Origin of the sequence: Bacillus sp. ISL-34, assembly GCF_018613325.1 — a bacterium.
Lineage (GTDB): Bacteria > Bacillota > Bacilli > Bacillales > DSM-1321 > Peribacillus.
Genome location: NZ_JAGGQJ010000011.1, coordinates 321,212 through 368,782, shown reverse-complemented (window position 1 = coordinate 368,782; position 47,571 = coordinate 321,212). Strand labels below are relative to the sequence as shown.

38 protein-coding genes, 2 pseudogenes, 1 riboswitch and 1 other annotated feature are annotated in these 47,571 nt (G+C 40.1%); of the genes and pseudogenes, 10 read left to right on the top strand and 30 right to left on the bottom strand.

From position 1 onward, the window contains the following. A pseudogene (locus tag J7E52_RS11725) lies at nucleotides 1–627 on the top strand (IS3 family transposase); the annotation flags it as partial. A 117-nt stretch (nucleotides 628–744) separates the two neighbouring features. Here the strand turns inward: J7E52_RS11725 and J7E52_RS11720 are convergent. From J7E52_RS11720 to J7E52_RS11710, 3 genes are all read right to left on the bottom strand, one after another. Next, a complete protein-coding gene (locus tag J7E52_RS11720; protein WP_214746301.1) occupies nucleotides 745–1,290 on the bottom strand; it encodes a TetR/AcrR family transcriptional regulator in 546 nt (181 codons plus the stop codon). A gap of 141 nt (nucleotides 1,291–1,431) precedes the next feature. Then, nucleotides 1,432–2,334 carry an alpha/beta hydrolase gene (locus J7E52_RS11715; protein ID WP_214746298.1) on the bottom strand — a complete coding sequence of 301 codons (903 nt, stop codon included), beginning with the start codon at nucleotides 2,332–2,334 and terminating at the stop codon, nucleotides 1,432–1,434. A 272-nt stretch (nucleotides 2,335–2,606) separates the two neighbouring features. Then, nucleotides 2,607–3,035 (bottom strand): GNAT family N-acetyltransferase, encoded by a 429-nt coding sequence (locus J7E52_RS11710; RefSeq protein WP_214746295.1) that lies wholly within the window; start codon nucleotides 3,033–3,035, stop codon nucleotides 2,607–2,609. A gap of 881 nt (nucleotides 3,036–3,916) precedes the next feature. Between J7E52_RS11710 and brnQ the strand changes: the two genes are divergently transcribed. Beyond that, nucleotides 3,917–5,257: a branched-chain amino acid transport system II carrier protein gene (gene brnQ / locus J7E52_RS11705; protein ID WP_214746292.1), complete on the top strand. Its 1,341-nt coding sequence runs from the start codon at nucleotides 3,917–3,919 to the stop codon at nucleotides 5,255–5,257. Nucleotides 5,258–5,499: 242 nt separating this feature from the next. Here brnQ and J7E52_RS11700 read toward each other — a convergent pair whose 3' ends face one another. The 8 genes from J7E52_RS11700 to J7E52_RS11665 all read right to left on the bottom strand — a co-directional run bounded on the left by J7E52_RS11700 (nucleotide 5,500) and on the right by J7E52_RS11665 (nucleotide 18,245). Further along, nucleotides 5,500–6,018, bottom strand: coding sequence for a DinB family protein (locus tag J7E52_RS11700; RefSeq protein WP_214746290.1), 519 nt, complete (start codon nucleotides 6,016–6,018; stop codon nucleotides 5,500–5,502). A gap of 167 nt (nucleotides 6,019–6,185) precedes the next feature. Next, nucleotides 6,186–6,332, bottom strand: coding sequence for a YuzK family famiily protein (locus J7E52_RS11695; RefSeq protein ID WP_214746375.1), 147 nt, complete (start codon nucleotides 6,330–6,332; stop codon nucleotides 6,186–6,188). Between the two features lie 305 nt (nucleotides 6,333–6,637). Next, on the bottom strand, nucleotides 6,638–7,513 hold the full coding sequence (sdaAA, locus tag J7E52_RS11690) for an L-serine ammonia-lyase, iron-sulfur-dependent, subunit alpha (protein WP_214746285.1): 876 nt from the start codon (nucleotides 7,511–7,513) through the stop codon (nucleotides 6,638–6,640). A gap of 40 nt (nucleotides 7,514–7,553) precedes the next feature. Next, nucleotides 7,554–8,216: an L-serine ammonia-lyase, iron-sulfur-dependent subunit beta gene (sdaAB, locus tag J7E52_RS11685; RefSeq protein WP_214746282.1), complete on the bottom strand. Its 663-nt coding sequence runs from the start codon at nucleotides 8,214–8,216 to the stop codon at nucleotides 7,554–7,556. Nucleotides 8,217–8,262: 46 nt separating this feature from the next. Beyond that, nucleotides 8,263–9,297, bottom strand: coding sequence for a PTS sugar transporter subunit IIC (locus J7E52_RS11680; protein ID WP_214746278.1), 1,035 nt, complete (start codon nucleotides 9,295–9,297; stop codon nucleotides 8,263–8,265). A gap of 750 nt (nucleotides 9,298–10,047) precedes the next feature. Further along, entirely contained in the window at nucleotides 10,048–14,379 is a 4,332-nt protein-coding gene (locus tag J7E52_RS11675) for an endonuclease (protein WP_214746275.1), read from the bottom strand. Nucleotides 14,380–14,433: 54 nt separating this feature from the next. After that, a complete protein-coding gene (locus J7E52_RS26925; RefSeq protein ID WP_286197676.1) occupies nucleotides 14,434–17,244 on the bottom strand; it encodes a bifunctional metallophosphatase/5'-nucleotidase in 2,811 nt (936 codons plus the stop codon). Nucleotides 17,245–17,690: 446 nt separating this feature from the next. Continuing rightward, nucleotides 17,691–18,245 (bottom strand): helix-turn-helix domain-containing protein, encoded by a 555-nt coding sequence (locus J7E52_RS11665; protein WP_214746271.1) that lies wholly within the window; start codon nucleotides 18,243–18,245, stop codon nucleotides 17,691–17,693. A gap of 103 nt (nucleotides 18,246–18,348) precedes the next feature. Between J7E52_RS11665 and J7E52_RS11660 the strand changes: the two genes are divergently transcribed. Next, a complete protein-coding gene (locus J7E52_RS11660) occupies nucleotides 18,349–18,933 on the top strand; it encodes a LysE family transporter (RefSeq protein WP_214746268.1) in 585 nt (194 codons plus the stop codon). A gap of 186 nt (nucleotides 18,934–19,119) precedes the next feature. On the opposite strand, the gene J7E52_RS11655 is transcribed toward J7E52_RS11660, so the two are convergent. The 5 genes from J7E52_RS11655 to J7E52_RS11640 all read right to left on the bottom strand — a co-directional run bounded on the left by J7E52_RS11655 (nucleotide 19,120) and on the right by J7E52_RS11640 (nucleotide 23,517). Next, the gene (locus J7E52_RS11655) at nucleotides 19,120–20,532 is read right to left on the bottom strand and encodes a glycoside hydrolase family 18 protein (RefSeq protein ID WP_214746265.1); all 1,413 of its coding nucleotides are present in this window, start codon (nucleotides 20,530–20,532) and stop codon (nucleotides 19,120–19,122) included. A 549-nt stretch (nucleotides 20,533–21,081) separates the two neighbouring features. Next, nucleotides 21,082–21,780 carry a GntR family transcriptional regulator gene (locus J7E52_RS11650; RefSeq protein ID WP_214746261.1) on the bottom strand — a complete coding sequence of 233 codons (699 nt, stop codon included), beginning with the start codon at nucleotides 21,778–21,780 and terminating at the stop codon, nucleotides 21,082–21,084. 676 nt (nucleotides 21,781–22,456) lie between these two features. Beyond that, nucleotides 22,457–22,738 (bottom strand): hypothetical protein, encoded by a 282-nt coding sequence (locus tag J7E52_RS26920; protein WP_286197674.1) that lies wholly within the window; start codon nucleotides 22,736–22,738, stop codon nucleotides 22,457–22,459. Nucleotides 22,739–22,748: 10 nt separating this feature from the next. After that, the gene (locus tag J7E52_RS11645) at nucleotides 22,749–23,138 is read right to left on the bottom strand and encodes an SHOCT-like domain-containing protein (RefSeq protein WP_214746258.1); all 390 of its coding nucleotides are present in this window, start codon (nucleotides 23,136–23,138) and stop codon (nucleotides 22,749–22,751) included. A 13-nt stretch (nucleotides 23,139–23,151) separates the two neighbouring features. Then, nucleotides 23,152–23,517 carry a DUF2089 domain-containing protein gene (locus tag J7E52_RS11640; protein ID WP_214746255.1) on the bottom strand — a complete coding sequence of 122 codons (366 nt, stop codon included), beginning with the start codon at nucleotides 23,515–23,517 and terminating at the stop codon, nucleotides 23,152–23,154. Between the two features lie 213 nt (nucleotides 23,518–23,730). On the opposite strand from J7E52_RS11640, the gene J7E52_RS27410 reads away from it, so the two are divergent. After that, nucleotides 23,731–23,811, top strand: a complete 81-nt coding sequence (locus J7E52_RS27410; RefSeq protein WP_396020269.1) for a helix-turn-helix domain-containing protein — start codon at nucleotides 23,731–23,733, stop codon at nucleotides 23,809–23,811. 377 nt (nucleotides 23,812–24,188) lie between these two features. Here J7E52_RS27410 and J7E52_RS11630 read toward each other — a convergent pair whose 3' ends face one another. Then, nucleotides 24,189–25,205 (bottom strand): ABC transporter permease, encoded by a 1,017-nt coding sequence (locus tag J7E52_RS11630; RefSeq protein WP_214746250.1) that lies wholly within the window; start codon nucleotides 25,203–25,205, stop codon nucleotides 24,189–24,191. Further along, a complete protein-coding gene (locus tag J7E52_RS11625; RefSeq protein WP_214746247.1) occupies nucleotides 25,202–25,927 on the bottom strand; it encodes an ABC transporter ATP-binding protein in 726 nt (241 codons plus the stop codon). The genes J7E52_RS11630 and J7E52_RS11625 overlap by 4 nt, the downstream gene beginning before the upstream one ends. A gap of 118 nt (nucleotides 25,928–26,045) precedes the next feature. Between J7E52_RS11625 and J7E52_RS11620 the strand changes: the two genes are divergently transcribed. After that, entirely contained in the window at nucleotides 26,046–26,645 is a 600-nt protein-coding gene (locus J7E52_RS11620; protein ID WP_214746244.1) for a TetR/AcrR family transcriptional regulator, read from the top strand. A gap of 211 nt (nucleotides 26,646–26,856) precedes the next feature. Here J7E52_RS11620 and J7E52_RS11615 read toward each other — a convergent pair whose 3' ends face one another. Continuing rightward, on the bottom strand, nucleotides 26,857–27,048 hold the full coding sequence (locus J7E52_RS11615) for a hypothetical protein (protein ID WP_076370632.1): 192 nt from the start codon (nucleotides 27,046–27,048) through the stop codon (nucleotides 26,857–26,859). Nucleotides 27,049–27,379: 331 nt separating this feature from the next. Then, a riboswitch (cyclic di-AMP (ydaO/yuaA leader) is annotated at nucleotides 27,380–27,523 on the top strand. 175 nt (nucleotides 27,524–27,698) lie between these two features. On the opposite strand from J7E52_RS11615, the gene J7E52_RS11610 reads away from it, so the two are divergent. Then, nucleotides 27,699–29,024 carry a TrkH family potassium uptake protein gene (locus J7E52_RS11610; RefSeq protein ID WP_214746241.1) on the top strand — a complete coding sequence of 442 codons (1,326 nt, stop codon included), beginning with the start codon at nucleotides 27,699–27,701 and terminating at the stop codon, nucleotides 29,022–29,024. A gap of 23 nt (nucleotides 29,025–29,047) precedes the next feature. Continuing rightward, nucleotides 29,048–29,704 carry a potassium channel family protein gene (locus J7E52_RS11605; protein ID WP_214746238.1) on the top strand — a complete coding sequence of 219 codons (657 nt, stop codon included), beginning with the start codon at nucleotides 29,048–29,050 and terminating at the stop codon, nucleotides 29,702–29,704. Nucleotides 29,705–29,827: 123 nt separating this feature from the next. Here J7E52_RS11605 and J7E52_RS11600 read toward each other — a convergent pair whose 3' ends face one another. Continuing rightward, entirely contained in the window at nucleotides 29,828–30,661 is an 834-nt protein-coding gene (locus J7E52_RS11600; RefSeq protein ID WP_214746236.1) for an STAS domain-containing protein, read from the bottom strand. 369 nt (nucleotides 30,662–31,030) lie between these two features. Next, complete coding sequence (locus J7E52_RS11595; protein WP_214746233.1) at nucleotides 31,031–31,735, bottom strand: class I SAM-dependent methyltransferase; 705 nt, start codon at nucleotides 31,733–31,735, stop codon at nucleotides 31,031–31,033. A 369-nt stretch (nucleotides 31,736–32,104) separates the two neighbouring features. On the opposite strand from J7E52_RS11595, the pseudogene J7E52_RS11590 reads away from it, so the two are divergent. After that, a pseudogene (locus J7E52_RS11590) lies at nucleotides 32,105–32,245 on the top strand (pentapeptide repeat-containing protein); the annotation flags it as partial. Nucleotides 32,246–32,416: 171 nt separating this feature from the next. Here J7E52_RS11590 and J7E52_RS11585 read toward each other — a convergent pair. Beyond that, entirely contained in the window at nucleotides 32,417–33,307 is an 891-nt protein-coding gene (locus J7E52_RS11585; RefSeq protein WP_214746230.1) for a PhzF family phenazine biosynthesis protein, read from the bottom strand. Nucleotides 33,308–33,455: 148 nt separating this feature from the next. Then, nucleotides 33,456–33,686: a binding site (T-box leader), on the top strand. A 65-nt stretch (nucleotides 33,687–33,751) separates the two neighbouring features. Here J7E52_RS11585 and J7E52_RS11580 point away from each other — a divergent pair. After that, on the top strand, nucleotides 33,752–34,576 hold the full coding sequence (locus J7E52_RS11580) for an ATP-grasp domain-containing protein (RefSeq protein WP_214746227.1): 825 nt from the start codon (nucleotides 33,752–33,754) through the stop codon (nucleotides 34,574–34,576). A 434-nt stretch (nucleotides 34,577–35,010) separates the two neighbouring features. Here the strand turns inward: J7E52_RS11580 and galE are convergent, their stop codons facing one another. From galE to J7E52_RS11545, 7 genes are all read right to left on the bottom strand, one after another. Continuing rightward, the gene (gene galE, locus J7E52_RS11575) at nucleotides 35,011–35,982 is read right to left on the bottom strand and encodes a UDP-glucose 4-epimerase GalE (RefSeq protein WP_214746224.1); all 972 of its coding nucleotides are present in this window, start codon (nucleotides 35,980–35,982) and stop codon (nucleotides 35,011–35,013) included. Nucleotides 35,983–36,081: 99 nt separating this feature from the next. Then, nucleotides 36,082–39,684, bottom strand: coding sequence for a CDP-glycerol glycerophosphotransferase family protein (locus J7E52_RS11570; RefSeq protein ID WP_214746221.1), 3,603 nt, complete (start codon nucleotides 39,682–39,684; stop codon nucleotides 36,082–36,084). A gap of 157 nt (nucleotides 39,685–39,841) precedes the next feature. Then, nucleotides 39,842–40,729 carry a UTP--glucose-1-phosphate uridylyltransferase GalU gene (galU, locus tag J7E52_RS11565; RefSeq protein ID WP_214746218.1) on the bottom strand — a complete coding sequence of 296 codons (888 nt, stop codon included), beginning with the start codon at nucleotides 40,727–40,729 and terminating at the stop codon, nucleotides 39,842–39,844. 220 nt (nucleotides 40,730–40,949) lie between these two features. Next, nucleotides 40,950–42,692 carry a phospho-sugar mutase gene (locus J7E52_RS11560; RefSeq protein ID WP_214746215.1) on the bottom strand — a complete coding sequence of 581 codons (1,743 nt, stop codon included), beginning with the start codon at nucleotides 42,690–42,692 and terminating at the stop codon, nucleotides 40,950–40,952. Between the two features lie 188 nt (nucleotides 42,693–42,880). Then, nucleotides 42,881–43,522 (bottom strand): NAD(P)-dependent oxidoreductase, encoded by a 642-nt coding sequence (locus tag J7E52_RS11555; protein WP_214746212.1) that lies wholly within the window; start codon nucleotides 43,520–43,522, stop codon nucleotides 42,881–42,883. A 224-nt stretch (nucleotides 43,523–43,746) separates the two neighbouring features. Further along, a complete protein-coding gene (locus tag J7E52_RS11550; protein WP_214746210.1) occupies nucleotides 43,747–44,157 on the bottom strand; it encodes a disulfide oxidoreductase in 411 nt (136 codons plus the stop codon). Between the two features lie 2 nt (nucleotides 44,158–44,159). Further along, nucleotides 44,160–44,852 (bottom strand): DsbA family protein, encoded by a 693-nt coding sequence (locus J7E52_RS11545; protein WP_214746207.1) that lies wholly within the window; start codon nucleotides 44,850–44,852, stop codon nucleotides 44,160–44,162. Nucleotides 44,853–45,162: 310 nt separating this feature from the next. Here J7E52_RS11545 and J7E52_RS11540 point away from each other — a divergent pair, with 310 nt between their 5' ends. Continuing rightward, a complete protein-coding gene (locus J7E52_RS11540) occupies nucleotides 45,163–45,597 on the top strand; it encodes an Rrf2 family transcriptional regulator (protein ID WP_214746204.1) in 435 nt (144 codons plus the stop codon). Nucleotides 45,598–45,642: 45 nt separating this feature from the next. Here J7E52_RS11540 and J7E52_RS11535 read toward each other — a convergent pair. Beyond that, nucleotides 45,643–47,571, bottom strand: a 1,929-nt coding sequence (locus tag J7E52_RS11535) for an SH3 domain-containing protein (protein WP_286197671.1), incomplete at its 5' end; no start/stop codon positions are given.

The following is a 47,571-nucleotide window of genomic DNA, read 5'->3' as shown; positions in this document are numbered from 1 at the left end:
TACGTAACCGAGGTGCTCGCATCAATCATAAAACAGTTCTCCGATTGATGAATGAACTAGGATTGAAGTCATTGGTTCGCATGAAGAAATACCGTTCGTACAAAGGGAACATCGGCAAGATTGCGCCCAACATTCTAGCACGTGATTTCAAGGCGGCAAAGTCCAATGAAAAATGGGTAACAGACGTCACGGAATTCCATCTAGCTGGGGAGAAACTATACTTATCGGCCATTCTTGACTTGTTTAATGGAGAAATCATCGCCTATAATATCGAATCTCGGCCTGTTTATCCGCTCGTTTCCAAAATGCTGGATAAAGCCCTTGATCGCTTGGAATCGAAAGATTCACCCATTCTCCATTCAGATCAGGGCTGGCATTATCAGATGAAACAATACTCGCATGATTTGAAAAAACATAACATTACACAAAGCATGTCCCGCAAAGGAAATTGTCTCGATAATGCGGTCATTGAAAACTTCTTTGGCTTATTAAGAATTTGAAAGCATGGAGCATTTCAAACAAGAACTAGAAGAATATATCCATTACTACAATCATCAACGAATCAAGGTAAAATTAAAAGGCATGAGCCCGGTAGATTACCGGGTTCATGCCCTCAAGGCTGCCTAAGTAAATAAAGTGTCTAACTTTTTGGGTTCACTTCAAAGCATCTCCCTTATTGAAGTAAAGCAAGTACATATTCTGAATGAGAAAAAAGGCGTCCCGGTTCTGCAGGAGCGCCCAGTATCATAAATTTCTCTCTAACAAAATTCCCACTTGTTCTGCCAAGACTTGGGGTGGCTCGGGTATTCCATTCGTGAAATACGATTCGACTATCCCTACAATAGCTACTCCAAAAAATTGAATGATAACATCTTTACTTAATCCTTGGTTTTTCCCTTCGTTTACATCTACTTCATTCTTTACTTCTTCGATGACAAGCTCAAGGAAGCTACTGCGGAAAAAAGGTGCCCCTTTGTCTGCCAACATGGTTGAAAAGAAGGAATAATGACTTTCAAAGTATTCAAACCAAATGAGAAGAGCATCTGAAAAACTCAATTCTGTTGAGGATTCACAAAGTTTTCTTAGTTCGTTAATATGTTCTTCAATGAGCTTATCGAGCAGATCATATTTATCCAAGTAATGAGAGTAAATGGTTCTTCGGCCAACATTCGCTTTGTCGGCAATATCCTGTATCGTAATTTGATCAAAATTCTTTTCAGACATCAGTTTAATAAAAGCTTTTTTGATTGCTTCTTGAGATTTTAGTATTCTTCTATCCACGATAGACATTGTGAGAGTCACCAAACTTTCCTGAAAAACCTTTTACTATAAGGTACAGCCGTTTCCTAAAATGACTGGGAAAACGGCTGTATTCTTAATGATACCATGCTTCTGTTTTTTTAAACACGTTGCATGCCACCTTCTTATTCCTTAAAGATTCTTGCCAAAGAACTCCGTTAACTTAGTTACAGCTTGATCTACATATTCTGGGATATCATACATAGCAATATGCGTTGCACCCTCAACCCAGAATAATTCCTTTGGTCCATTCGACAATTCATGGAATCGTTCGCTATAACCGCGTGTGTCTGCCTCGGTTCCTGCAATCAATAACATTGGTTGAGTCAGGTAGGTGCTAATTTGTCTTGATGCCGAGAATGCCATGAGTTTGTCAACGCTTGTAAATAGGAATCTATTGGGAGAATTAGGGTGCTGTGCTCTAGGCGTTCTATAGTAATCATAAGCTTCACGCATTAGCACAGGTGTATTTTTATCAATTTCTTCAAGCGTATCAGGTGCCCAAGTAATGAGATGCGCTTCTGTTCCATTTGCTTCTGCAGTACGCTGCTTCGCAACCGCCTCAAGTGTTTGCAATTGTGTTTCAATGCTACCTTCTCCTCGGAACATAGCACCGATGTCCACCGCACTTACAGTCGCCACTGCTTTGATACGGCGTTCAGTTGGAGCTGCAGCTACGGCATAACCGCCACCTGCGCAAATACCAAGTGCCCCAATCCTTTCTTGATCGACAAATTGGAGAGTCGTCAAATAATCCACCGCACAACGCACATCTTCTACTCTGGCATTCGGATCTTCAAGTAAACGTGGTTCTCCTTCGCTCTCTCCCTGATGAGATGCGTCAAATGCTAACGCAACAATACCCTGATTAGAAAGCTTTTGTGCATAAACACTTGCAGTTTGTTCTTTTACTCCTCCACCAGGATGTACAACAACAATCCCAGAATATTTTTCACTTTCGTCAAACCCCTTTGGTAAATATAGGTTTCCTGCCATCTTTAAATGACCATTATTAAATGTTACTGATTTTTTCATGTTTATTCCCCTTTTTTATAAAGAATTCGATGTCCCAAATAGAAATTGCATACATGTGCAATAAGGATCATCTGTGTAACATTATAAACGGGAACAGGATATCTTCAATGACCAATTGACTACGATTCGTGCGTTAGTGCACAATTGCGGTGAAATTGTGTAATAAGCTTTCTCCATTTATTCTGACGTTAAAATAAAAAAAGACCATATTCAGGTCTCAAGGATTGTGATTGGTTCAAGAATTCTCTAATTTCTTCTATAGGTACCCGCCTTTACTGCTTTATCATCTTCATGAAGTATTTTGGTGATTCAATAAAGCCTTGGCGGGCATAAAATCTATGTGCATCCGTTCTTCTTGAATGACAATGAACCTCAAGTCTGTCACAGTTTCTATTCTTGGCTAATTCAGTACAAAATGCTTCAATCTCCCGCCCAATCCCCTTACTTCTTATGGTTTTATCAACTGCAAAATAACTTATTCTAGCAAAATCCCCTTTTAAGGCTATTTGAGGTATGTAATGCAATGAAATAAAAGCGATCACTTCTCCGTTATCTTCATAAACCAATAAATCCTCATCAGGATGAATGATGATTTTCTCCATTTTTTCTCTAATAAATGTCTCAGTATCTGAATAATCCAACTGACTTAACAAATTCGCTATTGCCTTCCAATCCTCTATTACTGCTCTTCTAATCCCCATTAAATACACATCCTTAAGTTGATTTATTTAAAAGAAACCGATAAGAATTTATTTTAATTATATATGCATTTAACGGCCAATTGTATTTAATCAGGAAGGTTTCTACGATACTTCCAAGGCCAATAAGCATTCGTGTTATTCAACCCCAGAACGATATTTAACACATACTGAAAATGTTTTTAATTTTTTTACATATGTGTTATTTTAACCCCTTATTTTTACTTTCTTGAATTAACTAACCACAATTACCTTAACGTCAGCTCATCAAAAACCGAAGTTTAATGATCAATCTCCCTGTTTCTTTTTCCTTCAAAATATATGAATGCCAAAAGAATAATGATTGCAATTAATACAATGTCTGATAACCAAAATAAGTCCATATCCGTGTTATACTCAACCATATTAATTATAGGAAGCGCGAATATGAAAATTAGTAATAAAACATCTTTTTTACTTTGTTTCCTTTTTTCAAAAAACAACCCCAGTATTTTTTCAAAAACTGATCCCATTATAAAACACCGCCTTAATTTCAACTATGCCCTGCACATGTTTTCGTGAGTCATCGCACGCGAGCTCAAACAGGGTTCCCCATTGTAACTTCACTATGTTCTTGATCATTCAAAAAGTCAGCACCCTCATTTCCTTTAAATTTCATCTATTCAAAATGAATTTCATTAGTATGAGCAGCTTTTAGATGTTCAAAATAAAGTAAGGGCGGACCACTGATATCAAGGTGAATAATAAAAAACAAAAAATATATTGAAATATCAATTTAATTTAGTTATAATACGATACGGTCTTAGTATTACCGTTTATATAATTTTTAGAAAATTTAATAATTTTCTAAAATAGCAAATTTTGGTTTTTTCGGAGGGTTTATTTTGTCTAATAAGGTTCCATCTTCATTTATAGTAGTGATTGGGTTCATGTTATTTGCCCTTTTCTTCGGGGCAGGGAATTTAATTTTCCCGCCAATGCTTGGTCAATCTGCAGGTATGAATATCTGGTCAGCTAATGCAGGATTTTTGGTCACAGGAGTGGGATTACCGTTACTTGGTGTGCTTGCACTCGGTTTTTCTGGAAAAGATGACTTACAATCATTAGCGAGCCGTGTCCATCCAGTCTTTGGTATTGTATTCACAACCGTTCTTTATTTAGCCATTGGTCCATTATTCGCAATGCCTAGAACAGGAAACGTTTCTTTTGAGATCGGTGTAAAACCTTTTTTGCCTGAAGATTCAGGTCCATTGCCTTTACTTATTTTCACCATCATCTTTTTTACAGTTTCGTGCCTTCTTTCGCTCAATCCTGCGAAAATTGTCGAAATTGTGGGGAAAGTTTTAACACCCATCAAGTTGACGTTCATTGGAATCCTGGTGGTAGTCGCTTTCGTTAATCCAATTGGAGATTTTCAAGCACCTGCCGAGCACTATATGGTTCAACCATTTTTCAATGGGTTCAGAGAAGGATATTTAACCATGGATACTCTTGCATCTTTTGTTTTTGGTATCATCATCATTAATGCCATCAAAGAAAAAGGTGCTAAAACAAAAAAACAAATAATGATTGTTTGCGGAAAAGCGACTGCCATTGCGGCCGTTATCCTTGCTACCATTTATACAGCTCTCTCTTATATGGGTGCTTCAAGCGTTGGGGAACTTGGACGCTTGGATAATGGAGGCATTGTCTTGGCAAAAGTCTCGGATTATTACTTTGGAGCATATGGTGGGCTATTATTAGGATTAATGATCACAGTGGCTTGCATAACGACAAGCGTAGGACTCATTACATCTTGCTCGACATACTTCCATAAGCTGTTTCCAAATCTGCCTTACAAAACAATTGCCATAAGTTTATCCATATTCAGTGCAATAATTGCCAATATTGGACTAACCGAATTAATTGCCATTTCAGTACCTGTTATGACAGCCATTTACCCATTAGCCATTGTTTTGATCTTCCTAACATTTCTTCATTCTTTATTTAAAGGAAGACCTGAAGTTTATCAAGGCAGCTTACTTTTAACATTCATCGTCAGTTTATTCGATGGATTAAATGGAGCAGGTGTACACATTTCATTCATCAATGATTTCTTCACTGCAATACTTCCTATGTATGAGGCAGGACTAGGATGGATCATCCCTGCCATTGTTGGAGGATTCATTGGGTATGCCAGCAGCGTCTTAAAGTCGAAATTCGGTCATAATCACCAAATAGATTAATGATATAAATCAGTCCAGGAATATTTGACTGTAGACAAATTCGAGGAAAAGCGAGTTTGTCTACAGTTTTTTTGTTTAAATAGGCAGCAGTTGATTTCAGAAAGGTGTTATGTATTGACTTTAACCAATATACCATAAACTGTAATACATTACGGTTATTTTACCTTAAATATCCAAAAAACCTAATAGCCCGACATGAAAAAAGCTGCCATAAAGGCAGCTCCGAACATAGATTAAACTTCTTATTCATTCCGTAATTTCTTCAGCAATTGAAAAATCTGACCTCGATGATGTGATTCATGTTCAATCAAATGGTAAACGACCCATTCAGGTGTGACGTCATATTGTTCAAGTACCCTCGGTTTACGCCAATCGGTTAGGTCCATTGTGCGAAATTTTGAAAGAAATACTTCACGTACTTTATTGAGGCGGTAGAAATGTTCTTCTAATGTTTGTCCTTCAATGCGGTTTAGGGAGCCATCTTCAGCACGGCATCCTAATGGAAACAACGCGCGTATTTCCGAATCCCAATCCGAAACAAGGACCTCCTCGTATAACCAATCTGCCTCTATCAGCGCTATGTGATATAACATCGAGCCAATCGTTTGCCTCTCATCGATTTTCGTATCGAGTATTTTTTGGCTGGTTCCAGTCAATTCCTTTATAAGCGTACGGCGAACATCCTCTAAACACCATAGCCACCGCCCAATTTCCTCTTCATATCCCGGTAATGCAGATACCAGTAATGCTCTTCTCTCCATTAAGATCATTCCTCCTCTTCATGAACGTACATTCTATTTAAAAGTGTTGTTTCCTTCTTTCAAGTGGAAAAATTGCCATTTAGCGCAGGAAAAAAAAGAGCAATCTTTTGGATTGCCCTTTCGCTTGTTCTGATTTTTTCGTTTTATGTTATTCGATATTTTCGAAATTAACTCCCTAAAAAAAGATTGGCTTTCATCTCCTCTGATATACGTCTGCCCTGTTGATAATCCTGTTCCCGTTCTTGTTCAACCATCATACGCTGCTCCAGTTTTTGAGCATATAGTGCATAGCCGATTCCATGAGCCTGAAACATCGCTTTTTCCATTGCCGACGTGTACGTTAATTCCAGAAAATTAATGAAGAATCAATCCTTCCCATAGGTAATTTCGTACTCATCTTATCATTGAAAGTGCTAACTCACAAAGTTGCTATGGCTCCATATTAACTGATAATTCAGATTTTTTAACGACTGTTTCTATCTCCGTGTCCATAAACGCCAAATCCCTCCATCTTCCTCTAATTTCCTTTTTTCATTCACAAAAATAGATGGAGTTGGAGTTGTTTTTAAGACAAATTAAAAATCCCATTAACAAATCTGTTGTTAATGGGACTGAATGTTTATTTATATGAACCGAAAATTTCCTTTGCCAATCTACGCCCGGTCGGAGTCGCAGCCAGGCCGCCCTCTGCCGTTTCACGAAGTGCAACAGGCATGGTCAATCCTATTTTATACATGGCATCGATAACTTCGTCACATGGAATGCGGCTCGTAATGCCTGCAAGTGCCATATCAGCTGCCGTTATCGCGTTGGATGCACCCATTGCGTTCCGTTTCACGCAAGGAACTTCAACCAATCCAGCCACTGGATCACAAACCAATCCAAGCATATTTTTCAATGTGATCGCCATCGCTTCTGCCGCTTGGCTTGGTGTACCGCCGGCCAGTTCTACTATCGCAGCTGCGGCCATTCCACTTGCCGAGCCCACTTCTGCTTGGCAGCCACCAGCCGCTCCAGAAATGGAAGCGTTGTTTGCAACCACGAATCCGAAGGCAGCGGAAGTGAAAAGAAATTCAATCATCTCTGCCCGGGTCGGGTTTAATTTTTCTTTCACGGCAAATAATGTACCGGGAACAACGCCCGCAGAACCCGCAGTCGGAGTGGCACAAATCATTCCCATTGCTGCATTCACTTCGTTCGTCGCAACAGCTTTACTGACGGCATCCAATAATAAATTGCCTGCCAGTGCCTTGCCTGACTTGATATAGTTTTGCAAAAGAACAGCATCTCCGCCCGTAAGGCCTGTAACGGATTGTACACCTTTCAGACCTCTTTCCACTGCTTGTTCCATCACTGTCAAATTCCTGTCCATCTTTTCAATGATCTGTTCTCTCGACAGGCCTGAGAACTCCATTTCTTGTAAAATCATGATTTCCGCGACTTTTACATGTTTACTTTCAGCAAGTTCAACCAACTCTGCTACATTTCGGAACATGTTTTTACCTCCATATCTATGCCAACACTTTTAATGATGATCATTCAACCATCCTTATGACTTGCGACACGTTTTCCAATCCTTCAATTTCCTTCATGACATCGCCCTGGATTTTCTGATCGACTTCAATCACCATGAGGGCCATTTGACCTTTTTCTTTCCGTGAAACTTCCATATGTCCAATGTTAATTTCATGATTCGCCAACACTGTCGAAACGGAAGATATGATTCCAAATACATCGTTATGCACGACTAAAATGGCTGGGTTTTCACCCGACAATTTAAGCTTGAACGTATTCAGCTCCGTTATTTCTATCGTTCCGCCGCCAATCGATATCCCAACAAGTTCCAATTCTTTATCTTCGTCGAACAGTCTGATTTTAACTGTATTAGGATGGTCCATCACAGTATCCTCGATTGTAAAGGAAACGTCCATACCGGCTTCTACCGCTATCGTTAAAGAAGCAGGGATTCGTTCATCATCGGTATCGAAATCCAATATCCCGCCTACGACAGCAACATCCGTACCGTGTCCCCTGTAAGTTTTTGCAAAAGAACCATATAAAGAAATAATGGCTTTCTTCGGTTGCTTACCGAATAATGTCCGTGCTACTCTGCCAATTCTGGCAGCTCCTGCTGTATGTGAGCTTGAAGGTCCAATCATGACGGGACCGATTATATCGAATGCAGATCTGTATTTCATCGCGTAATCCCCCTTTTCTGGCAAAAGTTTTATTTAACCGTCTTCATTATGCCGCTTTTTGTTCTTCTTTCATCCTTATTTCTGAAACGGTCCTGATTTTATAATTCTTGAATACGATCGAACCTAGGAAACCTACCGTCGCTCCCACAACTGCACATATCCCAGCAGTGATCGTCACTTTTATTGGATCATTGAAACCATACATAACTGCCAGCCCTGCGATCGGTGTTGCCGTCCCTGTTGCATTATTCACTAAACCAAACATGGCCACGACCACTCCAGCAGCCGCTCCGCCAATGAAATTGGTGGAATACACCGGAATGGGATTTGCAGATATAATATCCGCTTGTGTCAATGGTTCAATCGCAACCGCAATTGTAGTACTTCTGTCTCCAAATTTCAAGCGATCGAACAAAACAAAATTCATGAAAGAGGATCCGAATACAGCAAGGGCCCCGATTGCCATAGGAAGTCCCGTCAATCCAAGCATTGCTGTCAATGCCATCGAGCTTAATGGTGCAGTGGCGACGACCGTGATGACTCCTCCAAGGATGATTCCCATTAAGATTGGATTACTGTTTGCCGTTTCCTTAATGATTCCACCGATATTCAGAAGCGTTGCATTGACCAATGGCGTTAATTGTTCACCAATAAACCGAACGAGCGGTGCTGCAATGAGGATTGTGACAATCAAGTCCAATCCAGCAGGAACCTTTTTCTCGATCACTTTCACAAGAAAAGCAACAAGATAGCCTGCGAAAAATCCAGGCAGCAAGCCTAAACCAGCACATGAAACACCAAGTAAAAGAGCATATACAGGAGAAACCCCTAGTGCTAATGCAACAAGTGAAGCCGCTGCAACGCCTCCCATGCTACCTGCTGCATCCCCTACTTCCCCAAGGAATTCAATTTTAAATAAATCCCCTCCGACATACCGCTGAAATGCTTCAACTAGAAAAGCGGCAACCGCTGCATTAGCAAGGGCCCCCATTGCTTTCATCCCTTTTGGTGCTTTAAAACTGAATAATGAAAATAAACCAAGTACCAATAATAATAAGGCCGTTCCTTTTAAAATTTCCATTAAAATCTCTCCTCTTAGTGATTAGTTAGCATTCTTCATGACTTAATATGTTAAGCGAACTACTAATTCACTACAGGCTTCCGATTTGAGAACAATTACCATCGGTCCTTTGTATACGTTTCATAGTTGGCTTTGTCAAGTTCTGGTCAATCAATTAAGGAATCCTTACGAAAAATTAGAAACAGAATAACTCTTATGTTATATTAAAATACCTTTATTCATCCCGACAATGTAAACCCTTTCATTGTATTACCCATATTAACACATATCGCACTGCATACACAGCAAATTTTTTATTTTTCAAACCAAGAAAAATATCTTGATTTTTCAGTATATTAAAATAATTAGTCGGATCCACTTACAAAAATAAAAAAAGCAGCCCTTAGGCTGCTTCCGGTTTGTGGAAAACAGGGCGGGGTTTGCGAGACTAAAGCGCGTTAAAGAAAAGCTGCAACGACTTATAAAGAATTCAGCCGGAGCTCTTTTTTTCGGCCGTTCACGAATTTTTCAGCCTTCACTACACTTTATTCGACCGTTCTCGAATTTATTCGACCTACACCGCACTTTATTCGACCGTTCTCGAATTTATTCGACCTACATCGCAATTTATTCGACTGCTCTCGGCTTTTTTCAATCTTTACCCCATTATTCATTCGGACTCCAGAGCATTTATTTTGCAGCACTTCCGAATCCCTTGTGTCAAAAAATAAAAAGCAGCCATCAGGCTGCTTTTCCCTTCTATCTCCGATTTTAACTCGCCTTTTTCTCATCGATGGATTCAGCTGCACCCCAAATTTCGGATGCCCATTCAGGATGGTCGATGAATGGATTGCGGTTTTTTTGCCAGTCATGAATGACGTCATTGCGATGGCTCTCGAAATCGTCGACTGGATCGAGTTCATTCCACTTCAATAGTGTCGATAGCTTTCCATGTAGCGGCTTCGGATACGTGTTGACTGTATCGGCTAATTCAAGATCCAGCTCGCCGTTTCCTTCATAACGGACGGCCATGTAAAATAGCATCCGTGCTATATCGCCTTTCACATGATCTGGCGGCTCCCATGAATCTGAATCGAACTTACATTCACATCCACTATATGTTTGACCGCCCTCGTCGAAATCAAGGTGGCCTCGTTTACCATTCACTGTCACATCAGCAGGACGGAGGTGATGAAGGTCTGTCCCGGGACCTTTGCTTGTCCCAAAATCACCGTGGGATTTTGCCCAAACATGTTCACGGTTCCATTGTCCGGCATTGCCCCCATTCGCGTTCTTCGAGATGGATTTTCCCGAGTAAAGCAAGATGACATTCTGTTTGTTCAACGGGTCTTCATCCGTTTCTTTAAGGGCATTCCACACTTGATCATAAGATAACATCGTATGCCCCTTAATTATCGAGTGCAGGGCCGTTTTCAATTCCGTTCCCGTTTTTCCTGCCGCCGTTTCGTAATAGGCTTCTAGCGGCTTATCATTCGATACGGTCAACGTGAAACGGGCAACCGTTTCCGCTAGCTGGTCCTCGGCCTTGACTGCAACAAGGTATATTCCAGCTTCATTTGCAGGAAGGGTTAAGATCTGGCCGGTGACTGTACCGATAGTGGATGAAAAGGTCAGTTCATCTCCATCTGGATCTGAGAAGTGCTCACTCAAATCGATGGTGACCTTGGAACCTGCTTTCACTTCAAGATTTTCGAGTTTTTTCGTTACGAAGGGCGCATGACTTTCTTTAGGGTCGAAAGGGGAAGCAATTGCTTCCCCCTTCGAATCGACAAACTTGATATTCGATGTGTCGACACCTTCTGTTACCGACCATTTCTGAACGTTTTCAGCGCCCCTGATTTCTTTTACATTGGCGTTATCAATGATGACTTCCTTCACCGCCATGCCTCCAAAATCAATGATTGCGCCTTCCTTATCCGGTTTTATCGTAACAGCTGCATTCTTCAGCCCAAGGCCTTTGAGTACAGCATAGGAGCCTTTTAACCAGATACCTTCTTCGATGTTGGCTGTTTCGTCAAGGTCAATTAAAACGCTAGGTGAAGCAACCGTAAGTCTTTTTGTTTTAACGTTTGTTACATGATACGTTTTTTCTGGAGCAGGAGTTTCAACTCCGCCTGAATCAGATAACGAGGTTGAAATCAATACAGGGTCATGATCGCTTGCCCTTCCATGGACTTCCATGAAGGATGAGTTAATATGGACAATATCGACTTTCGTTGCCGCGGCCATATTATTCGATACAAGGATATGGTCCAGTACTTGTGAATTGCCTTGATATGTGTAAGAATAACGTTTTTCAAAAGGGACTTTCTCGATCATATTGGTTAGATCATTGCCCTTTAATGTTTTAAGCGGTGCCGAAAATTCAAAATCATTAAAGTCTCCAAGCAAGACGATATTCGCTTTCGCATCCTGAGACTTGATATCACTGACAAACCGATTGACGATGGAGGCTATTTGAAGCCTTTGCGTTTCACTTGAAAGGACAGGAGGCTGGTTTTTGCCGAATAACGGCTCGTCACCGCCCTTGGAATTAAAATGGTTGGCCACCACCACTACGCTTTCGCCTTTAAATTCGAATTGAGCGGCTAAAGGCTTCCTGCTTGAAGTGAAAGCGGGATCGGTAGGCTCGATTCGTCCAGGGTTCAAGGTAAGTTTTCCATCTTTGAAGGCAACGGACTGTGTTGCCGTTCCCTTCGTTCCCTCAGTCAATTTGACACGGTCCGCATTGTATAAAAAGCCTACACGGATATTCCCGCCGGGTGCCCCGCCATCAAGTTTATCTTCCGGTGCGATATCGATGTATTGATATTGCGGTCCGCCCAGCTCTTTTATTTTGTCGGTTAACTTCTTGGCACTTTGAGCAGAATCCGTTGTCCCGCTATCTGTTGCCCCATCATTATCTTGCATTTCCGTCACGCCGATGATATCGGGTTGTTTAAGATTGGTAATGATGGATGTTGCGATTGTTTCAACTTTCGAGTTAGCGGTTTGAGTCGAGAAATTCTCGATATTATAGGAAGCGATCGATAGCTTATCAGAATCCTTCTCTAAGGATGTCACTTCCCGGGCGGTACCTCCATCCTTTAACGCCGGCAGCTGAGCTTTATCCGTCACTACCCTATAGTTGCTATATCCATAGCTGATGACCCCCGTAACCGGGCCTTCAAAGAAATCACCCGTTTTCGCTGCAAATGCTTCATCATCTATATCCAAGGTAATTCTTTCAGGATTGAAATCCGTTTCCTTTATTTTGACTCCTCCAACTACAGTCGTCGTTTCCATATTTCTTGGAATCACGACCAATTCACCATAGTCTTGAGGAGCGACCACTTTCGGGTTATATACTTCTACGAGCATTCCTTCCAGACTCTCATAGAAATCAATGCCGTCTTCGCTCGGGTTAAAGTCTGTCAATCTATCATCATCGATGTTCTCGGACGGCGGAATGACATCTTTTCCAATGACGATCGGTTCTGGCATCGCTGCAGTGCCAAGCTTTTCAATCGTGGTATTGGTCAATTCAGTTGTTGGCAGATCCGTCGTTTTCATTTCAGCGTATCCTTCGATATACCACTCGGCGACTTTACCTGCCACTTTGACATGATCTCCCGCTTTTAGGCCATGTGCTTTGTTGTACACAAGTATTCCCTCTGAAGTCGTTAAGTCCTTATCCGGGTTGGGATCTTGCATGTAGAAGTTATTTGCATCTTTTACATACGTGACGACACCTTCCACACCTGAGACGAGTTGAGTTTCATATGTTGAAAAATGATTCATCCCCTGAATGTCACGAATCTTCACTTCATTCGTTTTGGTAACGGTATAGGCAAATGTGAAAACTTCCGATGACTTGTCATTGACAGCGATTGCCTTGATGACAGTATTTTTCGTTAAAATGATAGGCTCTTTGTACAAGGCACTTGAAGAAGTCGGTGTCGATCCATCCAGCGTATAATGAATTTCCGCTTCTTCCCAGCCAGATTCAAGTGATACCTTTGTATTTTCACTAACCGTACCAGGGAAAATATCCGTGTATACGGCTGGTTTGTTCACCAGTTCATAATCTTCAATGCCACGCGGCTTCAACTGATACGTGTCATTGAACCTCGATCCGATTCCGCTTACGGAAATGACATCCCCTGCTTTAAAGCTTTTCACGAAATCTTCATAACTTGAACCGGTCCGGTTATCATGGCGAACGATAACAGAGTTCCCCTCAGTATCTTCCGCCTTGAATTCGAATGTTCCGTATGTTCCCGATGCCGCCAATTCTGTAATGGTCGCCTTTTCAATGGTGACCAGCTCACCTTGTGTTTCCTCATTGACGCCAGATGCATCAATTTTTTGGCTTTCAGGAAGTTCATTCCCGGAAGAAAGCACTTCAATGGAGGTTGGTTGAATTTGCAATTCCTTATTATAAGCGGATACTTGTCCGATTAAAGTAACCTTATCCCCTTGCTTTACATCCGCAGGCCACGAAGAACCATAAACATATAGCCCAGCCGTTTCATCCTGGATATAAAAGCCTTTTCCTCCCCAATAACCAAGCCCCGTGGTGACCACGCCATCGATTTGCACAACATCTTCAGTATTCGTGCGTGCCTCGGCAATGGAGTCCAGAACCTTCACATCAGGCTGTTCAGGAGTTGTTCCGCCATCAGTGATGATCGAGTAATCCGTTGCGGATTTCAGGCCTGGAACTGAAAAGTACTTTTCCAGCTTCCCCGTAATCGTCACCTGCGCTTCGAGTAATTCCGGATGTTCGACCAAATTCAAAGCCGTTCGGATATTCCCGGCTGGAAGCTGAACAGGCATGATTTTCTTAACATCCGTTTCATCCGGACTATCCGCAATACCTATATTCGTACTTTCAGTAAAAGGCGATGCTTGCTGATAGCTTGTACCGCTTTTAGCTGTACCGACGATGTATCCCTTCACCGTCGCCGTACCGCTGTTATTATTAATCGCTTCCATTACCGATATTGTTCCTTCCGCTTTTGCAGCGGCTGCATTTGGCAAAACCGTTGATAGCACGATCAGCATGGCAAAGAAAAGCTTGCTTATCCCGTTCTTCTTCAAGTTCTCAACCCCTTCAACTTTTTTACGTAGGTACGGCAATAATTTGAATACCGCTTAAAGAATGGTTTCGCCATTCACCGTGACACCGCTCATGCTCACGGTTTTACCGTTAAGTCCCGATAAATCCAAATCACCCTCGACTGTAACCTGTGAAAAAGTGAAGTTATCCGGAGGAGTTCCTGTTAATGTAAGATTCCCTTTAACTACTGCATTTTCCAATGAAGCGATATCCGTGATGTCCACAACTACATTACCTTCATGTGTTTTTGGCGCATCAGCCGTTCCGCCAAAGTCTTTAGCCAATACGACAGTCGGGTCTGTATTGCTTCCAGCCACATCCTTGATGCGTCCTTCGATGCTTGGATCGACAGTTTTCAGCCCGCTTACATAATCCCGTAAATTCTCCCAATCAGCCAGTCCGATATCCGTCACTCTTCCTTCTTCATATGCCTTCTTGAAAACAGTGAATCCATCTCCGCCCTTGGCTGTAAAAGCATTGGTCGCCACGACATATTGCTTCGCTGCATCCAATTCGGAATATGTTCCATCTTGTCCAAGGACTTCAACCTTTGTCACACGATTGCCCAATTCCTTTGAACTATCGTAGCTGAATTTCATTCCGGATACATGCAGGAAGCCGCCATTTTCCTTAGGAGCCAAGCTTACACTATGCTCTAATGCTTCATTGATCTCTGCACCCGAAAGCTCCATCGTCGCTAACGTATTCCCAAACGGTAAAACGGTCAGTATTTCCCCTAAAGTGATCTCACCTTGATCGATACCTGCGCGGATGCCCCCACCATTTTGGAAGGCTATGACCGCATCCTTATTGAATTCCTTCGCTTTACTAAGCATGCCATCCGTAATTAAATTACCCAGTTCGGTTTCATTTTTACGAACACTCGGTTTCGTTTCATCCCCTGCATCACGCGGTGTGTCCAAAGCCTTCACAGCTGTTGCCCCAGTCTTCGTTTCCTTCAGCTCCTTAATCTTCGAGGAGTATGTTTCGAGCACTTTTGCCGCTTCAGCATCATCCTGTTTTTCAGAAAGCTTAATCAGCTGACCTGCTTGTCCGACAATCTTGCCTTTCTTATCGAATTCCACATCGATCGTTCCTAAAAAGTCGCTATACTGATACCCTTGAACGATGACTGTCGGATCTTTGGTTTTCCCTTTATCATCTTTGTCAACAACAACGGGGGCGTTTAACTGCGTATGGCTATGTCCGCCCACGATCACGTCGATGCCTTTGACCTTGGCAGCTAATGTTAAATCATTGTCATAAGCTGCATTGTCATCATAACCAATATGGGATACGGCAACTATCTTATTAACACCCATGCCTTTGAACGCCTTGACCGCTTTTTCAGCCTCTTCAAGATAGTTTTCAAATACTATACTTCCAGGACTTGAAATATCTTTCGTCTCTTCCGTTGTAAGTCCGAAGAACCCTACCTTTTGGCCATCCACTTGTTTAACGATTCCATTGTATATCTTCCCTTGCTCCGGCTTACTAGAAATCAGGTCCGAAAATAGTCCCTTAAACTTATCATCCTTGGAGAAGTCCACGTTCGAACTGACAAATGGGAACTGAGCCCCCTTAATGAAGTCCGCCAAAGCTTGATGCCCTTCAGCGCTTGATCCCAAGTCAAACTCATGATTCCCAAATGTCATGACATCATATTTCATTAAATTCATGAAGCGAAGATCCGCTTGCCCTTTGAATTCATTAAAATAGAGGGTTCCCGAGAATACGTCACCAGCATCCACCAAAAGAGCTTGCGGTTTACTCTTACGCACTTCTTTAACAGCTGTCACCCTTTTGGCCACATTGTCCAAGTGGGCATGCGTGTCATTCGTATGCATCAAGGAAAGCGTGATTGCCTTCGCTGGATTTTTCAAACCTTCTTTAGCAGCTGCCACTTTCTTATCCGCCAATGCTATTTTCGCTTCGAATTCCTTTCGATCCGACTCCTTGATCCCATTTAAATGGATGTCGGCTCTCGCCTTTTTAGCCGCTTTTATCTGTTCTTTCGTTTTAAGTTCCCCATTGGCAAGAGCTACATAGGCATTGACCCGTTTTGCCACTTCTTTTTTCTTTTCTGCATATACCGCATCATCATACTTACCTTTCACTTCTTTAACATAGGCGTGTATGGCTTTTCCGAGCTTGGATGTTTTGCTGACCTTTTTCAACTGTGATGAAACGGTTTGCATCCGCTTGTCCGCAGTCTTTAGATCACCCTTCTTCACCCAGTATGCAGCTTTTTCATAGTAGTACGGAACTTTCAGGTCACCGTTCAAAGCTGTTTTGGTCGATTTAGTGAATTTATCATATAATAGCTTTTCGATTTTCGCACCGTAAACCGTATCTTTAATATCTTTATCTGTCTTTTTCACGGCTTTATCCAGTGCCTCGTATTGATTCCTGATATCTATTGATTTCTTGGCAAGTATTGAATTCGTAAGGGCGCCAATCGATTTGCCATGTGCAGCTTTTGCTTTCTCGGCCGCTTTATACCCTTTTACATAACCTTCTGAACGAGTGATGTACTTGTCATAAGCTTCGATTTCTTTGTATTTGGCATCTTTTTCTTTTTTGCTTAGCATTGATTTTTTAATGGTAGAGTTGATGTCTTTTTTTGCTTGTTTTGCAGACTTGATTTGTTTTTCAACAGTGGACACTGAAGCGAGTTTAGAAGTGTAGAAATAGGTGTCGAATGGTTTTTTGATGGCGGCCTTGGCCGTTTTGATTTTACTATTCAGGCTAGTGGCAGCATCAGAAGGTGCCGGCGCTACCGCTACGATCGTTGTCGCAGCCATTATGGTAGCTGATGCAATTTTTATGATTTTCTTTTTCCCCATTATAGTTATCCCCCCATAAGTTCTATACTGACATAACATTCAGCTAACTTATCCATAGAATTGACACGCTTTTCCAAAAATTGAATCCCGACAAATTTACTTACCCATACACAAATCCACCCTACTTTTTTCCTCTAAAGATCCGTATATCTCCTATATTACAACAAAATAATCCAATTTTAAAACAAATTTACAATACATCACGGAATATTAACAGAATATTATCATTATAATCACCCCAAAATACCTAATAGCAGATAGATGATATATCGAAAAAATGTTTTAGTGGTAAAATAGAATCAGTTTCTCCTACAACCACCAATGGTCTTAATACCTAAATTACCTGAAATAAAAAAAGAGAGAATTAAATCTCTCTATCTCTCCCAGCCTAGACCGTGTTTTCAACAGTCTATATATAGAGGCCAATAACCTTACTAAACAGCCTTTTAATTTGGATAATATAGGATCATGCTTAAGCGAGTTAATGTTTCCCCTGAATTATGGTAGGCATGCGGTCTGTCAGCCCTGAATCTGATGGAATCACCATTCCTTACTGTATATTCTTCGTTATTTACACGTACAGTCACTTCCCCTTCAAAAACAGTTATGTACTCTTCAGTTCCTTCCCTATGCGAATCGGAACTTAGGAATCCACCTTTTTCTATCTCGACTGAATATACTTCAAAGCGCTTCTCATCCTCAAAGGGAAAGTAGGGATAAACTCGATATTTGCCGTTATCTTCAGATAATGATTGAATTTCACTTTTTAAAACAATTTTTGTATCCGGCTGCGGGCTATTTATCAGGGAAGAAAATGAAATCTTTAATCCATTGGCTATTTTCCAAATTGTTGTAATCGTAGGGCTTGATCCTCCCCTTTCTATTTGTCCGATCATCGTTTTGCTTACTCCAGTTAATTCTGCAACCTTTTCAAGACTTAATTTCTTACTTTCCCTGATGGCTTTTAAATTGTTAGCAATAATGAAATTTATTTCTTCCATAAAAATGCTCCTTATTTACAATATAACGTCGGCATTGTACAATAAAAAGGAAATCGTTATAATGTCAATTTTGGTCATTATAACATACAAAGGAGAGTCAACCATGCCTTTACCATCTTTTTTGCTATTTGTTTTTGTGACAAGTTTCACTCCTGGTCCAAATAACATCATGGCAATGTTATTTGCGAACAAGTACGGGTTAAAAAAGACGATTAAATTTTGTTTTGGGGTAGGTGCCGGTTTTTTTGTAATAATGTTATTGTGTAGTTATTTTAATGTTTTGCTTGAAAATTTCATACCAAAGATTGAATTTATCATGACTATCCTAGGTGCAATCTATATGCTATATCTGGCCATAAAAATCATTTCAAGTTCAAATAAAGCTAAGGACGATAATGCTGACAGGAACAACAGTTTTATAGCGGGCATGCTTTTACAATTCATAAATCCAAAAGGCATTCTTTATGGCATCACGGCAATATCGACCTTCATCCTACCTTATCACTCTTCAAATTTCAGCTTACTATTCTTTTCATTATTTCTGGCTTTTGTCGGTTTTATGAGTACGTTCTGTTGGAGTATGTTCGGTTCGGTTTTTCAAACGTTTTTATCAAAGTATAGGAGTCAGTTTAATGTAGTCATGGCTTTGTTATTAGTGTATAGTGCCATTTCGATTCTTGTACAATGAAAAAGGGCAACCGGGGGCGGACGCGCTCCCTTTCCGCCGACTGTCTGCCAAGCCTCCTCGGCTAGCCAGTTATTCGGCAGGAGTGTCGCGAATTTCATCATTCCATTAAGCTTTTCACTAAAATAGGCAGCTTTATAAAAAAAAGCTGCCCATCACTATAATAATTATGTGTGATCCAAAAACACCCTACAGTTTCCGTACAATAAATGTATCCCCAAGCAGTTCCCAATTCTGGGGAAAAGGATAACCAAGCACCCAATAACTGAGACCCCTTGACCTGTAACTCTTCACTAAGTCGAATTTAGCTTTAGCACTGCGTGCGTCCTCAAACCAAACTTCATGTGTGCGTCCCTGATTATCTTTGTACCTATAATACGGTGATTGGGCTGTCTCATCATATTTTATTTCTACATTATATTGGACGGCGCGTCTGATGGCTTCCTGCATGTCGAAAGTCTCTGCTTCCTGTCCCTCTTCATGGGGAACGAGCCAGTCCCGTGCATAAATTTGAAATCCTATGAAGATTTTATTTGTTGGTATCTCCGTTACGGCATAGTCAAGGACACGCTTTATTTCATTAATGGGAGAGATTGCCTGTGGCGGCCCCTTTCGGTAACCCCATTCATATGTCATCAGCACTACGAAGTCGAGCAGCCTTCCGTGAACTGGATAATCATGTGCCTCAACTAATAATCCCTTTTGATTGGCGCTAGTTTTTGGGGCAAGGGAGGATGACACAAAGTAGCCCTCAGGACGCAATCGATCCACTGCTCTTTGAAGAAAGCGATTATAGAAATCACGATCCTCTGGTGCTACACTTTCAAAATCGATATTCAATCCACGGTACCCTTTGTTTTTCATCGTTTTTATGACGTTGGTTAATATTTTTTCCACTAAACTTAAATCGGAAAGTATCGTATGTGCAAGCTGCGTTCCCGCTTCCGTGGCGGAAAAATTCGTTATGCACATCATGGGTATGACGCTAGTTGACTCGGCCGCCCGTATTGTCGGGGTGTCATCAATGACTTCTAAGCTGCCATCTTGCCTCATTCTATAACCAAATGGACTTACGTAGGTCAAATCGTAGGCTACTTCACGTACCTGCTCTGCACCGGCTTGCCCGTAAACGTTTGTAAAACCATTTACATCAATGATGGGTTTCGGTTTCTGGGGAATCCTTATTATCCGTCCGATATAAATATTGGACGGATCTGTAATCCGATTCATCTGCATAATGGCTTGAACTGTCGTTCCATAACGTCTTGCTATATCATAAAGGGTATCTCGTTCCCTTACGGTATGATAAATGACCGGAATGGTTAGCCTCTGCCCTTGATAGATAGTAGCAGGATTTGTGATGCGATTCGATTGCATGATTTCCTGTATCGTAGTTCCAAACTGATTTGCGATTTTATCTAGAGTATCCCCTTGCTGAACCCTGTACTGAAGATAAGGTTCAGGAATCAAAAGTGCAAGGCCAATCACTAGCTTATCTGGATTTTCAAGGCCATTGATCCGAACAATTCGGTTGGTGCTGACACCATATTGCTGGGAAATTCCCCACAAAGAATCCCCCCTATTCACCACATGGATTTTCACATGCACTGCCCCACTTTCCTTCAAAATATTCCATTCATTTTATTCCCTAGATAGCCCTAATATGTTTTTTTGCGTTCAACATGCCAGAATTCTTAGTTTTTTCGCTCTTATTGCGTATAATTTTTGTTCCCATTGTGAGCCCGGATTCTTTATCTAAGAAAAACAAGGGAGTGATTTCAGTAGAGGAAAAGAGGTAAACAAATCCCCAAAGACAGGGACATTGCCAAAACCGTACCTATAACGGTGACCGTGTAGAAGCTGGATCCATATCTATCAGTACGACAATGTTACATGCGAAGCTGATGATCATTGATGGGGTAATTGCAGAGCAAACCATGTGAAATACCAGGGATTCTTAATTTATTTTGGAATCTTCTTAGACCTATTGCAAAAAGGTGAAGCGTTTTGAGCTGCCCTATTTCCACAGCTGAGAATCATTATAAAACGAGAAATTAAAAAAAGAGCGATTGCTAACTACTGCAGCCGCTCTTTGTATATTATTTATACTTGTATCAGTTATCTTATCAAGTAAAGAATTTCCTGCCCTCATTAAGTCAATGTTAATAGTTTGGCTGAAGTGTAATTATATTTCTCGATTGATAAATCAAAAACGGCTCCCGCTTTTAAAAAGACCGTACTTTCAACTATTAATGTCGGATCACCTGGCTGCAAGTCCAAAAGCTTGGCATCATCGTCATTTAGTTTTTCACATGATATGATTTTATCCGCAAAACCAATATTCAACTTTAAATCCTCGATTATATATTCATAAATGGAACCATTTGCAATTTCTTTATTTAATATGGGAATGATGTCTTTATTGAAAAAGGACTCTTCAATTACAATGGGTTCACCATTTATGTATCTAACCCGTTTGAGGTTATAGATTTTGGTTTTCACATTGCATTTCATTTGCTTGGCCAATTTTTCATCGGCTTCTATTAATTCCAACTTCAACACTTTACTTTTCATTTCATCATTTGGAAACACTTTGGTTAAGCCCGTCATATCCCTCATCGAAATGCAGCCCGGTCTGGAAAATTCCCTTAGGAATATGCCGCTTCCTTGAACTTGATAGATATAACCCTGCTCAACCAATATGTTGATTGCTTTTCTAATGGTATTCCTGCTGACATCGAACTTCTTCATCAACTCTTCTTCAGTAGGTAACTTAGTATTTAATGTATATATTCCTTCTAATATTTCTTTCTCCATTTGTTCTACGACCATTCTATACTTTACACCCATATTTCCATATACCTTCCTCTATACATAATGATTTCGAACAATAATTAATGATAGGTTTTCTTTACAATAGTTTATTTTATTGGGATTGTAAAGAAACCTCTGTTTCTTACAGACTTTAGTGAAAAGACAATTTTCTCAAAAAAAGTTGCAGTTTATTTCAGAAATCCGCTCCCTTTCCGCCGACTGTCTAAGCAAGCGTCTGTGGGGTCTCGGCCAACCAGTCATCATGCAGGAGTGTCGCAAATTATTTCAATCCATTAGTTTTTAGCTCATATAAAAACAGTAAAAAATCATGTAGTATAACAAAGACTTGTTTTAAAATTATGGTACTCACTTTATTTGGCCGTTGACGCAATTATTTCAGGAGATAATTTGCACCTGTTTTAATGATATTTTGCACTATAAGTAAATTTAATAAGCCCAATTTTGTAGCAAAATGTGTTTAAGCTTTATTTAATAGCAAATGTAAAAACCCCATTTTGAAAAAGGATTAATTCAAAATGGAGTTACTCTTTTTAGCTAAGTATGAGATTTTTATAGGTTGATTAAATGTCCTTATTCCACTAAAGCACACGTTTGTTTAAGTGCATTTATTCACATCAATCCTCTTTAAATGGATAGGATAATTTAATCAAAAATGCCAGTCAGTGGTCGGTGTATTCTATATTAAATTAAATTATAGTCTAACCTTAACCTCAGTGCCGTCCTTAGCTTTGACATCTACTAGCACGATCCCCTTATAATTTTTCAGTTCCTTGACGATAGGCTTTAGCGTTTTTTTGTCTATTAGCGGAAAGGTAAAGTCCAGTTTTTTTCTCTCGAAGTGCCCTTTTGTCCATTTGTTTACATTTTGTTGGAAAAATTTTAAAGACAAAATTGAAATTACAATGTTTAAAATAGCATATGGAATTGGGATGGAAAACCGAACGTCTTTTGCTTTCACTTTTACATGCATCATAAGCAAATCACTAATCAATGATGACCGAAACGGTATCCCCGTTTGCCGATTTAATATCAACAATTTGGCCATCTAATTCGTTTTCGATTGCTTCAATAATAAGGCTTATGTCTATATCTTTAACGTATTTTTCCGATTGAGGAATGCTCGCTGCGATGCTGTGTCCGGCCATTAATACTACTTTGACAAGTTTTATAGGCAAATTGACAGTGACGTTATCATCTTCGGCTGATACAACACGAATTTTTAATGTTTTATCTAGATATTTAGTCGGTTTTTCAAAAAGCTTATTTCCTGTTTCTTCTTTCTCTTTTAATACTTGAATCAGTTCTGATCCCTTATCTGCATCAATCTTCCCGTCTTGAACCATTGTTAACACTCTTGTAATTTCCTCTTTCATGATAAATTCCTCCCTATTCCTCTTTTAAGAGCTTAATGGCTTCTTCTGGTGTGATTTCGCCATTTTCCAACATGGTGACAACCTTTTTCTCGTCTACTTCATTTTTCTTCTTCTGCACATATCCAAGGGATGAAATGATGTCTGTTAGCTTGCCTCGAACCGTTGGATACGAAATCCCCAGTTCCTTTTCAACTTCCTTGATATTCCCTCTGCATGTTAAAAATACTTCCACAAAATGAAGCTGATCTTTTGATAAGGATGCCAGCTTAGATAATTCAAACTCATTTTCAATCGTAGTGTTACAATGAGAGCACTGTAGCTTTGTAATTTTCAATGTTTTAGTGCAGACAGGACAATTTGTGATTACTTTATAAGCCATAATGAATTACCTTCCTTTTAGTTTATTCGATTATATAACAAGGAGTCGAAAATACAAATAATGAAAATTAAATTTTTTAATCTAAAAAATCAATAATATTAATTTATCATTTAACATTATTGATTATCTGTTTTCATTATTCATTCAGTATTATATTTACCATAGTGGTTGAAATTGTAGACATTCCTCTTGGTGAAAATACCCAGTTACATAATGAGCAAGATTCTTATGGCGGAAAAATGGGGCGTATCTCGAACAACCATTTATCGCTATTTGAAAAAAACTCTAAAATAAAACGTAAAGCACTTGTTACCAGCTCACAGTTTGGATAAGTGCTTTTATTGTTTAGAATAGACGTATTTTCAAGTGCAAAATAGCTCTTAAAACAGGGGCAATTTACCGATTAAAATGACAGTGGTTTTTGATTGTATAATATAAGTTGTATAATAAGTAAATATTTGTCTTAATCATCTCTAACCTAATACTACTGCACAATTAAATTGATATTCTTTTCTTAATAGTAAAGATAGTAGTATCGCGGTTTCGACCGTTCACGCAAGTTATTCGACCGTTGCGCGAGATAATTCGACCTATATCTTCATCCGATAAAACAAAAAAGCCGGTTCCTCACTTTCCAGGAATCCGGCATTTTTTTTTATGATAAGTTCATTTTATATTGCTCGATATTTTTTTAAACTAATAATATTGATGGTGATAAAGACGACGGCAAAGGCCAGGAGAATGAGTAGATCCAGTGAAATTTCATTGAACGTGAAGCCTTTGTACATAATGCCGTTCATGGCATCCGATGCGTAATAGAGAGGCATGATTTTGCCGATTTTTTGCAGCCAGTCTGCCATGCCATCCAATGGGAAAATCCCTGTAAAAAAGACTTGCGGCACGATGACCAGCGGTATGAATTGTACCATTTGGAATTCGGATGTCGCGAAACTCGATAGTAATGTACCAAGCGATAATGCAACGAGCGCGACCAGTATATTCGTCAGTAAAACGAGCCAAATGGAGCCAACAAGGACGATATCCAATACATTGACAGCATATAGTACGACAATTATGGTTTGAATGAGAGCGAATAAGCCATATCCGATCACATAGCCCGCTACGATTTCGTATCTTTTAATCGGGGTGGCAAGCAGCCGTTCCAGCGTACCACTTGTACGCTCCTTCAAAAGCGCGATCCCCGCTATTAAAAATACAAAGAAGAACACGAAAAAGCTTACGAGCATCGGACTGAAAGTATCAAAACTCTTTGTGTTGGCATCTCCGTATACATATTGCTCCTCAATGGAAGGAGTGTTTTTTTCATTCCCTTGCAAGCCATGCATCATTTGCATTTGAACGGCTTTTGCACGGGTCGGTTCATCGTTCAATAGCGTGAGTTTTATTTTGCCATTTTCAACATGCAGCCAGCCATCCGTATCATTTTCAATCATTTTTTCCTGTGAAAATTCCTCAGCAGCCGTTACTTGAAAATCCGCTTGTTTTAATGCTTTAACGATAGCATCATCACTGCCTGTAACAACGACTTTCAAATCACTTGCTTCTGTATCGAAAATAAAATACATGAGCGTTAAAATGAGCAACGGAGCTAGGAAGAATAAAGCGAGTGTCCTTCGATCCCGGCGCAGCTGCTGGGTGATTCGAGTAACAAGAGAGGCCATTCTCATTTTAGGCCACCTCCAACCCTTAAAAAAACATCATCAAGCGTTTCCTCGGCATATTGTGCTTTTAAGTCTACCGGGGTTCCTGCCGCGATGATTTCACCTTCACGCAGCATTGCCAGTTTATCGCATCGTTCCGCTTCATCCATCACATGCGTCGTGATGATGATCGTTTTATGATCTTCATTTCTTAAACGCTCAAGTTCCTGCCAAATCGATTGTTTCAGCAAAGGGTCTATTCCTACTGTCGGTTCATCCAAAATGAGAATCTCGGGATTTTGGATGAGTGCAACCGCCAGTGACAGACGGCGTTTCATCCCCCCGGAATAGTGCGCAACCCGAACGTTCAAATCCTTCGTCAACTGTACGATTTCAGCTGCATATTGAATGCGTTCCCTTCGTTCCTTTTTCGAAAAACGGTAAAGCTTCGCAAAAAAATCGAGGTTTTCAGCTCCCGTCAGTTCTGTATATAAAGCATCGGACTGTGCCATATAGCCGACATCCATTAACAGTGCTTCATTTGGCACTTCATGATCCAGAACCGTGACTTTACCCGCATCGGGCTTAATCAATCCGACAATCATCTTAATCAAGGTCGTCTTTCCGCATCCTGAAGGACCTAACAAGCCAAAAATCCCACTTTCTTCAATATTCAGGCTCAATGGCTGAATGACCTTTTTCTGATGAAAATCTTTGGCAATACCTTCAATGGAAATCGCATTTTTCACTGTACACACATCCTCCCTCTTTAATTAACACGGTGTTGAGTGTATCATCATTCTAAGGTAGCAATCGGTCTAATACAATCAACACATTTGGAAAAATGTTTAGTGAGGGAGACATTCCATGGCATCGACTCATGAGAATATGGTACAAAAGACGAAAAAGCAAATACAACATCATTTTATTGCGCTCGTTGAAGCAGAGGGGTTCTCACATGTTTCAGTAAAGAAAATTTCAGAGCGCGCCAACATTAATCGGGGCACATTCTATTTGCATTACACAGATAAATATGAATTGATGGATCACATTCAGCAGGAATTGTTAAATGAACTTCAAACTTGCATTACTGCCATTTTGCCGAAAGAGGCATTTTTGGCTCTTCATCAACAACAACTTTATCCGCCCTTCATAGCGATTTTTCAATTCATCAGTGAACATGCTAACACTTTAAGGGCCATTCTTGGTGATCAGGGCGATCCTTCTTTTGCAAAAAAAATAAAGCGCGTATTCGGTGAAGTACTGTTGGAGCGTTTGATCAGCCTGCATCCAGCAGCTAAAGATGAAGCATTCCGCATGTATATGCACGCCTTCCTGACATCGGCGATTTTAGGGGTGATACAGGAGTGGCTGGAGAATTGTGAAGAGCAAACTGCGGAAGAAATGGCGAAGATCCATTTTCAAATCTTGAACTTCATCAGCCAATTGCGCACATTCGTTCAATGAACGATTTATTAAGGCATGTTCCATCAACATGCCTTAAAATCGGATTACATCTTTTCCTCTGCTTTCGCCTCTACATTCCCAACGCAAAAAAAACTCATTCAAAATAAATGAGTTTAAAAGCAAAACAAGATATGGATTTTTCGCTCAGCGTTCCGGATAGAACACAGGGAATACATAATTGAATACCGCTAATGTAAGTTGGGATTTTAGTTTACCTTAGGGAAAACAACTTTAAAAACGGATTCTTTTTCTTATCCGTTATCCTTAACTCATCCATGATGATTTGATCCTCATGATCGGCTATCCATTTCCTAAGTGCATCTTTATCCTGGCATTGAGTTAAATATGTCTGGCCACCCTTGCCTGTAGCATTAATAACATATCTATTGAACGTCTTCTCCATAATTGCCCGCCTTTTTAATAAAATGTCTTGAATCTTTAAATACGAATGCAATGCTTTTTTCTTTATCATTTACAAAAGAAACATAAAATATTTGTTAGAAATTTTGATTGGCAATAGCATGTTCTGCTTGAAAGTATTGAATAAAGTACCTTGATACTGGTTATCATAATCGGTTTAATCGAACCTATCATAATGTGCTAACTAATATTTGTCAATACGTTTTCTGAATGTAAATAAAACGTAAATTTTCAGTTTTGTTAAAGAAATATTTTTTTGCGATTTAGGGGTTTACAAATGCTAAATCATGGGAGTAGAATACGTTTATCAATTTAATGCATTTCGGCCAAAACTCATTGAAAAGTGAGTACGGAGGACCCAATCATTTGGGGTTAATTCTGCCTTGCAGAAGGGATGAGATTAGCTCTTTCGCCATCCTACCCGTCAGCTAACTTCGTCGGCTAAAGCGAAGGAGGTCATAAGACCGCCTATTTCGGAAGCTTTTTTGCACGCTTTTTGTTGCCAAAAAAGCTAATCGATGTTTTCGCAGGTCTTTTTATTATGCCTTTAAAAAGATTCTGAAAGCAGATTGATAATTATAATATCATACAGTTTTACACAATATTTTTATGGGTAGGGATGATCCTTTGAGAATGACAAAATTAGATCCGCCAAAAATACTTGTACTCGGCTTTGCCATCCTGATACTTATTGGTGCATATTTATTGACCCTGCCGATTTCCACTGAAAATGGCAATGGCCTTTCTTTTCTTGATGCTTTATTCACTTCGACTTCAGCTACATGTGTAACAGGACTGGTCGTAGTGGATACGGGAACGACCTTTACGACTTTTGGTGAGTTGGTCATCTTAACACTGATTCAGGTAGGCGGCTTAGGTTTCATGACATTTGCGACGTTTTTCTTTTTCCTATTAGGCAAAAAGATTTCTTTAAAAGGCAGGTTACTCTTACAGGAGTCCTTAAATAATCTATCCATGGCGGGTGTAGTCAGATTAGTGAAGCGGCTTTTGATTTTCACTGTCATCATTGAAGGCATTGGTGCCCTAATTTTATCGATTCGCTTTTCTTTTGACATGCCAATCGGCAGGGCGATCTATTACGGGTTTTTTCATTCCATATCGAATTTCAATAATGCCGGCTTTGATTTAATGGGGGAATTCAGGAGTTTGACCCCTTATGTATCGGATCCATTCGTAACCCTTACCGTTTGCTTCCTCATCATGTTTGGCGGGATAGGTTTTATCGTGATGAATGAACTATACGAATATCGGAATACCCATCGTTTATCCGTACATACGAAGATAGTTCTGGCGACTAGCTTGACCCTTACGATTGTCGGAGCAATTTTAATCTTTTTATTCGAGTTCGGCAATGCCAAGACATTGCAGCCTTTATCTTTCATGGGTAAAACGCTGTCATCTTTATTTCAATCGGTTACACCAAGGACAGCAGGCTCCAATACGCTGAATATCCCTGATTTAACTCAGCCTACATTACTGCTCATCATTTTCCTGATGTTCGTCGGGGCTTCACCCGGATCGACTGGCGGCGGGATTAAAACGACTACATTAGCGACGCTTGTTGGAACGGTTTGGTCACAGATTAAAGGAAAGGGTGATGTGGTATTATTTCGTCACCGGATTGTGAGTGAAACGATTTTTAAAGCATTATCCGTTACATTCATTGGCGCATTCATGGTTTCAATCATTTCCATTCTGCTGACCATCACTGAAAGCGGAAGTGATTTCTTGATGATTTTATTCGAAGCCACTTCAGCATTCGCCACCGTGGGACTTTCAATGGGTTTGACCCCGGAATTATCACCGGTTGGCCGGATGCTCATCATTTTCACGATGTTTGCAGGCAGGGTTGGCCCTTTGACTTTGGCCTTTGCTATCGCTATGAGACGCAAACCAGATCCGTTCCGCCGTCCAAAAGGGAAAATCATGATTGGGTAATCATAAATGAAGGAGTGTAAAGGATGGGAAAACGACAATATGCCGTGATCGGCTTAGGCAGATTCGGAACCAGTGTGGCCCATAGATTATATACGGCAGGGCAAGAGGTATTGGGTATAGATGTCAACGAGGAAAGAGTCGAGAATGCGGAACTGAGCGTTACCCATGCGATCATGGCGGATACGACTGAAGAAGAGACATTGAAATCAATCGGAATCCGTAATTTCGATTGTGTCATCGTAGCCATCGGAAATGACATGCAATCGAGCATTTTAACTACCTTACTTTTAAAAGAGCTTGGGGTCGAAAAGGTCATTGCCAAAGCACTTAATAAAAATCACGGTCAGGTGCTCACTAAAATCGGTGCCGACTGGGTCATCTATCCTGAGAGGGATATGGGGGAACGGGTCGCTAATCAGCTTCTTTCCCCTAACATGCTGAACTATATAGAGCTCTCTAAAGAATACAATATCGAGGAAATCATCCTCCCCATGAGCATGAAGGGAAAAAGCCTCAGGGAGCTTGATTTACGGGCAAAATATAATATCAGCGTCATTGCCATCGTGAGTAATGGGGAAATTATCATAGCCCCCTCACCGGATCAGGATATCCATGAAAAAGATATGCTTTTAGTGGTGGGCAATAAAGAAGACCTAGCCTTCTTTGCCAATATTGAATAATCCAGGCATCTGGATGAGTAACTGACCGTTTGACAAACCATTACACATTTAAGAAGACTGCCATATGGCGGTCTTCTCGATGAAATTTATAACAAGCATCCCCATGCCCTGGATATGTATGTATTATTTTATCGTACTGATCGCCTGGGCAAGAGTGGACTTTATCGTCACTTTATCAAAAGGCAGTTGAAGCTTAACGGCAGTCATGGCTATTTCCGGCCGAAGTCCTGAAAGGGTTGTTTGGATTCCGATCAAATGTAAGGATTCGATCAATTGTGACAGCTGGTGGGCGGATGCACTATCTATTGCTTGAACGCCCGATAGGTCAATGAAAAGCCTGGTGACATTTTTTTTAGCGCACTTTTGCAATGTGTTTTCAAGCAAGGACATGCCCCTCGTCGTGTCAATATCGCCTATCAGGGGAAGCAAAGCCGTGTTATCTTTAAGGGAAATGATGGGCGTGCTCAATTCATTGATCGTGGCCTGTTGAGCTTTCATGATTTTATTGGCATACCTTTGATTCGCTTCCGTAAACCTCTCCATCACTTCACTGAACACCTTCACCACTATCCGGTACCAGGAGTTTATTAGCTCCTGCGTATATTGATCTCCATGCAATCCCACAAACCGGTCAATATAATCCTGGTATTGCTCTTGCGTTCGAAAGAATTCCCTCAATATAAAATAGATGGGTGTATTTAAATGCTGCTCATCCTGACCGATATCTTCAATCCACTCACCAAGCTGCTTAACGAATTCCCTCTCCTCTGTAACAAAGACCTGAAAGAAACGTAAATGGAATTCATTATTTTGTTGCTTAAGTTTTTTAATCACTTTGGGATCGGGTGAGCTATAAACACCCGAATTATCGTTTTTATTCAATGTTGCGTACCATTCATCCGTCATTTGTGCTGCCACACCCAATAAAAAGGAATATAATTCTTTATTTCTGTGCATAAACTCCTCCTATTTAGTTTTTTATAAAAAGCAGTCGATAAATCTACGCTAACATCAGCATTGTCAGGGTATTGAAAAATTATCAACAAAGTAAGCATCGAAGATAATCTCTTCCATACTTAAGATTTTATGATCTAAAAGCCCAAGGGTCCTCTCTTTCCATATACCTTCCCAGCTGTTTTTGAAACCATACAACCACTGTTTTTTTAAAAAAAAGATCAGCAAAACCTTCATCTATTATCCTGGTAAATCTGGGTTCGCCCATTGTTATAGTTTACCATTTCTATTTTTTGTTAACAAATCTTCCCTTTTCTTTATAACAAAAAAAGGACCTGATCCCAGATCCCCCGTTTCGACTTCTTATAAGAATTACTTTTTCATAAACAAAGCCGTCCATAAACCTTGCACCCCAAAGGTTTCATCCGATTGTTCCATTTTCCTCATTTTACGTATTTCCACCACTTCAAATTCCTTGAAGATCGTTCTGAGTTTTTCTTCAGTAAAACCTAATCCGCCTTTAAGACTTCTTTGCCTATATATCTCCCAATCTGAAATATCTGCACCACCCAATATGCCGCCTTCGACAAAACAAGTAATTGAATACAATCCCTTAGGTCTTAACGCCTTTTTCACCATCTCCAAATAATTGATCCTTCGATGTGGAGCAATATGGTGAAAACAACCTGAATCATACACGAAGTCATATTGCCCTTCCTCAATATCCAAATCAAATATATTCTTTTGAATGAAGTTCACGTGCACTTTCTTTTTTGCCGCTCGTTCTTTTCCCCATTCAAGGGCTTCGCTCGAAAGGTCCACCGCATCAACGGTACAGCCCTTTTGAGAGAGATAAATGGCATTTCTTCCAGGTCCGCACCCAAGCTCAAGAACCTTTCCTGGCTGGATTAACCCACCATCAAAATATGTAACCAAATTCTCATCAGGGAAATTTTCGAAAAAGGGAACCCCTTTTTCACGGTCTTCATAAAAACCATTCCAGAATCCAGTTGGCTCACGCAATAACGAGTCGAGCATATTCAATAGATCCTCATAGGTTGTAATCGTCTCCGACAAAACCATCACCTCTTCCCATTGTTTCCCACCATTTAATTATACTGATTTCGGCCAATGCCTATGTAACAACTGCATCAAAAATGTGTTACATATGACGTTCAAACACTATTGGACCGTGTTGTTTATATAATGGCCACTGGAATTTAAAGGTATCAAAGATGCCTTCAAACTATCTTCTGATGGTATGATCCATTCTTACTTAATAACCCGATGATCGGCTCATTATCCATGTAATAGGAGACATGGTTTTTATTTTCATATGTCAAATATTTCATGTTCTTTACTGAATCAATGAAGCAGCCTTCCTTACGCTGTAAGAAATAAATTCCTGCGATTTAAGCCGCTCCGACTTCAGCCAAGGCATCATTTCGCGATGCCACACTCATCAATGTTCAATTCCGGATGTCCGATTTAAAGAAAATCGATTTTACTGGAGCTTCGATGGATAAACTCACTTACAACTTTTTACATGGAGCAAAGGTTGATCTAAGCGGCGTGACCATCATCTAAAGGAAGGATTTCCAAACAGAGATTGTCGTATCCACCTCAATCATTTGCGTGACCGTGTTTCTGACTGCGGTCGTTTTAAAAGGTATGAGCATTGGAGAATGATTCATCAAGAACCCTGTGCTAAGACATGAAAAGTCTTAGTACAGGGTTTTTACGTGTTCAATAAACCTTCTAGACTTCCACTTCAAATTCTTTAACGTAGACAGCATTCCCGGTGATTTCAATATCATAGGTGTCATCGTTTTTGGTAGCCGTAACGCGAACTCTGCCATCCTTTCCGATTTCATGTCCCTGTTCGATTAACAGGTGCACCTCATCTTCAAGATCATCCTTTATGTATTTTGCATAATAAGCCCCCATTACACCTGAAGCCGTTCCTGTAACCGGGTCTTCAAGCGTACCTGAAAATGGCGAGGAAAAATGCCGGGCATGCATATGGGCATCACCATCATAGGTTTCCAGGCAAAAGGGATGAACGGAAGCTCTTGGCATTTCCTTTAATAATTGCGGAAAAAGGCTATTGTTCACCTTCATCTTTTTGAATGAATTGCGTTCTTTTACCGGAACAAGTAAAGTCCATAAACCTGTACTTCCATAAACAATAGGTAATTCACTATCCAGATCCTCTATATCAAGGCCAATGGAACTGGTTAAGCCACCCTTGTCTCCGTTAAATGCTTCAAACTGCGGCGTGGCCTGCTTCATCGTAATGTATATCTCTTGATCACCCGTCGTATGGATCTTGATTGGCAATATTCCCGCCCCTGTTTCAATCATCAGCTCATCTTTAGCCACTAATCCCCTGGTCTTCAGTGCATGGATGGTAGCCATTGTCGCGTGTCCGCAAAGATTCATTTCGTGTCCCGGTGTAAAATAACGGATTCTAAGATCGGCAATATCGGATTCCATGGGAAAAGAGGTTTCATTGAACCCCACCTTTAGTGCTATATCCTGCATTTCCTTTTCCGTCAGTCCATCCGCATCTAAAACCACACCTGCCGGATTTCCTTTATTCGGTTTACTGCTGAATGCATCGTAATGAAAAACCCTTACCGTTTTCAAAGCTAACATCTCCTATTAAATGAATGGTGCTTCTCTTGAATAGTAATTCTATATCTCTATCAAAATCCCTTTTTCTCCCTATCCTCAGTGGAACAACCATTGATTTTATTTTCTGACTATTGTACAATTACTCAAATTCATCTAATTGTAAAATTCCATGAAGGGAAGAAGTACGTTATCGTTTCTGTTCCAAAGAGAGCTGGCGCTTTGCTGAAAGCCAGTGTCCAGAATATGACCGAAGATCATCCCCGAGAAGTAAAGCCGAATCCTCAGTAAGCTTTACCGGTTTCCCCCGTTATATGGGACGACGTATTATTGTGCGTCTGCAAGCATTTTATTAAACAAGAGTGGTACCGCGAGTTCAAATCTCGTCTCTTAATGAGACGGGATTTTTTATTTTTAACATAATCAATGAAAAATAACGGTAAAGCAGGTGCAGAAGTCATGCAGACACTATTGTTCGTAACGGATTTATACTATGAAGCAAAAGGAAGAAATTATTATGAGGAGGATTTGTTTCTTACTTCGAAGCTTAGAGAAGATTTTCAGTTAGTACTTTGCCATCCTGAAGACATTGAAACATTTGAAAAGGATTTTGACCTAATCGTATTTCGAAATGCCGGTCCAGTAGCGAATTTTAAAGATAAGTATTTAGCATTCCGTAATAGAGTGGCTGCTGGTAATTTGAAAACGTACAATTCATTTGTTGGAAAGGCTGATATGAACGGGAAGGAATACTTAATTGAACTGACGAATGCTCAATTCCCTGTCATTCCGACCATCGATACACTTGAATCTTTAAATAAACTTCCCGATGTGGAAACGTATATAGTCAAGCCGAAAGACGGTGCAGATTCGATCGGTTTGGAATTTGTCACAAAAGAAAAATTGAGCGATAAAATGGATTCAGAGTCAAAGAACATATTGGTACAGCCATTTATCAACTTTGAGTATGAGGTCTCTTTTTATTTTATCGATATGGAATTTCAGTATGCCCTTTATGCCCCAGATAAAGAGGAAAGATGGGAATTAAAAGAATATGTACCTACTGAAGCAGACCTGGCTTTTGCCAAACGATTTATTGAATGGAACAATCTTGATTGGGGCATCCAACGAGTTGATGCCTGCCGGAATGAACAAGGTGAACTTTTATTAGTAGAACTGGAAGATTTAAATCCATACCTTTCCCTGTTGGAATTAACGAATGAAACACGTCACAATTTTGTAAAAGCCATGAAAAAATCCATACAGAAAGCACTGGAAGCTTAAATGAAAAATTTGTGAATAGACGAATTAAGTGTGGTGTAGGCCGAATTAAGTGCGCGGTAGGTCGAATAACTGCGTGGACGGTCGAATAAAGTCCAGGGTAGGTCGAATAACTGCGTGGACGGTCGAATAAAGTCCGGGGTAGGTCGAATAAACTGCGGACCATCATATTAAAACAAGAATTGGTTATACTACATGATTTTTTACGTTTGATATTAGATGAGTACTCATTGGATTGAAGAAATTTGCGACACTCCTGCCGAATAACTGGCTAGCCGAGACCCCGCAGGCGCTTGCTTTGATGAGGCTTGTCAGACAGTCCGCGGAAAGGGAGCAGATTTCTGAAATCAACTGCAACCTTTTTTAAATAAAAAAACTGCAGGCAAACTCGCTTTACTTCGAGTTTGTCTACAGTCTGAAACGAATATCGAGTCCCTTTATTTCATTTGAGATTTATGCCATTTCCACGCACTTTCAATGATTTCTTCCAAATCTATCGATGCTTTCCATCCAAGTTCTTCATATATCTTATTAGCCGAAGCAACCAGGCGGGCGGGATCTCCAGGGCGACGGTCTGCATACTCTATGGTCGGTTTCACTCCTGTGACTTTTTCACAAGTGTCGATTACATCCTTAACCGAAAATCCTTTTCCATTCCCAAGATTGTAAATGGCCGTATCCTTCTTCCCGGATAATAGGGCTTGAAGTGCGATTATATGAGCTTGAGCTAAATCGGTTACATGGATATAGTCACGGATGCAAGTGCCATCCTCTGTGTCATAGTCCGTACCAAACACGGAAATCTTCTCACGTTGACCTAATAAATGCTGTAAAATAATAGGAATCAGATGTGTTTCCGGATCATGGCTTTCACCGATTTCTGCCGACGCATGTGCTCCAGCCGCATTAAAGTAACGCAAGACGATATAATGAAGTCCGTATGCATTTGCAAAGTCCCCTAAGATTTGCTCTACCATCAATTTCGAGCGGCCATATGGATTGATCGGATTGGTTGGCTGATCTTCATCAATCATATCAACATTTGGTATCCCGTAAGTAGCTGCCGTTGATGAAAAAATGAAATTCTTAACATCATGCTTGAGCATGGTATTCAATAATGTAAGAGTTGCACCCACATTATTATCATAGTATTTATAAGGATCTTGAACAGACTCACCCACCAGGCTATTAGCGGCAAAGTGCATAACAGCTTTAATGGGATACTTAAGGAATATTTCATTCAAGACTGCTTCGTCCCCTAAATTCCCTTCCACCAAGATGGCTTTCGTATCGACCAGCGAACGAAAACCGGTTGAGAGATTATCCAGAATGACTACCTCTTCAGTATTCACTAACTCTTTTACAAGATGACTTCCAATATATCCTGCACCGCCAACGACCAAAATCATATAGAATTTCTCCTTTTACTTTAAGCTTAAATGAATCATTACCAAATCTCGCAACCCATATATGTGAGGCTCTTCTAATTATAAGGAACCTCCCTCATTTTATAAGCATTTATTGAAGGTTTCCATGGCCAATCCATTATATTGGGTGTAATCAAACTTCGCTAGTTTAGGATTATCAGTACTAACCATAGTAGATAAGCCCTTTTCCAGTCCAGCTATGCTATTTTCGACAAGTAAACCATATTTACCGTTTTCCAAAACGGTTCGGTTAGCCACTATATCAGTAGCCATGATCTTCATTCCTAAAGTCATTGCCTCCAATAAAACCATAGGCTGCCCTTCATAATGTGACGAAAGAACGAAGCAGTCACATTTTTCCATGAACGAAAATGGATTTTCAAGCTGTCCCAAAAGATGTACGGAATGATTTAAGTCCAGCTCATCAATGATTGCCTGCAAATCTTCCTTTAAAGGTCCTTGTCCTAGAATATACAGTTTACTATTTTTGTGTTTCTCATGAAAGCCTGCGAATGCACGAATCAAATTATCTTGACCTTTTTCAGGAGATAATCTTCCCATATTGACAAAGTTAAAATCATTTTTATCAGGATATGGAACGAATTGATTATTCACTTCCAATCCATGGACCTCTTGTACGATTAACGCCTGTTTATCGATCCAGCCTATAGATATCCCGTCCGATGATATATGGGCATAAGTACCAAGTTGAGTAACAGCTTCTTTATCGAATTCCACGATCCGGCCATTAAAGGTTGTCCCATTTTCCAGAACCATGGCATCCTGCAGCCCATATGGCTTATCCCAAATATTATAATCGCCCAAGTTAATTTCGGCAGTTCCGCGCACTTCCCGTTCTTTTAACAGGATTGGCTCTTCTATGATTTCGAATGCTCCCGTATTTAACCAGCCAATTTTCTTATTATCGATTTCGAAAAGGTAATAGCCGCCTTTGTTGGTTCTGTTATACTTTATGATTCTGACGATTTGCCCTTCAAAATCGATCGCCTTGCTTACTCTTTTAGCCTTGTAGTTCGGATAAGCCTTCGTCCAGATTGTATGGTCTTCCGGGTTAGCTATTTTTCCGTACTTCTGATTACCGGTGTTTATTTCCTTCAGCGTTCTATTCTCAATCTTATCAATGAACTTTTTATTGTTTTTATAGTTTCTGGATATTATATACTTTCTTTTCATCATGATTTGCAGCTTGTCATTAAAGCTCATGTCTTCATTGATTGTACAATGTTCAAGCATGGATAAAGCTGAATTATCTATCCAGCCTATTATCTTGTTTTTTACGGATATTCTGCTATAAATCGAATGCTGGGTTTTTGCTTCCCTATCGACCTTTACAATGATCCCTTTATAATCATGACTGCCGGAAACTTTGTACGTTCCTTCAACCTTGTACGGCAACGACCAAATATAGTTCGATCGAGGTCTTACTAATCTTGCAATTTTATCCACTTCTTTTTCATAAATGATGCTGTCTGGCAACAGCTCCACAGCTTCTTCGTTAATCCAGCCAATGATTTGATTGTTATGGCTGAATTTATAAAAAGTCGTTTGATCGGCATGGGCTTTTCTCGAAATCACGATTTCAGCACCTTCAAATCGTTCTTCCAATGGAAATTGGGTGGCATTCGAAATTCCCGGAAGGGTATTCCAAACATGATTATCCTTAACATCCCTTAATATAGCCCTTGCCTTGAAGTTTTCTGTGATCATTGCCTTTTCATCATTTTCGATAACTTCAGCTTCATTTGACTCGATTTGAAGGATTTTATCCGGGTTGATAGAATTCATTACATAATCAAATTTATCGAAGTCTGCATACTCCAATAGATTCTTTCGATTTAATTCCATCGTTCCCTTAGAAACACTTACTAGCTTATCAAATCGATTGTATACCGAAAAAATCCCTCTTAGATTAATACGGTGAGGTCTCTTTCCATTAATGATGCGCTCACTATCGGAAAGCAAATCATTATGCATATAACAAACTTTCTTTTTTGCATCTGCCGCCAGCAGGTATTTAGTCCAATAATGGCTATAACCGCTAAAATCGATAACAAAATCAAACTTCGTTTTACCGAATAAACGTGCATGCTCCCTAATATAAGCATTTTCCGGGTAAAGCTTCTTCCCTAAGAAACCTCTTTCCCCTCTGTTATGGATGAATTTATCTTTGTAGACTTCCAAAAATTTATACACAGGCAGGCCAGGTTTGAATAGAAAACGCACATTCTTATTAACCTTGCCCATATTTTTCAAAACCTCGTCCGAGTGAGGAGTGGCAGTAAAACAGCTGACATCATATTTATCATAATCAATATTATTCATTAAGTTAAGGAAAGAGGATGTAATTCCGTTATCCCTCAATCCGCCCGGATAAATCAATATTTTTTCCTTTGCGGTATCCAGGCCAGTAATCGTATTCAGTTGTTTCGTAGACTTATTGAAAATATTTTTGACTATCCTCTCAGTTACTCTTCCATCCTCATGGTTCGTGAATTTTCCCTGCATTTTTTTATATTTACCGGAATATCTCAATTTCACATTTTTAATATCTTTAATGGCTAGTGCCAATTCTTTTGAGTTAAAAAGCATCGGTCCCGGAAGCTCGTCATTTTGGAGATATTGCCCCCTTTGCTCTGCATAAACGTCCGTATCCCATGTGTAAAATAGAATTGGCTTATGGGTAACAAGGTAATCAAAGAATATGCTGGAATAATCCGTGATAAGCAAATCGACTGCAGCAAGCAATTCATTTGTATCCACATAGTCAGGTATTAGCACATCCTTGATTTCCGAATGCTTGGCCGCTTCTTTATATAGAAATGGATGAACCTTAATGAATAGGTTATATTGTTCACCGATTTGACTTTGTAAATAATTAATATCGGCAATGATTTGAAGAAGATCGTTATCCACTTTGGCAAGGTTCGTCCCCTTCCAAGTCGGGGCATATAAAATATTTTCCTTTGCATCACTGATTTTCAATCCTAGAGTCCTTAGATAATCCTTATACTCCCCCGGATTCGTATTCAGCGTCAAATCGATCCTCGGATATCCTTCTTCTATAATTTCACCTTTATACAATCCATTTAACTTATAGCTATTTGTAAATATGTTGGTAGTATGGGCATTAGGGCTCAAAATGAAATCTGCACTCAAAAAGTTCCTCACAACGTTTTGCGAGACCGAAGGATTACCCGGTATATCAAAGCCCATATTCTTAAGGGGCGTTCCATGCCAAGTATTGATGTAAATTTGATCACCTTTAGGGATGAAGAAAGATTGGAATGTGGAGTTATTGATTAAATACTCACTTGTTGCCAAACATTTTAAATATTCCTTTGAATTACGTTGAACGAATTGAACATTCGGCATATCCTTATACTTCGCTATTACACCTGAGAGGACTCTGAAATCCTGGATGGACCAAATGTGCATAAAATCTTGATAGTCTTGATTTTCCAACATATATTTAAACATCGCGTATGGACTGTCAGTCATACTGTTTCCATCACGACTCTCATATAGAATTGTGTTTTTTTGCACGCTTAATTTCTCATAATACTTTGCATATCTATTTACACGCTGATGATTTCCCTTCAGTAGGAAATTGGCGATAGGCTGTTTAAGGAAATCGACTTTTCTTTTTATTACCTTCTTATTCACTAAATAGGCATCCCCTTTTATGGATTTATATTCACCATTCAAAATTTTGTTTGCCTTTCATTAACCAAAAATAACAACTATGAATGATCAATAGTTGGAGATTTTTTAAAGATGATTACTCTATTAAATTAAAAGATTATGAATGGGCAGTTAAAGTCTATTTGTCCACTGCCTTGTGCAGTTCGAGGATATTTTTCATTACTTTTATGATGTCGTCTCTTAAATCAGGACGTTGCAGGGCAAATTCAATTGTCGTTTTCACGAAGCCATCGACAACACCGACATCATAGCGTTTTCCTTCAAAATCGTAAGCGAAGACTTTTTGGATTTCATTCAGTTTTTGGATGGCATCCGTTAACTGAATTTCACCGCCAGCCCCTGTTTCCTGCTTGGCCAGGAAATCGAATATTTCCGGAGTCAGTATGTATCTTCCCATGATGGCTAAATTGGATGGTGCCGTTCCTTGTTTTGGTTTTTCGACGAAACGGTTCACTTCGTATCTTCTGCCTTCTTGCGTAAGCGGATCAATGATGCCATATCTATGCGTTTCGCTCTCATTTACCGGCTGCACCCCAATGATGGACGAACCTGTCGCATCATATTCATTAATTAATTGACGTAGTGAAGGCACATCGCTTTCTACGATATCATCGCCTAAAAGGACGGCAAATGGCTCATCACCAATAAAGTTACGTGCACACCAAACGGCATGTCCGAGGCCTCTCGGTTCTTTTTGCCTAATGTAGTGGATATTAGCTAGGTTGGATGGGTATTGCACCTTATCCAATAAATCGAATTTCCCTTTTTCACTCAAGTTATTCTCTAGTTCGTAAGCATTATCAAAATGATCTTCTATCGCTCGTTTATTCTTTCCTGTGACAATGATTATATCTTCAATTCCCGCTTTCACGGCTTCTTCTATAATATATTGAATAGTTGGTTTGTCGACTATTGGCAGCATTTCTTTAGGCATTGCCTTCGTTGCGGGCAAAAATCTAGTTCCCAATCCCGCTGCAGGTATAATGGCCTTTTTAACTTTTTTCATTCTTTGTAACTCCTTCATATTAAAATAAATCTACAAAAAACACCAAATTTTTCTGAATCATCCTTTTTATAGTAACATAGACTCGTTTTTTGTAAATATATTAACGGAAAAAATACCCTTCATTTGTAAATGCATCCATAATGATTAAGGCCTTTCCCCGAAATTTCAGGAAAAGGCCTTATTTTTCTTAATCATATGATTGATAGTTCCAAAGACTTATTCACTTAGCACTATTTATCATCTCATTAATATTTTCCATGAAAGCATTCATGACCTGCTTCAATTTTAGCTCGGATTCTTCCATCGTTTCGCCTTGGATGCCGAAATAGAATTTAATTTTAGGTTCTGTACCGGATGGCCGCAAGCATACCCATGTGCCATCCTCAAGGAAGTACTTAATTACATTTGATTTAGGTAAATCAATGACTTCTTCCTTATTGGTGCCCACCGTCAGCCTCACACCGCTTTGATAATCCTCCTGCATCGTAACAGCTTTTCCGGCAATCTGCTTTGGAGGAGCCTCACGGAACTGATTCAGTATCCCTTGAATCTGCCCGGCACCTTCAATCCCCTTTAAGGTCAATGACTGAAGTCCCTCCAGGTAATAGCCGTACTTTTCAAAGATGGCAAGCAATCCTTCATATAGGTCCATGCCCTGTTTTTTATAGTAGGCACAAACCTCCACCGCAAGAACGGCCGCTTGGATCGCATCTTTATCACGGGCAAAATCCTTGATTAAATAGCCATAACTTTCTTCATATCCGAATATGTACGTGTGCTTACCGCTTTCCTCATATTCATTGATCTTTTCAGCAATGAATTTAAACCCCGTTAATACATCAACGGTCCCTAAACCATATTCCTTTGCGATTCTTCGCCCGATTTCAGAAGTTACTATCGTTTTTAAGACAACTCCATTTTGTGGTAAAGTGCCTTTCGATTTCTTTTCTTTTAAAAGATAATCCAATATTAGTGCACCTGTCTGATTGCCTGTAAGCACCACATATTCGCCATCTTTATTTTTAACGGCGATACCGAGTCGATCTGCATCCGGATCCGTTGCGATCAACAGGTCTGCCGATACCTCATTTCCTAATTCAATGGCCATTTCAAATGCTGCATGCTCTTCCGGGTTCGGGGATTGAACTGTCGAAAAATTGGGATCAGGCAGTTCCTGCTCTTTTACAACGTGTACCTTGTCGTATCCCAGATCTTGTAAAGCACGTCTGACAGACTTATTTGCCGTGCCATGAAGCGGTGTGAATACAACTGTCACATCAACTTCTTCACTTAAATCTTTGTTTTCGGGCACAGTAAGCAATTTATCATTATAAGCGGCATCGATTTCCTCTCCGATAATCTCGATGAGGCCTTGCGCTTTCAATGACTCTTCATCTTTTACCAAAATGGCAAGTTCGTTTTCAATCGCATTCACGAATTCAATCACTACATCTGCCGTTGCCGGAGGAAGCTGTGCACCATCTGGCCCGTACACTTTATAGCCATTATATTCAGGGGGATTATGACTTGCTGTGATAACGATCCCTGCATAGGCATTCAGTTCACGAACGGCAAAGGATAACTCCGGCGTTGGTCTTAACTCATCGAATAGATAAGCCTTGATTCCTTCTGTGGCCAGGGTCTTGGCTGCTTCCAAGGCAAATTCAGGCGACTTAAAACGTGAATCGTAGGCAATCGCGACACCTCTGCGTTTTGCTTCATCACCCATCGATTGCAGATAATGGGCTAATCCCAATGTTGCTTTACGGACTGTATATAGATTCATCCGATTGGTACCTGCCCCAATTTCCCCGCGCATACCGCCTGTGCCGAATTCCAAGTTCTTATAAAACGCATCTTCTATATTTTTTTCATCATCTTGCATCTCGTTAAGTAATGATTTCATTTCATTATCCAGGGCTTCGAAATTCACCCATGATTCGTAAGAACATTTCCAATCCATCTTCGCATAGTCCTTCTTTCTTTGTTGGGAAATCTAGATGTTTATACTAAAAACTAACAGTAAGAATTACTAAAAAAAAAGCCTCTATAGGACTTTCTTGCTAATTATCAGCAATAAATGGACATCAGTCAATATTTTTGCCAAAAAAAACTGGACGTCACCACCAGGAGTGACGTCCAGTTAAACCTTTATTCAGCTTCGGCAACAACGGTAAAGCGTTGGTTGATGTGCTTTGGAATTTCAATTTCATCAATTACTGCAAGGGCAAAATCGGCATAACTTACATAGCTTTCACCCTTTGAGTTCACAAGAAGGTTGTCTTTACCCAATTTATATCCACCTGTTCTATTACCTTGCGGATCAAAGAAGGCGGAAGGACTGATGAACGTCCATTGGATGCCAGTCGCATTTTGCAAATCTCCAAGGTTCTTGGATTGATTAAAGGCTGTTGCAAAGTATTCTTTAGGGAACTCAGGCGTATCCAGTACACGGATCGTTTTTGCCTCGTCAACAAAAAGGCTTCCAGCTCCGCCAACAACGATCAGTCTAGTTTGAGGCGCCCCTTTCATTGCATCAATCAGGATTTTTCCTGCATCGACATGCAGATGTTCTTTCCCTGGAGCCGCTCCAAAGGCATTCACTACTACATCAAATTCTTTAATATCTTCTGCTTTCAAATCGAATACGTCTTTTTCCAGTACGGATGCCCCTTGAATTTGGACTTTGGCTTCATCCCTGACAATGGCCGTAACTTCATGTCCCCTAGTCAGTGCTTCTTTTAAAATCAGACTTCCAGCTTTTCCGCTCGCACCAATAATACCGATTTTCATATTAAATTCCTCCTAATATATCGTTTTTATTTAATTGTAACTTAATTGATTACATGTAATAATATAAATTACAAGTTACCGTTTTGTCAACTTTATTATTTAGAGGAGTTTCGTCGATATATTGCTGTTTTTCGGAGATATATCCTGATTTCCGTCGATATATTGCTGTTTTTCGGGGATATATATATAAAAAAGCACCATTCCTTTTAGAATGGTGCGCTTAATTACACGCTTTTTTTCTTCTTCATTAGCAGTCCCATGCAGATAGTAATGAGTGTAAAAGCGATAAAGGCCAAAAACGGGATTGTGATGAATCCTAGCCAATTTATATACTCTCCTGAGCAGGGAACACCGCTTTGGCACATTTCGAAATGCTGTAGGGCTGGGACTTTTTGCAGACTATAGTGATACCCTGACACCAACATGCCCAAAATCGATAATGGGAGGATGTATCGATGAATTTTCAGGTCTTGCTCATAAAAGGCCCGGCCCAATAAAATAACGAGCGGGTACATCAAGATCCTTTGATACCAGCAAAAGGTACATGGTACATAATGGAGAATCTCACTAAAGTAGAGACTTCCAGCAGTGGCGATGATGGATAGGATCCAAGAAAATAATAGTGGCTTGTTCATCACTATTTCTCCTTCGCTGCATCATCAACCATTTTAACTAAATCATCAATTGTATTTCCTTCAAACTTCTTGCCATTAACGAATAAGGAAGGAGTTCCAGAAACGCCCAATTCGTCGGCCAGCTCCATATCCTTGTTCCATTGGTCCTCGGAATTATCGGCTTTAAAAGAAGAAACGACCTTCTTCACATCTTTGTCATTTGCGATTTCTTTCAATGTTTCTTCTAAGAATTTGTCCGTAAAGACATCTTCCTTTTCATATTTCAGGTCATCTGGCTGCTTATCGTACAACAGCTCATGAAATTTCCAAAAGGTTTCATTACCTAATTCCTGATAAACACTTTCCGCAAATTTAGCGGATCTGGTTGAATCGACGTTAATGAACGAATAATTCATGAAATAAAATTGCGCTTTTCCTGTATCAATCAATTCACTTTGTATAGAAGGAAAGAATTGCTCCTCGAATGACTTACAGACTGGACATTTATAATCTCCAAATTCCACTATTTTGACAGGAGCCGATTTTTCTCCCAAATAAGGCTGTGATTTATAATCGATTTCATTAACGGCAGTATCTTCGTCTTTCCCATTTGCCAAAAATATAAAGCCAATAATGATTACAGCGATTAACCCTATGATCCAAAACGTGAATGCAGAAGATTGTTTTTGATTACTCTTTTTTTTATTTGCCATCATATACCTCCATCATTTGTAGTTGTGTCGATATTCCTTATCCAGCCATGGCGGCCGATTTCAGTTCCCCCTTCCTTCACCTTTCACCTGTAACTGATTCATTTACACGTTATAATATAAGTTTCACCATGCTGGTTTGTCAATTACACATACCTTTTATTTTTGCCTTTGCAGAAACGGCGTGACTTGACAAGGAAACGGTTAATGGATAAATATTATTCTTGCAGGCCATTATAACTTGTAACCACTTGAATTACATGTTAAATAATTTATACTATATAAGAATAGAGATTTTAAAGGAGAGAAAAAAGAGATGTCCATCAGTACCCGCTTTTCCGTAGGAATCCATATATTATCTCTTTTAGAAATAAACAAAGAAGGCGTTAACACTTCTGATTTTATAGCAAAAAGTGTAAACACCAACCCAGCCTTAATCAGAAAAATCACCGGAATGCTGAAGAATGCTGGTTTAGTGAATGTTCGGCCTGGTATCGCCGGAGCGACATTGGCCAAGGAATTATCGGATATCACTCTGCTCGATGTTTATCAGGCTGTTAACGTTGTCTCCGATAAAGAATTATTTGGAATCCATGAAAATCCTAATCCAGCATGCACTGTTGGAAGAAATATACAAGATACAATAGAGCCCATCTTTTCAGTTGCTGAACTTGCCTTGGAAAAGGCATTGGGAGTGGTGACGATCGAGGATGTCGTTAGGGGTATTCTGGAAAAGGATAAAACTAAATAACAAAAACAACACATGAGTCGGACTCATGTGTTGTTTCCTATTTCCTTATTTATACTTAGGAACTTCAATCGTCAATTTATAGGAATCTAGTAAACTATACAAATTATAAATTTGTTTCACTTGTTTTGTTGCCCAGCCAATATCAGTGGCATACTGGTGTGAAGCATAACCATATTTCTCTGCAGTTGTAGGATTCCATCTCATTTTATAAAGCGTGTCCTGTCCAGCAGAGATATATCCTTTGGCGATGAATTCGGCACCGCCTATGATGGCCGCTTCCGGAGTGAACCAGCCTGCATTATAGGCGTATTGAGCGCCGCTGCTTAGCGCCGTTCCGTCAAATGCTCCCACTCCATACATATTATAGACCGTTTTCCCGTTCACCTTTACGCCAGTCGCTAACGGTGAAGTGCCATTCCCGGTCTCTAGCAAAGCATGTGAAATCAGGTAGATTTCATTGACCCCGTATTTTTCCCCTGCCGCAGTGAAGGTTGCAGCTTGGCCTTGTAAAATCCCTTTACCTGAAAGGATTCTATTATTCACTTCAGAAACGTTCATGTTGGTGACTTGGGAGAGCTTGACGAATTGGAATGACTTGACTGGATCATTCACAAAATTATTCGGGTTGAGATTATATTCTATATCTTCCGGACTGGCATTCACCCATGTCTTGTTATAGTCCACCTCATACCAATAGTATCCATCAGAGCCCTTTACTTTCGATTTAATATTCAATGATTGATTATTGCTGACAGGACCGACTACCCAATAATTAGAACCAGCTCCGCCCCTGACACGCCATCCGGTTCCTTTAACCGTACCTTTGGTTGAATTGATTAAAGTTAATCCATCTTCACGTATGTAGGTTTTATACTTTTTATCCGTTTGGCCATTTACGGCCATTTGAATTTCAACCATTTTTTCCATCGTAAGATTATACTCTTTATCGATTCTGATTATCGACCCATTCGAACTTCCTGGACCTTCCGGTGCTTTGGCCGTTAAATATTGCGTACTGACATATCCGGTTTTTCCATTGGCCGTGACTCTTGACCAGCCATTAGACTCTGAATACACCGTTACGGCCGTATTGTTTACAAGCTTGGCTATAATGGAAGCGGAAGCTGATGCTTGTGACCGCATATTCAGACTGGAGCCATCATTCACATTTACATATTTAACTACCGTGCTTCCTTCTTCGTCTGGATTAAGCCCCGGTAAAGAACCAGGCTTCGTTGCTGATAGATATTGTGTACTGACATAACCTTCCCCGCCATACGCTTTAACTTTAGACCAGCCATTTGATTCCGAGATGACTTCCACCTCTAAACCCCTTGCCAATTTCACAATGACGGAAGCAGTTTCTGACGGCTTATTCCGCATATTCAGGGAACCTGAGCTGACATTTACATATTTCGTTGTCGTTTTTTCAGGTATGGATGGTTTGGAATCCGTTCCAGGCTTTGTCGTTGAAAGATAGTCAGCACTGACATACCCATCCTTCCCATTGGCCTTGATTTTCGCCCAACCTTTGGATTCCGAATACACCGTCACTTTCGTTCCTTTTGAAAGCTTCGCGACTATGCTCGCGCTTTCCGATCCGCTATTTCTCATATTGAGCGTTCCAGAGCTTACGTTTACATATTTCGTCGTCGTTTTTTCAGGCGTTACTGCCGATGATCCCGATCCTGGTTTTGAAGCAGATAGATATTTTGCACTGACATATCCGTCCTTTCCATTGGCTTTGACCTTGGCCCAGCCTTTGGATTCCGAATAGACCGTCACTTTCGTTCCTTTTGAAAGCTTCGCGACTATGCTCGCGCTTTCCGATCCGCTATTTCTCATATTGAGCGTTCCAGAGCTTACGTTTACATATTTCGTCGTCGTTTTTGCAGGTGCGGCTGCCGATGATCCCGTACCTGGCTTTGAAGCAGATAGATATTTGGAGCTGATATATCCGTCCTTTCCATTGGC

Coding starts and splice junctions, on each gene's coding strand:
- J7E52_RS27410 (WP_396020269.1), top strand. CDS start 23,731: ATGAGCAAGATTCTTATGGCGGAAAAATGGGGCGTATCTCGAACAACC.
- J7E52_RS11645 (WP_214746258.1), bottom strand. CDS start 23,138: ATGAAAGAGGAAATTACAAGAGTGTTAACAATGGTTCAAGACGGGAAG.
- J7E52_RS11555 (WP_214746212.1), bottom strand. CDS start 43,522: ATGAAAATCGGTATTATTGGTGCGAGCGGAAAAGCTGGAAGTCTGATT.
- J7E52_RS11715 (WP_214746298.1), bottom strand. CDS start 2,334: ATGAAAAAATCAGTAACATTTAATAATGGTCATTTAAAGATGGCAGGA.
- J7E52_RS11710 (WP_214746295.1), bottom strand. CDS start 3,035: ATGGGGATTAGAAGAGCAGTAATAGAGGATTGGAAGGCAATAGCGAAT.
- J7E52_RS26925 (WP_286197676.1), bottom strand. CDS start 17,244: ATGGGGAAAAAGAAAATCATAAAAATTGCATCAGCTACCATAATGGCT.
- galE (WP_214746224.1), bottom strand. CDS start 35,982: ATGATTTTGGTCGTTGGCGGTGCAGGATATATTGGAAGTCATCTTGTA.
- J7E52_RS11610 (WP_214746241.1), top strand. CDS start 27,699: ATGACAAAATTAGATCCGCCAAAAATACTTGTACTCGGCTTTGCCATC.
- galU (WP_214746218.1), bottom strand. CDS start 40,729: ATGAAAAAAGTTAAAAAGGCCATTATACCTGCAGCGGGATTGGGAACT.
- J7E52_RS11545 (WP_214746207.1), bottom strand. CDS start 44,852: ATGATGGCAAATAAAAAAAAGAGTAATCAAAAACAATCTTCTGCATTC.
- J7E52_RS11560 (WP_214746215.1), bottom strand. CDS start 42,692: ATGGATTGGAAATGTTCTTACGAATCATGGGTGAATTTCGAAGCCCTG.
- J7E52_RS11650 (WP_214746261.1), bottom strand. CDS start 21,780: ATGGGTGTAAAGTATAGAATGGTCGTAGAACAAATGGAGAAAGAAATA.
- J7E52_RS11540 (WP_214746204.1), top strand. CDS start 45,163: ATGTCCATCAGTACCCGCTTTTCCGTAGGAATCCATATATTATCTCTT.
- J7E52_RS11550 (WP_214746210.1), bottom strand. CDS start 44,157: ATGAACAAGCCACTATTATTTTCTTGGATCCTATCCATCATCGCCACT.
- J7E52_RS11600 (WP_214746236.1), bottom strand. CDS start 30,661: ATGCACAGAAATAAAGAATTATATTCCTTTTTATTGGGTGTGGCAGCA.
- J7E52_RS11695 (WP_214746375.1), bottom strand. CDS start 6,332: ATGTTTCAGGCTCATGGAATCGGCTATGCACTATATGCTCAAAAACTG.
- J7E52_RS11660 (WP_214746268.1), top strand. CDS start 18,349: ATGCCTTTACCATCTTTTTTGCTATTTGTTTTTGTGACAAGTTTCACT.
- J7E52_RS11620 (WP_214746244.1), top strand. CDS start 26,046: ATGGCATCGACTCATGAGAATATGGTACAAAAGACGAAAAAGCAAATA.
- J7E52_RS11665 (WP_214746271.1), bottom strand. CDS start 18,245: ATGGAAGAAATAAATTTCATTATTGCTAACAATTTAAAAGCCATCAGG.
- sdaAA (WP_214746285.1), bottom strand. CDS start 7,513: ATGTTCCGAAATGTAGCAGAGTTGGTTGAACTTGCTGAAAGTAAACAT.
- J7E52_RS11720 (WP_214746301.1), bottom strand. CDS start 1,290: ATGTCTATCGTGGATAGAAGAATACTAAAATCTCAAGAAGCAATCAAA.
- J7E52_RS11680 (WP_214746278.1), bottom strand. CDS start 9,297: ATGGAAATTTTAAAAGGAACGGCCTTATTATTATTGGTACTTGGTTTA.
- J7E52_RS11580 (WP_214746227.1), top strand. CDS start 33,752: ATGCAGACACTATTGTTCGTAACGGATTTATACTATGAAGCAAAAGGA.
- J7E52_RS11605 (WP_214746238.1), top strand. CDS start 29,048: ATGGGAAAACGACAATATGCCGTGATCGGCTTAGGCAGATTCGGAACC.
- J7E52_RS11630 (WP_214746250.1), bottom strand. CDS start 25,205: ATGAGAATGGCCTCTCTTGTTACTCGAATCACCCAGCAGCTGCGCCGG.
- J7E52_RS11615 (WP_076370632.1), bottom strand. CDS start 27,048: ATGGAGAAGACGTTCAATAGATATGTTATTAATGCTACAGGCAAGGGT.
- J7E52_RS26920 (WP_286197674.1), bottom strand. CDS start 22,738: ATGATGCATGTAAAAGTGAAAGCAAAAGACGTTCGGTTTTCCATCCCA.
- sdaAB (WP_214746282.1), bottom strand. CDS start 8,216: ATGAAATACAGATCTGCATTCGATATAATCGGTCCCGTCATGATTGGA.
- J7E52_RS11700 (WP_214746290.1), bottom strand. CDS start 6,018: ATGGAGAGAAGAGCATTACTGGTATCTGCATTACCGGGATATGAAGAG.
- J7E52_RS11640 (WP_214746255.1), bottom strand. CDS start 23,517: ATGGCTTATAAAGTAATCACAAATTGTCCTGTCTGCACTAAAACATTG.